The 57,671-nt window shown below is 55.8% G+C and carries 47 protein-coding genes (1 of these 47 running past the window's edge); 3 read left to right on the plus strand and 44 right to left on the minus strand.

Annotation, left to right across the window (positions count from 1 at the left end; all coding sequences use genetic code 11):
• Positions 1–118 precede the first annotated feature (118 nt).
• The 4 genes from ACFFSY_RS18040 to ACFFSY_RS18055 form a co-directional block, all read right to left on the minus strand.
• A complete protein-coding gene (locus ACFFSY_RS18040) occupies positions 119–580 on the minus strand; it encodes a GNAT family N-acetyltransferase (protein WP_377496549.1) in 462 nt (153 codons plus the stop codon).
• A gap of 37 nt (positions 581–617) precedes the next feature.
• Complete coding sequence (locus ACFFSY_RS18045) at positions 618–1,373, minus strand: response regulator transcription factor (protein ID WP_377496552.1); 756 nt, start codon at positions 1,371–1,373, stop codon at positions 618–620.
• A 329-nt stretch (positions 1,374–1,702) separates the two neighbouring features.
• A complete protein-coding gene (locus ACFFSY_RS18050) occupies positions 1,703–4,078 on the minus strand; it encodes a glycoside hydrolase family 95 protein (RefSeq protein WP_377496554.1) in 2,376 nt (791 codons plus the stop codon).
• A gap of 53 nt (positions 4,079–4,131) precedes the next feature.
• Complete coding sequence (locus tag ACFFSY_RS18055; RefSeq protein WP_377496557.1) at positions 4,132–4,965, minus strand: amidohydrolase family protein; 834 nt, start codon at positions 4,963–4,965, stop codon at positions 4,132–4,134.
• A gap of 131 nt (positions 4,966–5,096) precedes the next feature.
• Here ACFFSY_RS18055 and ACFFSY_RS18060 point away from each other — a divergent pair, with 131 nt between their 5' ends.
• Positions 5,097–5,963, plus strand: coding sequence for an AraC family transcriptional regulator (locus ACFFSY_RS18060; RefSeq protein WP_377496559.1), 867 nt, complete (start codon positions 5,097–5,099; stop codon positions 5,961–5,963).
• 71 nt (positions 5,964–6,034) lie between these two features.
• On the opposite strand, the gene ACFFSY_RS18065 is transcribed toward ACFFSY_RS18060, so the two are convergent.
• Both ACFFSY_RS18065 and ACFFSY_RS18070 read right to left on the minus strand, forming a co-directional pair.
• Positions 6,035–7,084 carry an NAD(P)/FAD-dependent oxidoreductase gene (locus ACFFSY_RS18065; RefSeq protein ID WP_377496562.1) on the minus strand — a complete coding sequence of 350 codons (1,050 nt, stop codon included), beginning with the start codon at positions 7,082–7,084 and terminating at the stop codon, positions 6,035–6,037.
• Positions 7,085–7,477: 393 nt separating this feature from the next.
• Positions 7,478–8,368 carry a LysR family transcriptional regulator gene (locus tag ACFFSY_RS18070; protein WP_377496853.1) on the minus strand — a complete coding sequence of 297 codons (891 nt, stop codon included), beginning with the start codon at positions 8,366–8,368 and terminating at the stop codon, positions 7,478–7,480.
• Between the two features lie 119 nt (positions 8,369–8,487).
• On the opposite strand from ACFFSY_RS18070, the gene ACFFSY_RS18075 reads away from it, so the two are divergent.
• Positions 8,488–9,228 carry an SDR family NAD(P)-dependent oxidoreductase gene (locus ACFFSY_RS18075; RefSeq protein WP_377496564.1) on the plus strand — a complete coding sequence of 247 codons (741 nt, stop codon included), beginning with the start codon at positions 8,488–8,490 and terminating at the stop codon, positions 9,226–9,228.
• Positions 9,229–9,388: 160 nt separating this feature from the next.
• Here ACFFSY_RS18075 and ACFFSY_RS18080 read toward each other — a convergent pair whose 3' ends face one another.
• From ACFFSY_RS18080 to ACFFSY_RS18180, 21 genes are all read right to left on the minus strand, one after another.
• Complete coding sequence (locus ACFFSY_RS18080; protein ID WP_377496566.1) at positions 9,389–9,751, minus strand: DUF4180 domain-containing protein; 363 nt, start codon at positions 9,749–9,751, stop codon at positions 9,389–9,391.
• A gap of 1 nt (position 9,752) precedes the next feature.
• A complete protein-coding gene (locus tag ACFFSY_RS18085) occupies positions 9,753–10,304 on the minus strand; it encodes a PadR family transcriptional regulator (RefSeq protein ID WP_377496568.1) in 552 nt (183 codons plus the stop codon).
• Between the two features lie 147 nt (positions 10,305–10,451).
• A complete protein-coding gene (locus ACFFSY_RS18090) occupies positions 10,452–11,015 on the minus strand; it encodes a DinB family protein (protein ID WP_377496571.1) in 564 nt (187 codons plus the stop codon).
• 67 nt (positions 11,016–11,082) lie between these two features.
• Positions 11,083–12,030 (minus strand): helix-turn-helix transcriptional regulator, encoded by a 948-nt coding sequence (locus ACFFSY_RS18095; RefSeq protein WP_377496573.1) that lies wholly within the window; start codon positions 12,028–12,030, stop codon positions 11,083–11,085.
• A 203-nt stretch (positions 12,031–12,233) separates the two neighbouring features.
• A complete protein-coding gene (locus ACFFSY_RS18100; protein WP_377496575.1) occupies positions 12,234–18,104 on the minus strand; it encodes a rhamnogalacturonan lyase family protein in 5,871 nt (1,956 codons plus the stop codon).
• Between the two features lie 550 nt (positions 18,105–18,654).
• Positions 18,655–20,709, minus strand: coding sequence for a serine hydrolase domain-containing protein (locus tag ACFFSY_RS18105; RefSeq protein WP_377496577.1), 2,055 nt, complete (start codon positions 20,707–20,709; stop codon positions 18,655–18,657).
• Positions 20,710–20,828: 119 nt separating this feature from the next.
• Complete coding sequence (locus ACFFSY_RS18110) at positions 20,829–22,118, minus strand: GHKL domain-containing protein (protein WP_377496579.1); 1,290 nt, start codon at positions 22,116–22,118, stop codon at positions 20,829–20,831.
• Positions 22,105–22,860, minus strand: a complete 756-nt coding sequence (locus ACFFSY_RS18115; RefSeq protein WP_377496581.1) for a LytR/AlgR family response regulator transcription factor — start codon at positions 22,858–22,860, stop codon at positions 22,105–22,107. Before ACFFSY_RS18115 ends, ACFFSY_RS18110 begins: the two co-directional genes overlap by 14 nt.
• Before the next feature lie 989 nt (positions 22,861–23,849).
• Positions 23,850–25,424 (minus strand): ABC-F family ATP-binding cassette domain-containing protein, encoded by a 1,575-nt coding sequence (locus ACFFSY_RS18120; protein WP_377496583.1) that lies wholly within the window; start codon positions 25,422–25,424, stop codon positions 23,850–23,852.
• Positions 25,425–25,618: 194 nt separating this feature from the next.
• Positions 25,619–26,764 (minus strand): class-II aminoacyl-tRNA synthetase family protein, encoded by a 1,146-nt coding sequence (locus ACFFSY_RS18125; protein WP_377496585.1) that lies wholly within the window; start codon positions 26,762–26,764, stop codon positions 25,619–25,621.
• Positions 26,765–26,823: 59 nt separating this feature from the next.
• A complete protein-coding gene (locus ACFFSY_RS18130; RefSeq protein ID WP_377496587.1) occupies positions 26,824–27,684 on the minus strand; it encodes a sugar phosphate isomerase/epimerase family protein in 861 nt (286 codons plus the stop codon).
• A gap of 36 nt (positions 27,685–27,720) precedes the next feature.
• On the minus strand, positions 27,721–29,070 hold the full coding sequence (locus tag ACFFSY_RS18135) for a class I adenylate-forming enzyme family protein (protein ID WP_377496589.1): 1,350 nt from the start codon (positions 29,068–29,070) through the stop codon (positions 27,721–27,723).
• A 16-nt stretch (positions 29,071–29,086) separates the two neighbouring features.
• Positions 29,087–29,368, minus strand: a complete 282-nt coding sequence (locus ACFFSY_RS18140; RefSeq protein WP_377496591.1) for an acyl carrier protein — start codon at positions 29,366–29,368, stop codon at positions 29,087–29,089.
• Complete coding sequence (locus tag ACFFSY_RS18145) at positions 29,349–30,425, minus strand: hypothetical protein (protein WP_377496593.1); 1,077 nt, start codon at positions 30,423–30,425, stop codon at positions 29,349–29,351. Before ACFFSY_RS18145 ends, ACFFSY_RS18140 begins: the two co-directional genes overlap by 20 nt.
• A 21-nt stretch (positions 30,426–30,446) precedes the next feature.
• Positions 30,447–32,210, minus strand: a complete 1,764-nt coding sequence (locus tag ACFFSY_RS18150) for an ABC transporter ATP-binding protein (protein ID WP_377496595.1) — start codon at positions 32,208–32,210, stop codon at positions 30,447–30,449.
• Between the two features lie 4 nt (positions 32,211–32,214).
• Positions 32,215–33,162 (minus strand): DUF6005 family protein, encoded by a 948-nt coding sequence (locus ACFFSY_RS18155; protein ID WP_377496597.1) that lies wholly within the window; start codon positions 33,160–33,162, stop codon positions 32,215–32,217.
• Positions 33,159–33,428, minus strand: coding sequence for an acyl carrier protein (locus ACFFSY_RS18160; RefSeq protein ID WP_377496599.1), 270 nt, complete (start codon positions 33,426–33,428; stop codon positions 33,159–33,161). Before ACFFSY_RS18160 ends, ACFFSY_RS18155 begins: the two co-directional genes overlap by 4 nt.
• A gap of 11 nt (positions 33,429–33,439) precedes the next feature.
• Entirely contained in the window at positions 33,440–34,567 is a 1,128-nt protein-coding gene (locus ACFFSY_RS18165) for a DegT/DnrJ/EryC1/StrS family aminotransferase (protein ID WP_377496601.1), read from the minus strand.
• Positions 34,536–35,564, minus strand: a complete 1,029-nt coding sequence (locus tag ACFFSY_RS18170; protein WP_377496603.1) for a Gfo/Idh/MocA family protein — start codon at positions 35,562–35,564, stop codon at positions 34,536–34,538. The genes ACFFSY_RS18165 and ACFFSY_RS18170 overlap by 32 nt, the downstream gene beginning before the upstream one ends.
• Positions 35,561–35,830 carry a phosphopantetheine-binding protein gene (locus tag ACFFSY_RS18175; RefSeq protein ID WP_377496605.1) on the minus strand — a complete coding sequence of 90 codons (270 nt, stop codon included), beginning with the start codon at positions 35,828–35,830 and terminating at the stop codon, positions 35,561–35,563. The genes ACFFSY_RS18170 and ACFFSY_RS18175 overlap by 4 nt, the downstream gene beginning before the upstream one ends.
• Before the next feature lie 3 nt (positions 35,831–35,833).
• Complete coding sequence (locus ACFFSY_RS18180; protein ID WP_377496607.1) at positions 35,834–37,087, minus strand: AMP-binding protein; 1,254 nt, start codon at positions 37,085–37,087, stop codon at positions 35,834–35,836.
• Between the two features lie 106 nt (positions 37,088–37,193).
• Between ACFFSY_RS18180 and ACFFSY_RS18185 the strand changes: the two genes are divergently transcribed.
• The gene (locus ACFFSY_RS18185; RefSeq protein ID WP_377496609.1) at positions 37,194–38,387 is read left to right on the plus strand and encodes a macrolide family glycosyltransferase; all 1,194 of its coding nucleotides are present in this window, start codon (positions 37,194–37,196) and stop codon (positions 38,385–38,387) included.
• A 49-nt stretch (positions 38,388–38,436) separates the two neighbouring features.
• Here ACFFSY_RS18185 and ACFFSY_RS18190 read toward each other — a convergent pair whose 3' ends face one another.
• The 17 genes from ACFFSY_RS18190 to ACFFSY_RS18270 form a co-directional block, all read right to left on the minus strand.
• On the minus strand, positions 38,437–39,627 hold the full coding sequence (locus ACFFSY_RS18190; protein ID WP_377496611.1) for a glycosyltransferase: 1,191 nt from the start codon (positions 39,625–39,627) through the stop codon (positions 38,437–38,439).
• A complete protein-coding gene (locus ACFFSY_RS18195) occupies positions 39,624–40,232 on the minus strand; it encodes a D-sedoheptulose-7-phosphate isomerase (protein WP_377496613.1) in 609 nt (202 codons plus the stop codon). Before ACFFSY_RS18195 ends, ACFFSY_RS18190 begins: the two co-directional genes overlap by 4 nt.
• Position 40,233: 1 nt before the next feature.
• Complete coding sequence (locus ACFFSY_RS18200; RefSeq protein WP_377496615.1) at positions 40,234–40,830, minus strand: D-glycero-alpha-D-manno-heptose-1,7-bisphosphate 7-phosphatase; 597 nt, start codon at positions 40,828–40,830, stop codon at positions 40,234–40,236.
• Positions 40,818–41,792: a GHMP family kinase ATP-binding protein gene (locus tag ACFFSY_RS18205; protein ID WP_377496617.1), complete on the minus strand. Its 975-nt coding sequence runs from the start codon at positions 41,790–41,792 to the stop codon at positions 40,818–40,820. The genes ACFFSY_RS18200 and ACFFSY_RS18205 overlap by 13 nt, the downstream gene beginning before the upstream one ends.
• Before the next feature lie 7 nt (positions 41,793–41,799).
• A complete protein-coding gene (locus tag ACFFSY_RS18210; RefSeq protein ID WP_377496619.1) occupies positions 41,800–42,888 on the minus strand; it encodes a hypothetical protein in 1,089 nt (362 codons plus the stop codon).
• Positions 42,889–43,075: 187 nt separating this feature from the next.
• Positions 43,076–43,951, minus strand: coding sequence for a carbohydrate ABC transporter permease (locus ACFFSY_RS18215; RefSeq protein WP_377496621.1), 876 nt, complete (start codon positions 43,949–43,951; stop codon positions 43,076–43,078).
• Positions 43,948–44,877 carry a carbohydrate ABC transporter permease gene (locus ACFFSY_RS18220; RefSeq protein ID WP_377496624.1) on the minus strand — a complete coding sequence of 310 codons (930 nt, stop codon included), beginning with the start codon at positions 44,875–44,877 and terminating at the stop codon, positions 43,948–43,950. Before ACFFSY_RS18220 ends, ACFFSY_RS18215 begins: the two co-directional genes overlap by 4 nt.
• Positions 44,878–44,976: 99 nt before the next feature.
• Positions 44,977–46,437: an ABC transporter substrate-binding protein gene (locus ACFFSY_RS18225; protein WP_377496626.1), complete on the minus strand. Its 1,461-nt coding sequence runs from the start codon at positions 46,435–46,437 to the stop codon at positions 44,977–44,979.
• Positions 46,438–46,567: 130 nt separating this feature from the next.
• Positions 46,568–47,896, minus strand: coding sequence for a response regulator transcription factor (locus tag ACFFSY_RS18230; RefSeq protein WP_377496628.1), 1,329 nt, complete (start codon positions 47,894–47,896; stop codon positions 46,568–46,570).
• Between the two features lie 12 nt (positions 47,897–47,908).
• Positions 47,909–49,690 (minus strand): cache domain-containing sensor histidine kinase, encoded by a 1,782-nt coding sequence (locus tag ACFFSY_RS18235; RefSeq protein ID WP_377496630.1) that lies wholly within the window; start codon positions 49,688–49,690, stop codon positions 47,909–47,911.
• A 354-nt stretch (positions 49,691–50,044) separates the two neighbouring features.
• Complete coding sequence (locus ACFFSY_RS18240) at positions 50,045–50,530, minus strand: hypothetical protein (RefSeq protein ID WP_377496632.1); 486 nt, start codon at positions 50,528–50,530, stop codon at positions 50,045–50,047.
• 142 nt (positions 50,531–50,672) lie between these two features.
• Positions 50,673–52,670, minus strand: a complete 1,998-nt coding sequence (locus ACFFSY_RS18245; protein ID WP_377496634.1) for a beta-galactosidase — start codon at positions 52,668–52,670, stop codon at positions 50,673–50,675.
• Positions 52,671–52,703: 33 nt separating this feature from the next.
• Positions 52,704–53,531, minus strand: a complete 828-nt coding sequence (locus tag ACFFSY_RS18250) for a carbohydrate ABC transporter permease (RefSeq protein WP_377496636.1) — start codon at positions 53,529–53,531, stop codon at positions 52,704–52,706.
• Positions 53,528–54,412 carry a carbohydrate ABC transporter permease gene (locus tag ACFFSY_RS18255; protein WP_377496638.1) on the minus strand — a complete coding sequence of 295 codons (885 nt, stop codon included), beginning with the start codon at positions 54,410–54,412 and terminating at the stop codon, positions 53,528–53,530. Before ACFFSY_RS18255 ends, ACFFSY_RS18250 begins: the two co-directional genes overlap by 4 nt.
• 100 nt (positions 54,413–54,512) lie before the next feature.
• Positions 54,513–55,829: an ABC transporter substrate-binding protein gene (locus ACFFSY_RS18260; protein ID WP_377496640.1), complete on the minus strand. Its 1,317-nt coding sequence runs from the start codon at positions 55,827–55,829 to the stop codon at positions 54,513–54,515.
• A gap of 117 nt (positions 55,830–55,946) precedes the next feature.
• The gene (locus ACFFSY_RS18265; RefSeq protein ID WP_377496642.1) at positions 55,947–56,999 is read right to left on the minus strand and encodes a response regulator; all 1,053 of its coding nucleotides are present in this window, start codon (positions 56,997–56,999) and stop codon (positions 55,947–55,949) included.
• A gap of 164 nt (positions 57,000–57,163) precedes the next feature.
• Positions 57,164–57,671: the 3' portion of a sensor histidine kinase gene (locus ACFFSY_RS18270; protein WP_377496644.1), read on the minus strand. 1,100 nt of this gene lie beyond the right edge of the window; the window shows 508 of its 1,608 coding nt (coding positions 1,101–1,608); its start codon lies beyond the right edge, outside the window; it ends in the stop codon at positions 57,164–57,166.

Consider the following 57,671-nt stretch of genomic DNA (forward strand, 5'->3'; position numbering starts at 1 on the left):
TTTTTTAAAAAAACCGGGGGTATCCCAAGGTCATCTTTTGATGACTTTTGGGACACCCCCATCCTTGCATCAATATATACTCGCCGCATATACTCGCCGCCGTCCGGATAAGAATCGCTTAATTCAAAGCTTTCTCGAACCGGGTGATCGTAACGCCCGGCGCGATGGCCACACGCTCGGTCTCGGTAAATCCGTTCTTCTCGTAAAGCCGGACAGCAGGCGTATTCGCGGTACCCGTGGCGATTATCGCTTGCGCAGCGCCCGGCGTAGATAATGCTTCCTGAATCAGCGATTGAGCGATGCCTCTGCGCATACGCTCGGGATGCACCATCATGCGATGAATATCCAACGTATTCGCCTCCAGCTTATACGACACCGCTCCGACCAAGCGCTCCCCTTCAAAGCATCCGATGAACTGTTCCCCGCAAGCGATCAGCGATTCTTCCGTATCGTGCATCGGCGGAATGGAATCCAGGCCAAGCAGCTTCGCTTCCAGCGGGTAAGACGCCTGTTGCAGCGCCTTCACTTGTTGCGCATTCTGCGGGAGGGTAATGTCGAATGCGCTGAATTGAATTGTCACCGTGATCTCCTGCTTTCTAGTTGAGATGTAAGAATGTTTAAGTCGATAGAAGCCGGACCGTGCTATTGTCCTCCATCGGGGGGCGCAGGCTGTAGCCCAGCCCCCATACCGTATAGATCATCTTGGCCGCTTCAGGCTCGGCCGCGTTCAGCTTCTCGCGAATGCGCTTCACATGGGTGTCAACGGTTCGATCCTCGCCTTTCCTGACCGTCTCGCTGCGCCATACTTCCCGTAGCAGCTCTTCTCGGGTGTACGCTTTGCCGGGATGACGGGCCAGGAAATACAGCAGCTCGAATTCTTTCATTGTCAGACGCAGCTCCGTCCCCTTCACGAGAACGCGACGCGCCCCCGGTTCGATCGTCAGGTACGGGAGTACGACTTTATTGGACAACCTCGGAGGGCTGAAATCCGGATCCATCCAAGCAGTCCGGTTCAACATTGCTTTCACGCGTAGAACAACCTCGCGCGGACTGAACGGCTTCGTCACGTAATCGTCCGCCCCCGCCTCGAAGCCCTTGATTTTGCCGAATTCATCCCCGTACGCCGTGAGCATCATAATCGGCGTTTGTTTGAACTCCCGCACCGCCTTGCAAACCTCGAAGCCGTTTAAGCCTGGAAGCATCACGTCCAGTAGAACCAAGTGATAGTCGTTCTCGGATATTTTGCGGATTGCTTCGAGTCCGTCCGCGGCTTCGTCGATCACATAATGGTCTTTGCTCAAGTACAGTTTCAGCAAGCTGCGGATTCGCATTTCGTCGTCCACTAGCAAAATTCGCTCCGTCTGCATGTCCATCCGTCTCCACTCTCTTTCCCGTATCGTTTCTCTATTTGCCTTGCGGTACGGAGTACAATACGTGAGAGGAGATCGGTTGGTATCCGGTTAGAAAACAATGGCACAAAAACTACAAATCTGCAAGCCTCGATGGACTACGCCGCCATCATATGCCTTGCTTACCCTATAGCCGAGTTGTCCTTCAAAACAAAAAGCCGCCAACGGCGACTCTTCGATACAACTATTCCGAAATAGGATAATCCGCCTTCTCGCCAGCCGAAGATGCGCAAGCTGGCAGAGCCGAATGAAGCAGCTCCGTAAAAACATGAAGCCCCTCGGACTTCGTCCTGCTATGTCGCCATTATTCGGTAGCGTTTGCCCGCCTCCACGGGGAAACTGCAGCGTCCATCGGGAGCCGTGACGGTCGCAATTGTACGCTCGTTCTCCCAGATTTCGAACGCCTGGCCATACTTCACCGTGCATGTCTGATCTTGGCTTGCCACAATCATGGCTTCGGTCAGCTTCCCCTGTGCCCATCTGAGGCTCAATTCGAATCCGCCGCGGCCTCTTAATCCGGCGACGAAACCGCTTGACCACTCATCAGGCAGCGCCGGTAGGAGTTCCAAATATCCTTCATGCGACTGGAGGAGCATCTCGGCGATTCCGGCTGTCGCCGCGAAATTGCCGTCGATCTGGAATGGCGGATGCGCGTCGAATAGGTTAGCGTATACGCCGCCTTGATTATAGTTATCCGGCTCATCTTCTTTCACAAGCGTCAATAGATTCGATAGCAGCCGCAGCGCGCGGTTCCCTTCCTTGAACCTCGCCCACAAGCCGATCTTCCATCCCAGGCTCCAACCGGTGCCGCCGTCGCCTCTCCGCTCGAGGGAAGTTCTCGCAGCCGCATAAAGCGCCGGCTCGGCACCCTCGGTGATGTGTCTTCCCGGGTAGACGCCAAATAAGTGCGAGACGTGCCGGTGATGGATGTCCTCGTCGTCGAAATCCTTGTACCATTCCTGCAGCTGCCCGTGTTTGCCGATTTGCAGCGGCAAGAGCCGATCAAGCACTGCCGCAAGCTCATTTCGAAATGATTCATCGACATCCAGCGCCTTGGCCGCTTCCATGCAATTCGCGAACAAATCCCGGACCAAAGCCAGATCCATCGTCGCCGCTGCGCTGACCGCATATGTCCCGTCCCGATGAATGAACTTGTGCTCAGGCGAAGTGGAAGGAGCCGTGACCAGGTATCCTTCTTCATTGGCAATGAGCCAATCCAGACAGAAGGTGGCGGCGCCTTTCATGATGGGATAGGCTTGGTCCCGAAGATAGTTCGTATCTCGCCCGAATGCATAGTGCTCCCATAGATGTTGGGACAACCACACCCCGCCCATCGGCCATAACGCCCATACCGGGTCGCCGTGACCGTAGTCGCCGACCGGAGCGGTATGCGCCCATAGATCCGAATTATGATGCGCCACCCATCCTCTCGCGCCGTAATTGACTTCGGCGGTACGAGCGCCGTTAGCCGCCAAGCGGGCAATGAAGTCGAGTAGCGGCTCATGCATATCGGCCATATTGCACGTCTCCGCCGGCCAATAGTTCATCTGCGCATTGATATTCAACGTATAGTTGCTGCTCCATGGCGCTTGCGTGTGCTCATTCCAAATCCCTTGCAAGTTGGCCGGCTGCGAGCCCGGCCGCGAGCTCGCGAGCATCAGATAGCGGCCATAGTGAAACAGAAGCTCCACCAGACCAGGATCATCGCCCCCGTATTCGGCAATTCGCCGATCCGTTGCCATCTCCGCCGGCGCCTTGTTCTCGCCAAGTTGAAGCGCGACGCGATTGAACAACGCGGCAAAATCGGCGATGTGGTCGCCTCGAATATCTTCGTAACGTCTGGTGACGGCTTGCCGCAAGTATCCGCTCGCGACCCGTTCAGGGTTCCGGTCGTCGCTGCCTCTTCCGAGTCCGGCATCGAAGTTAGTCGCCGCGCTGAAGAATAGCGTGGCGTGAGTAGCACCGACAATGTGGATGCCGTCATGCGTGATCCGCCTCTCTCCGCCTTCATGGGCGGCGAACAGACGACCGTGAAAGCGCAGCGCTGCCGAAGTCGCCGGGTCCCCGTAACGAATCGGGTCGTCGGTCGGATAATAGTTGGGCGACACATGTTCCGGAGCCACGCCGCTAATGACGTATGCATCATCCGATACCGAGGATTCGCAGCGTATAGGGCTGTCCAGCTTCGCGCGGAAACTCAAGCCCCCTTCCCGGCTGCATTGAAGTCGCACGACAATGAGCTGATCGGGGTGGGAGGCGAACATTTCGCGCGTGTATTGCGTCTCGCCGATCTCATAGGATACGCAGCAGATGCCCTGCTCGAGATTCAGACTTCGGCGATACGACCGGCTATGATTGCCGTGCTCCATGAACAGCTGCAAGTCCCCGAACGGCAAATAAGATTGCGTATACGGCCCCATCATCTGCTTGCTCAAGCGATCGGCTTCCCCGTATTCGCCCTGCGCGATAAACTCTCTTACCCGGGGCAATACCGCCCTGGCCTCAGGATTGCTGCCGTCCTTCGGATAGCCCGACCACAACGTATCCTCGTTGAGCTGAAGCCGTTCGCGCTCGACGCCGCCGAAGATCATGGCGCCCAGCCGGCCATTGCCAATGGGAAGCGCCTGCGTCCAGTACGCGGCCGGCGAGTTGTATTGAAGTTGGTACATCCGGATCCCTGCCTCTCGTTAAAGGTTTTTGCCGAATAAGATGACGATCATCTTCAACTTAACTTGTAAAATCGCCGCGCATTGCCGCCGTACAGCTTCGCCAGCTCCTGGTCGCTCCATGTCGCGGGCATTGCGCCGTCCAGCACGCCAACCACTTCATCGTAGCTTGCGGCGAGCAGAGAAACCGGCCAATCCGTACCGAACATCACCCGCTCCGGCCCGAACGCGCGAAGCGCATGCTCGATGTAGGGTGTGAACTGCCCCCGCTCCCATGCCTGATGATCCGCTTCCGTCACCATGCCGGATATCTTGCAGTGCAGCTTCGGATGTTTGGATGCCCGTTCGATCTGAGACGCCCATGGCTCGAATACCTGCTCGGCGATACGCGGCTTGCCGATGTGGTCAATGACGCCTCTTACGTCCGGGACTGCATCGAGCAGCTCGTTGAGCACATCCAGCTGATCGGCGGTCACGAGCAGATCGACCGGCACGTCCATCTTGGCATACGATTGAAGCGCTTCCACGAAAGCGGGTTCGAGCACGCGGCCGGCATCGGCCATCTCCTGGATCATGATGCGGAAGCCGACGAACTTCGGATGCTCGTTGAACCGCTCGAAATGCGCCCGATGCCTTGGATCGAACAAATCGAGCCAGCCGACGACGCCGAGAATCGAATCCGAACGATCGGCCAGCGACAACAAATACATCGTCTCCTCGATCGTCGGAGCCGCCTGCACGACGATGGTGCCGTCAATGTTATGGCGCTTCAAGTGGATGGCCAAATCCTCCGGCCCGTAATCTCTGTATAAGACAGGCATGGCGTCGGTAATCCAACCGTAATCCGTACGCGCCATCGACCAATAATGCTGATGTGCGTCTATCCGCATATCGAAGACCTCTCCTCTCTTGATAATGTTGATTGTACACCTATAATAGGGAATAGAAATGTCGCATTTGTGCATGTTTATGTCCAATCTTGATATGACATTCCCATTCTAACGGCATAGGAGCAGCCTACATGCAGCCTGTTCGCAAACCTTTCCATCTGGAGCCGAACTTCCCTTTCGAGCTAGTCTATAAAGGCGTTCGCCATGTAGAGGATGAATGGCCGGATCATCTGCACGACTTATACGAAGTGGTGTATATCCACGAGGGCAGAGGAACGTTTTTCATCGACCATGCCTTGTACGACAAACGACCCGGCGATCTGTTCCTCATCCCCGGCAATACCGTGCATCGTGCGTTTCCGTCAACCGATGAACCTGTCGTGTCGACCGCCCTCTTCTTCTCGCCCGCGCTCGTGCAGGCCGTCTCGCTGAACGATGGATTCGAACCGCTGCGATGCTTTGAAGTTGCACGTCAGACGAAACAATACAAAATCGCACTGCCCGAGCCGGTTAGGACCCGAATCGAAGCGGCCATTCACGCGATGGGGAACGAAATAACCGAGCAAGGTTCGGGATATCGCCGGGCGTTGTGGCTTCAACTTGAGCAGCTGCTGCTCGAGTTGGACCGTCATCCGTTCATGCAAGAAGCTGCTTCATCCGCGATCGGAATCGGGCCGCACTGGATTCAGGCCGCTCTGCGGGACATCAACAGCGATCCGATCCGATGCGGCGGACTTGCGGAATTGGCAATCAAAGCCTGCGTCAGCGCGAGCCACTTCTCCCGCGTCTTCAAGCAGCTCACCGGCATGAACGTGACCGATTATGTCAATGCCAAGCGGCTTGTCCGGGCGAAAGAGCTGCTTCTCTCAACGGATGATACGATCGAGACCATCGCGCTGCTCTGCGGTTTCCAAGGAATGCGGCACTTCTATGACGTGTTCAAGAAGCTGACTGGCGTCACGCCCAAGATGTATCGTCGTCAACAGCAAGCAAAATAAGAAGACAGCCGGTCGTGTTGGACCGGCTGTCTTCGCGTTCGGATCGCTATGATCGTGGGATTCATCTCCAATCAGGAGAACAGCTGCTTCTTCAGCTCGCGGTTGCGCTCTTGGAAGCGTTCGTTATGGGAGGATACCATGCCATACGCTTCGGCCTCCGGCGCAATATACTGTTTCGCCTTGTTGACCGCGTTGGCCGCATCCTGGAACGCGCCGGCGATGAGGTGAAGCTTGCCAGGATGGGCGAGCAGATCGCCAGCGGCGAATATGCCCGGAACCGACGTCTCGCTCATTGGCGTGCCGGCGATGTTCCACTCGCCTTGCATCTCGATTTGGATCTCGCTGTTGGCCAGTAAATCCCGGTCCCGGTCGTAGCCGTGACTGATGATGACCTCGTCGACCTTCAGCTCGACCGCGCTGCCATCGTCGTTATTCCGCAGGAGTACCCGGTCGATAGCCTCCTCGCCGGGCTGTGCAATGAGGCTCTCGATCTCGGTGTTCAGCAGGCAGCCGACGCCGTTGTCCATCAGCTTCGACACCTCCGCCTCGTGTCCTTTCAATGTATCCTTCCGGTATGTCAAGAACACCTGCTCGGCAAAAGGCGCCAGCTCGTTCGCCCAATCGATCGCCGTGTGGCCGCCGCCCGAGATCAGCACCGTCTTGCCCTTGAAGCGGGCCAGCGATTTGACCGTGTAATGCAAATTGCCGACCTCATACCGTTCCGCGCCCTCCAGCTTCAGCTTCGTCGGCTTCAGAATGCCATAGCCGATGGCAAGTATGACCGTTCGCGAATAATGCGCGTTCCCGGCAGCCGTGTTCAGCACGAAGTGACCGTCCTCCCCTTTGGCGATGGAGGTGACTTTCTCCCCGAGCGCGACGGTCGGATCGAACGTTGTTCCTTGCGCGACCAGCTGCTCGATGAGACGTTCGCCGGAAATGGGCGTCAAGCCGCCGACGTCCCAGATCATTTTCTCGGGATACACGTGTACCTTGCCGCCCAAGTGAGGCTGGAACTCGATGATCTTCGTCTTCAACTCGCGCAAGCCGCTGTAGAACGAGGCGAACAGCCCCGCCGGTCCTCCCCCGATAATCGTCACGTCGAATAGTTCTTTGTCGCTCATCTTGTACCTCTCCTCTGCCTATATTAGTTTGAAGTCGGTTTATTTCATGCCAATGTGCCGAATTGTCATAGCGGATTTCCCGCTGCAGCCTGCCTGCTACGATGGCATCAGGCGCGTCCGCGACGACCGGCTCGGCATCGAGCCAAACACGTCATTCTCACGATGACCGTTACGATATTGCGCGAGTCCTAAATGCCAACACTTGTCAAACCAGTGCTTTAATCGTATCACAGTTTATTGAGAATGAAAATCATTATTAATTGCACTAGTCAGCAGCTTCGACGGCAAGCAGCTTAGAATCACGCCATTATGCGCCATAAATTAGAAGGAGCCTTGCTTCGGAATGACTTCCAAAGCAAGGCTCCTTTTCTTATCCGTCAGCCGGTCGCCCGATTATTCGTTCGTCTTGGACAGCTCCCTCGCGAGATATTGAAATAAGCGTTGGCTTGCCATTTGGAGCGGGTACGCCGACGCCTTGCACGACATCCCGATCGTCATATGGACGAGACTGACATCGATCGGCCTGACCACCGTCCCCTTCGCAGCCGGCTCGACGACGATTTCCGGAACGAGCGCGATCCCAAGCCCACACTCGACATAATGCTTCAACGCCGTCATGCTGCCAATTTCCATCGTATCGAGCGTGACGCTCCCCCTTGCTTGCAGCACAACTTCCAGCTTCCTGCGATACGGACAGGTCGCCGAGGTCACCAACAGCCGGTGTCCCTGCAAATCTTCGGGATCGATCTCCTCTTGCCGCGCCAAAGGATGATCATCCGGCAGCAAGACAACGAACGTTTCGTGAAATAAGGGCTCGAAATAGAGCTCGTTGCCGATGCCGGGAGCGGTCCCTAACGCAAAATCAAGCTCGCCTTTCAGGATCTTCTCGCAAAGAACCGCCGAGCTCGAAATTTCCACGGCGATTCGAATGTTCGGATACTTGTCTATAAAGCTGCCCAACAGCCGAGGCAGACGGTAGCTCGCCGTCGGCTCCGTTACCCCCAACCGCACATGGCCCGCTTCCCCGGACTGCAGATCCGACAAGCTGCTCTGAAGGCGTTCCATCCGTTTGAGGATTAGCGCGCTTTCGTCATAGAACAACCGCCCAGCTTCGGTCAAAGCCAGTTCCTTCCCGCGCTCCAAAAGCTGAACGCCTAGATCGGATTCGAGCTTCTGCATTTGCATCGTGATCGTCGATTGCGCATAGTTAAGCTCTTGAGCCGCGCGGATAAAGCTCCCTTGTTTCACGATCGTCTGAAAGGTAACCAATGCCTTCGTATCCATCATCGATCCGTCACCTGAATTCAATTATATTGAATAGCACATTCACTTCATTCAATTATACAGAACACCCTGCGCACGATACAATAGAATCAATCTAAGAATCGAAGGAGCGACTGACAATGGACTTACACGGCAAAACTGCCCTGGTTACGGGCGGCGGTACGGGAATCGGACGAGCGACAAGCCTTGCGCTTGCCAAGCGAGGCGCCAAAGTGATCGTGAACTATTCACGATCGCGGGCGGAAGCGGAAGATACCGTGCGGCAGATTACATCGGAAGGCGGCCGTGCTTTAGCGATCCAAGCCGATATATCCCGGGACGGCGAAGTTCGAGACCTGTTCGAAGCAGCGGCTCGGCAATTGGGCCCGGTACACGTCCTCGTGAATAACGCCGGCGTAACGAAGCATATCCCCATGGAAGATTTGGATTCGGCGACGGAGGAGGTATGGGATGAGCTGTACGCGACCAACGTGAAAGGCATGTTCTATTGCGCGCGTGCCGTTGCGCCGCATATGAAGCGCAGCGGACAAGGCGCGATCGTCAATATCGGCAGTATCGCCGGTCAGACCGGTCTAGGCTCCTCGCTTCCCTACGCCGTATCCAAAGCGGCCGTGCACGGGTTAACGAAATCGTTGGCTCGCGCCTTGGCGCCCGACATTCGCGTGAACTGCATCGTGCCTGGAGCCGTTGCCACCAGATGGTGGACAGGCAAAGAAGCGGCTATGCATCGGTTGGCGCCCAATCTTCTCCTGCAGCGAATTTCCGAACCGGAAGATATTGCGCAGCTGGTCTGCGCAGCCTTGGAGCAAGAAGCCATGACCGGCCAGATCATCACGGTGGATAGCGGGCAGACGCTATGACGCCCACACGATTAGGTCGGCCTAAACAAAAAAAATGCGCTGGTCCCGAGGGAAACCAGCGCATTACCGTGTCCATCTATGATTATAGAGATCGAATGCACAGACAGCAATGGAACATTATTACCAGCCGATGCATGTACGGGGTGCAATGTAACTACGGCTACGTTCCCACCAGCCATTGCTCGGCTTCGTCGTACGACGGGAAAGCGCGAAAAATATTCCCGCGGTTGAGCTCTGCCAGCATCTCGCTGGACTTCCCTTTGATCACTTGATCATCCGGCACGATAACCGCGGCCCGCATTTGATAATTGACGAATTTCTGCAAAATTTCTCCGGCCAATCCGGTCCGCAGCAAGAAGAATTCCTCGGACAACGCATCGGCATGAATCAGAATTTCCTGCAGCCCTTGTTCCCAGCAGATGACGATGAGATCCAGCGCATGCTGCTTCGTGCTGATCGGCGTTTCGGCGGAATCAAAATACAGGTATTTGATCGTTCCTTTGTCCACAATTCGGTAATTCATTCTATTCCGCTCCTTCTTCCATGCGCTTAATTGCGCTTCGTAATCGTTGAATCCAGTTCTGTTCGCTTGTATAAAAAGACAGGACGTTCTCGTGAATCATCTCCTGAATGAGCAATTCCCGCCGCCCGGTACAGGGAGCGATCGCTTCCCGTCTTCGCTTCTCCTCATGGTAATGCCGCTGCGAGACGAGCTCCTGCTCATAACGGTCCAACCATTGATGCAGCTCCGCATCGGTCAGACCGCTGGCGAAGGCAAGCTGGGCAAGCGCCAGCTTCTTGAATTCAGGCGGCTCGCAAGACGTTAGCACCCAGTTGCGCAGCTCGGCTTCGCCGCTCTCGGTGATCGTATACATCTTCTTGGTCGGCGAACTCTCCTGATGCAGCACCTCATGGGTCACCCATCCTTCTTCCAGCAGCTCGACCAGCGCCTTATAAATCTGATTGTTGTTGCCGGACCAAGGCAATATCGGGGAATCCTGGATTCGCTTCTTCAGGTCGTAACCGGATAAAGAACATTCGCGGAGAAAACCTAAAATGGCATGGTTGATCGACATCGCAATTACTCCTCACTCGTAACATATGTTAAAGATAACATATGTTACGGAAATAAACAAACAAAAAACTCCGAAAACCCACCTACAGGTTTTCGGAGTCCCCTTATGCGGCGAATATCGCCAACTAGTCGATGTCCTTCGCGATCGTTAACCGTTGATCTGGCCGACTTCAGCAGCTGCCAGCGAAGCTTTCAGCCGTTCCAGCTGCGCCAGATGATGCCGATAATGCATGTCAATGATCAAGAACCACTCCTTGGCGTTCAAGGCGCCGAACCCGGGATGAACCATTTTGCGGCCATCAGGCGACTCATTCACGGCGGCTTCCGTCTGCTTCATCCGTTCCACGACGGCGTGAAGTCCTTCCGCCAGCTGCCCCTTGCTCTCTGGCTGCCGCGGCGTGTATTGCGGCGAAGCCGGGACCCGAATTCGAATGGACGGGTAGCTTCCGCAGGCGAACGCCTCTTCGCCTCGCTCCGTCTTCCGCTCTGCCGCATCTACCGTCGCTTCGCTTCCCGCCAAACATTGCTCGACATTGCGCAAATGCATGAACTGCGCCGATTGAATCAAATGCACGAACATTTGTCCAATGGACCATTCCTCTTCGTTCGTCTTATATAACAACTGCTCCATATCAAGGCGCGTAAGCTCCGCCAAATATCGCCCTACCGTCGTTTCCATCGCCTGTAATGCTTCTGCTGTAGTTTTCACCATTCTAACCAGCTCCTTAACTCAATTGGATACAAGTCCAATATACAAAAACGCTACTGACAACAGCGTGTCAGTAGCGTTTTAAAATGTTTTCGGCCTCTTCCCGCACCCGATGCCGGAACGACTCCGGCTCCAATACCTCGACATCTCCGCCCCATCCAAGGATATGAGACAGCAGCTCCTCCGGCTGACGAACCCGAAAGGTAACGACTAGACCGTCCGGCCGCTCTTCGGTCGACTCCATATAGAATTGGCAGGTCTCGACGATTTTGTCCATGATTGCGGGATTCGTCCGAACTCGCAGCCGTTCGCTGCGGTCATCCGGCTTGCGGTAATCGCTTAGGTTGAAGTCATCCGGCATATGGAAGCGTTCCTCCAATACCGCGAGCTCCGTCACTCGCGATAACCGGAAATGACGAATATCCGCACGCAGGTCGCAGCGCGCAACCAACATCCAATTCCCTTGCAGGAGCACCAATCCGTACGGGGAAACCTCGCGCTCGGTCGTCCGGTTCCCATCCGTCTCCGGCAACCGCTTCCGATACGTGAGCCGCATCTTGCGCCGCTCCAAGATTGCGCGTCTGGCTTGACCGAGCTTATCCTTCTCCTTCGAGGTGGCGGCTGGCTCGCCGGCTCGAAGCAGCCGCATCGTCTCCCGAACGCGCGCCGATTCGGCGCGCACCGGCTCGGGCAGAATCGCTTCGATTTTGCGCCGAGCCGACTTCGCCACGCCTCCATAATCCCCATCCAGCTTCTGCTCGATAAAGTCGGTGCCCAGCAGCAAGGTTACCGCTTCTTCGGCGGAAAAACCGACCGGCGGCAGAAAATACCCTTCCATTAACGAATACCCTTGCCCGGGCGCCCCGACGATCGGTATCCCCATTTCGCTTAGCGCTTGAATGTCGCGGTATATGGTCCGCACGCTCGTCTCGAATAGAGACGCCAAATCCTCCGCTCGCGATACCTTGCACCGCTGCAGTTCCAGCATGATGGCGAGCTGCCGGTCGGTCTTGTTCATTCGCCCTTCCCCCGTTCTTGCGTCTTCCCTCGTCCATCCGATCATTGTACCACAGGAACGATGCGTTAGTGCGTCAATAACGCTGAACCGATCTCATGCAGCCGCGTGAGCGAAGTCCATGACCAACAAAGGACGCTCGCCTCCCAATGGAAGCAAGCGTCCGCCTTTGTGTCGACACGGCTGTTCGCCGAATCTTTATTTCGTTATTTCGTTGTAAGAATTCCCTGCGCAACGACAACGAGGTCCTGCAATTCAATGACGTTATCCTGATTGAAATCGTATTTCTTGTAGATCGCGTTCCACTGCGCATCGTCGGAGGTTTTGCCATACGCGGCGGCGACGATACCGAGGTCGCCGATCGAATAAGCGCCATCTTCGTTCGAATCGCCAGGCTGCGCAACGATAACCGATGCCGCGAATGCGTTCATCGCCCCCGTCAGCGCTTCGACCGCTTGCGCGATCTGAGAAGCCGTCGCGAATTCGTCGACAGTCACTGCGGTCGCTTGGGTAATCGCGGCGCCGAACGCCGTCTTCGCTTGCTGCGGATATTGCCCCGGCTTCGCGCCGACTTGCGCGGCGTCGAACTGGGCTTGGGCAGTGACGAGCAGCGAGACCAGCGCCGTCTTATCCGTTGCGTTCCGAATTTGCACAGCCTTCGCAGCTGCGCCGATCTGCTTCTCCTCGCCGGTGCCCGTAGCCGCAGTGCCTACGATGGAGATCGCCGCGGAAGCCGTCTCGCCCAGCTTTTTAGCCTTCCAATTCAACTGGATGAGCGTCGCATCTTCGCCGATGACGCCGCTCTCCCCTTCGGAAGCCGCGATGATGCGGACGGTGCCTGGCCTACCCTTGTCGACGTTCAGCAGCTGGAAGCCTTCCGCCAGCGAGACCGCCGAGACGAATTCGAGTTTGTCCGCGTCATAGGTGACCGTGATATCCTGCGCGTAGTATCCTTCTTTAACGTTATGAAGCTCGTAATTCGTGTTAAATAAACTCCCGCCCACAACGCTGGCCGGACTGCCGGACAGCGATGCATACAAGCCCTCCCGCTTGACATAGGACGACAGCGGGCTATTCAGCTCGCGAACAAGCTTCGCCACCAGCTCGGATACTTTGATGGCGCCATTCATCTGCAGGTGCGTGTTGTCTTCCTTGCCGTCAACCCACATGAAGATGTCTTTGGTGCCTTCCGTGCCAAGCTGCTGGAAGTATTCCCAGCTCGCCTGATTCAGATCGACGATCAACGTGCCGGTTTCTTGCGCCGTCTCTTTCATCGCCTGCACGTATTCCGGGAAGCTCTTATTCAGCGTTTCGCCATTGAAGTCGCGTCTGTTCACCGGCGTGACAAGAACCGGTATTGCGCCACGCTGCATCGCGCCGTTAATATATGCCTTCAAATACACTTTGAATTGCTCCGGCGTGAGGTAACGTTCCGGACGTGAAGGCGTGGAGTCGTTATGGGACCACTGCATGAACAGATAATCCCCTTCATGAATGCCAAGCAGGATGTCGTTCAAATAGCCGCCTACCAGGAAAGTCTTGCTGCTGAGCCCGCCGACCGCACGGTTGTCGATCGACACTTGCTCCAGATTGAAGTAGTTCCCAAGCGTCTCGCCCCACCCGGCTTGCGGACGATAGCTCTCCGCATAGTTAGCCACCGTGGAATCGCTCGCCAAATAGATGACCGGCTTCTGGCCTGCGCCGTTGTCCGGCAAACGTTCGATCGTCAGCGCATTAATCTTCGGCGTATTGCCCGAGAACTCGAAGCCCAAAATGCCGTCGATGAGCGCAATGTCATACGTAATTTCTTTGAATTCGCCTTTCGGCACGGTCCCAACCGGGACTTTCGCCATCTGCTCGACCGTTACGCCGGCGTTCGTCGCTTCCTGCGCGTCGCCGATCGTCATGGTAACGCGGTAATTGGCCGGCTTCATCTCCACAAGGAAGGAGGTGCCATTGACGCGGGTGAAGTCTTCCGTCAGGGCGCTGCCTGTGCCGCGGTTCTCGTCCAGGGCGAGCGTGGTGTCGGCAAACCCGTAGCCATTGCCTTCTACATATGCCCGTTTGGCGTCTACCTGCGTGTACCCTTCAGCAGCTCCGCCAGCGCCAAAATCGAATTGATACTTGCTGATGTCGCCGCGAGCTTCGCTTGCCAGCGACTGCTTCGCGACCGTTAGCGCATTAAATGCGTGGTCGACCTGCGCCTGCGTCGCTTCCGTGCCGATGATCGCCTCGGCCGCCGCCAAAGCGCGGTTCAGCACCGCGATGGATTGTTCGGTGTAGGCCGACAAATCCAAGCCTTTGACCTCGTCGCGCAGCGCGATGAGCGCGGCCTGATCGCCGGCCGTCGGATCGAGCTTCGCCCCTTCGATCCGCACGTTGTCGATCTGGGTCGTCCAGCTGAGCGTGCCGCCGCCGCCCTTGCGCGTCCCGAGGAACCTCAGCGCTCTGACGTTATTCGCATAGGCGGTGCCGGCGCTCATCGGAATATCCTCGATCGTCTGCGTAACGCTTGGATCCGTCAAGCTCGTCAGCGTCAGATCGATCGTCTTCTCGGCGAAGTTGAGATCGGCCTTCACGTTGACCCACTGGTTCTTCGTCAGATTCGTTGCCGTTCCGCCCGGAATGGCCGTCGTGCCCGTACCGTAATCAGGTGTATAGTGACCTGGGAAATAACCGATTGGCGTGTTCGTGCCGCTTGTCGTGTACAACGTGAGGATCAAGTTCTCGTTCGCGTCCTGCAGCGACAGATGGCCTTCGGACGGAGATGCGCCTACATTGCCCGTGTTCCAGTTGAAGTTCACATGGACGATATCGCCGTTCACCGCATCGAACAACCGGAATACTTTGGCGCGGTTGCCTGACCCCGATCCGACGACGGACAGCACCTTGTTGCCGCTTTGGTCCACCACCGTCCCCGTCATCGTTCCCGCGATGCCGGTCGCGTTCACCATCGCGTATTGGACGGCTGCCGGATCGCCCTCGAAGTTCTCCGCATAGCGCTGCTGCTCCGGCTCTGGCTCCGGCTCGATGATATCCGGATCGATGACCGACGACGAGATGCCGATGTTCATGCCTTTGACCGCGCCCGCGACCAAGCCGGCGATCACCTGCGCGCCATACCCGCTGAAGTGCGTGTTGTCGTTCACGCCGTTCGGGTATTTCGGATATTCGCCCGGATTCGCGTACAAGAACAGCTTCTCGGAAGCGGCCAGGCCGACCTTGTTGTAATGAGCGATGCTTAATTGGCTCAAATCGATCAGCGCCGCGTTCAACTCCCGGGCCACCTCTTTGGCCGCGTTGACGTATTCCGGGAAGCTGACGTTGAATTCCTGGGTAATCGTATTGAAATCTCGGCGTCCGACCGGCGTGAGCAGCACCGGCGTCGCGCCGCGCTGTTTGGCGCCGTTCACGTAACGGGCCAAATAGGTTTTGTAGTCTGCCGGAGACGCATAACGGTCCGGTATGCCAACGCTCGCATCGTTATGACCGAAGGAAATGAAGAAGTAATCGCCCGGCTTGATCTCGCGCAATATCGTATCCAGGCGGCCGTCGACCATGAAGGATTTGCTGCTTCTGCCGCCGATCGCGTCATTCTCCACCACGACGCCGTTTGCGAAATAACGGCCGAATTGCTGCCCCCAGCCCTCCTGCGGAGCCTGCATGGCGCTGTACGACTGCATCGTCGAATCGCCGGCCATGTAGATAGTCGTCGATGGGCCAGCCTGTGCCGCTGGAATCTTCTCGATCGTGATCTCCTGCACGTCGATGGCCGTACCGGAGAAGATGAATTCCAGCTGTCCGTCTACGAGCGCGATGTCATAGGAATAGACAAGCGGCGCAGCCTTCGGCACGTCCGCGACTTTCAGCTTCTGCACGAATTCGGATTTGACGCCTACATTCCCATCTCTCGCGGCATCGCCGAGCTTCAGCGTCACCTTGTAGTTGGCGTTCGGCAGATCGACCGCGAATTTGGCATCCGCCGGCAAGGATACATGGTTCGATGCTACGGTAATGCCGCTCGCATTCTCGAACCCATATCCGGCGTCCTTCGCGTAGAGCGTACCCTGCACGCCGATCGAAGCGGCAGCGGTGTCCGTGCCGAAATCAAAGCGATAGACCGGCTCAAGCGCTTGCGGTCCGCCAACAGGATCGATGTTCGCTTGCGGGAATGCCGTCTCGCCGAAGCCGATGTGGAAGCTCGTATGCGGCGGCTGATTGTAGCCGGCATTCTGCCAAGCCACGCCCAACCGGTATACGGGATCCTGCATGAGCGCGGGAATCCGATAGGATGTCGGGATCGTCGTCGAATACAGCCGGTATTCCGTGCTGTCTTCGCTTCGCAGCAGCACTTCCTCCCGCCAATCGCCGAGAATATCGGCCTGAATGGCCGGATTGCCTTTCGTACCGTTGTTCGTCAGCGCGCCTTGCGCCCTGAACATTTCGTCCAGCTTCTTGTTCTCGTAATCCCAATTGTAGATGACCGGAATGCCTTTGCCCGTGCTGTTGTCCCACACATGATCGAACAGCTCCCGGCCGAGGTCTCCGTCCCACCAGATGCCGAAGTTGGCGCTCTTCGGCCCTTCGTTCAAGCCATAAATCGCTTGCCCGTTCGCCGCATAAGTGCTTGTTAACGGCACCATCTGCCCGTCGACAATGGTAGTGGCCCAGGATTCGTAGCCGGGATAGTTCGGGTCGATATCCGCCGACATGCCGCGTCCGGTGTCTTTGCCGGTATATTCGCCCCATATAATCTCGCCCGTTGCGGCATCGCGCATCTCAAGTCCGTACTCGGCATTCGTGTGCTCGTGCACGCTGACGACCTGGTAGCCGTCCCGGTTCGGGTCCAGCTTGCCGGCATGCATCGCATCGCCGTGTCCGAGTCCGGTGCTGTACAGCAAGGTGCCGTCGTCATTGATCGCAAGCGCGCCGAACATGATTTCGTCTTTGCCGTCCGCATCGACGTCGAGCACGCTTAGCCCGTGGTTGCCCTGCGCTTCATACTGCTTGCCTGCTTCGTTCGTGTCGAACACCCAGCGCTTCACCAGCTCGCCGCCGACATAATCGTAAGCTGCCAGTACGGTGCGCGTATAATAGCCGCGGGTCATGATGACGCTTGGCTTCTGGCCGTCCAGATAAGCGACCGTGGCCAAGAAACGATCGACGCGATTGCCGTACCCGTCGCCCCAATCGCTTACATTGCCTCTAGGTGGATCGTAATTCACGGTGGACATGGCTGCGCCAGTCGCGCCGTCGAACAACGTGAGATATTCCGGACCAGACAAGATATAGCCGCCTTCATTGCGATAGTCCTTAGAGCCGTCGCCGATGACCGTGCCCTTGCCGTCCTTCGTGCCGTCCGCCGTCTTGACAACGACCTCGGCTTTGCCGTTGCCATCGAAGTCGTACACCATGAACGGCGAATAGTGCGCGCCGGCCCGGATGTTGACGCCGAGGTCGATTCGCCACAGCTTGCTGCCATCCAGCTCGACAGCGTCCATATAGACATTGCCGGTATAGCCGGCCTGGGAATTGTCCTTCGCGTTGGTCGGGTTCCACAGGAAGACGATCTCATATTCCCCGTCGCCGTCTACATCCGCTACGGACGCATCGCTGGCCGTATACGAGTAGGTACCGCCGTCTTTGGTTCTTCCGTCGGCCGGCTTATCGAGCGGAATGGGCAAATAATTCCGATGCCACACCGATACCGTCTCCGGCTGGATCTCTTCCTTGCCCGCCACGATGGTGGAAATTTGGTATTGTGAGCTGTCCGCCCCGGTCGTGTCCACATAGTTGGTCACTTCGCGAAGAGGCTCCGCATTGACCTTGCTGCCGTTCTTATAGACATTGAAAGCGATCTCAGCCGGGTCCGTGTGGAGATATCGCCAGCTAAGGAAGACGCCGTTGTCGACCAACATCGCCACTAGCCCTCGGTTCAGATACTCCGCCTGACGGGCAGGCAGGCTATCTGATGACGCATGGCCCGGTATCGGCGCGACGATCAACGAGCAGACCATCAGAAATGACAATACGACTGCGCAAATCGATTTGATACGGGATACGATAGCGGTACTCATAAACTCACTCCTCTTCCATATTCCAATCCTGAACTTCCCCTGACTGGACCTGTTGTATTGGAGCTTTACCCCAATGTAAAGCGCTTACAATTTTGAGAGTGCCACCTCCGCGCTACGAAATGTATAGGTAGTGATCGACCGTTGGGGTCGGCTAAACTATGGTCATCGTACCGCTTGATCCTTCATTCGGTAAACGGTAGGTATTGATTTTCCCACGTCACTTTTGACTTTGATGCCTGCAACGACAAGGTTTCGGATACGTTATGTATCAAATTTGATCGACGATAGCAAAAATGAAGCGGTCCAAAACAATCGATGGCCGCTCCGCCTTGGAGAAGATATCCTGATGGGCAGGTGCAAGCCAGCATAAGGCGCGTCTCTTGGGACGATATCCGTCTACAAGCTACCAAGTAGGTCAAGCTGCACGAACTGCCCCGTGTACGAAGAAGGAGACTGCCCGTCAATCGGCAGTCTCCTTTATTGTGTTCGTTACGTTTATTTTATTCATATGCCTGCTAGCTTCAGTCCGTTATCACGACATTCCCCGGATCTAGTTTTTCTTCACTTTTAGGTTAAAAACATCGCCCTGCTTGCCGCCAAATACGATGAGTCCGCCTTCCGGCAGCACGACCGAATCCTTATGATGTACCTTTGAATAATGGACGGTCGCCCCTTTCGCATCATACACGGCAAACCCTCCGCTGGCCGGAACCTTGACGATTAACTCGCGATTGGCCAACTTCTTGTCGATCTTAAACCAGGCCGCCTGATCATGGCGGAGGCGAATCGTGCCGCTGCCTAGCGTGAAGACAGGTATCGCATCTTCCCTGATGTAGGCTTGCGCGCCGATCGTCAAATACTCTTTCTGCTGTTTGGTGTAGAAGTTCAGATCAATCGTGTCTCGTCCGTGCATAATTGGCATTTGGACGACGTTGACGGCTCTATTCCCGCTGACGATCTTTGCGCCGGATGCATAACCATAGTCGGTATTCACCGCGAATTGCTTTGTCATGAACGACGGCACGAGGTATCCGACAGCCGTGATTTTCTCATCCAGCGGGTAGTAGGTCTTCCCGTTTCGCGCATCCCATACTTTCTTCGTTGCCAAGTCCAGCGGATTGCGATCCAGCTTCTGATGCGAATACGTAGCCGTGACCGATTGGCCGATTCCCGGAACGCTCTCATAACCGACAAATTTCAAATACGTCTTGCCATTCTCCGCCCGCTCGAAGCTTACGGTCGCGTTTCCGCTTTTGTTTTTGAATTGTCCGTTACCCGTATACATGAACTTCTGGGGAGGGGAGAAACCGTCGCTCAGCTCGGGAACGATCTCCCCGTTCTTGAACTGCACATCGACCAATTGCCCCCAGGTCACGTACAATCCGGCGTATGCCTCCAGATCTGCCGGCATTTCGGCTTTGACGGCGGGCTCGAACGTGGGGTCAGGCAAAATTTCGTCAATGATGCCTTTGTCCTTGGCATAGGCCAACAAAGTCTTCGTCGCCAGTAGGCTATTGTAGCTGGAAGCCCCGCCCGACGAGAGCACCGCCATGGACAGATCATGCTCCGGCAGCGTAATGAGACTAGCGTGATACATCGTCGTATCTCCGCCTTTGGATAGCGCCGTAATCCCGTAGTCATCGAACGGCGCTAATTGGACGGCATCCCAGCCGAGGCCGTAATTGAAGGAATTGGTCTCTTCCGGCACCCAGAACCCCTTGCGGTACTCATGGCTTTGCATCGCCTTCACCGAGTGCTCGGACAGCAGATCCGTCCGATTGCCGATGAGCACATCCCCGAACTTGCTTACCTCTTCAGCCGTGGAATAAATGCCGCCGGTTCCGATCAGATTGACATTCTCGACGGGCAGCGCCTGCTCGGACTGCGGCAAATACGTTCGGGCAAGCCTGCTTCGGTCAAAGGAATCACGCGGCGTCTTCGTGGCGCTTAGACCTAGCGGCCCGCTAAAATGAGTCCGTAGGAATTCGCTGTAACTCAGCCCGCTCACGCGTTCGATCATAATCTCCAACAGCTGGAATCCATCGTTGCAGTACACCGAAAATGCCCCCGGATCCGCCTTCAAGCGGTCGGACCGCAAACGCGCCAGCAGATCATCATGGGCTTCCGTATCATTGTCATCGAACAGAAAGCCGTCCTCGAAGTGACTGCCGTACAGACCCGAAGAATGATTCATCAGCATGCGCGGCGTAATTTTTTTGTACCGTTCATCCGCCATTTTGAAGTCTTTCACATAAGCGGTGAGCGGCTTATCGATATCGATCCGATGCATATCGGCCAGCTTCATCGCGGCAGCCGTCACGAACATTTTGCTCGTCGAGCCGATGCCGAACATCGTATCCTTGGTTACCGGAGCTTTGGTCGCTTTATCGTAGACTCCCGCGCTGTCCGACAAGACAACGGCTCCATGATCGCGGAGCGCGTATTGGATGCCGCTTACGCCGTATTCAGCTACGATCTTCAAAGCCAGCTCCTTAGCTGTTTGCGCAGCGGGAACCACTGTCGATTGCGATGATGCCGAGACGACGGATGCGACCGGTGCGGCTGCAAGCAGCGTGCTCATAAGCAACAATACTTTCTTTCTCATGCCTATTACCTCCTGGATTTCGATTGGAATAACGAACTGAAGCCAGCATACTAGGAAACAAGCAGGCGAATCCGAAATCGTCCTGAAACGAAAAAAACAATCCCCGAACAGCACGCTGCTTAGGGATTGTTCGTCATGAACGGCAGAACGACCATATTATGAAATTGTTTGCGTTTCGTCTCAATGGTCATATGACCTCCGTACTTGTCACAAATTCTGGCGATGTTGGTGAGTCCGATCCCATGAAATTCCGGATTTGGTTTTTGACTATGCAAGCGCGGCGCTTCCTGTTCCATATTATTCAGGATGTGGATCAGCAGCGTACCCGGCTCGGCATGAATTTTGATCAGCATATACCGGTCTTCCGCGATCTTGATCTGTTTGGACGCCTCAATGGCGTTATCCAGCATATTGCCGAGTACGACGCATAGGTCATATCGGTCGAGATGGATCTCTTGCGAACCTAAGCTAAGCTTCGTGTCGATGCGGATCCCGTTGGCTTGACCGATATCCAGTGTATTGGTGACAAGGGCGTCGATGGCTAGATTCCCCGTGTTGACCCGTTGATAGGCGCCTTCGATCTTGCTCAACGTCGTCTTGATGTGCTCTCTTGCCGCCGCTAGTTCGCCGCGCTTTATGCATTCGTCAATATACAGAAACTGTTGATTCGTATCATGGATGATTCTTTTAATGGACTTGAAGCTGTGCACGACTTTCTCGTAATTCGCATCCTGGTAGTCCATTTGCTGCTGCAGCTGAACGTTCTCGTGCATGAATTGCAATTTATCCGTAATCGTATCCAAGATATAGACGATCATGACGTTCAAAACCATAAAGCCAATGGCGGAAAGGACGGAATAGAAACGGTTGAACGTTAAAATATTCAGATGATAGATACTGAGGATCGGGATGACCAAAAAAATCGCGTAGTACCGGTAAGGCAAGGAGAAGCTGCTTCGCTTGGCGACAAGCCGTATGAGCTGAATGACGGCGAACATGATCAGGCAGCAAAGGAAAAGCAGCTTCGTCAACGTGGCGGAATCCAGCTCCGCGACGACGTCCAACTGCTTAAAGTCGAAATCGTCCAGCGTATGCAACAGATAGATCGAGATCGAGCTTGCCAACGACACGAGTACGGCGTAGACCAGCGTGAAGATAAGCTTGATGCGAAAGGCGACGCGGTACGAGTGCGCGACAATAAAAATGAACAGCAGCGGCAGCGTGGTGTAGATGACCGGATGAAGCGAAGTCGCGATATACGGGTAGCCGAGCAGCCCATAGATCAGAAAGTAGACGAACCGGTATTGTTTTCTCGCGGTTTTGCCGAATACCGAATCAAAGAATAAGTGAAGCTGCAATCCGACTACGAGGATAAAGAGAATGGCAAGCAGCGCGCTAGTTAAACTCATCGTTATCGACCTTTTTGATCATAAATTTGGTGTACCGGTCTTTAACCTCTTTCACTTTGGAACGGCCGATCGGCAATTCCAGCCCATTGACCATGAGCACGACGCCGCTCGCGAACTTCCGCACATGGAGCAGATGAATAAGAATGGACCGATGAATTTGCAAAAAGTTGTGATCCTTCAGGGCGGCCGCATAATCCGCGATAATGCCTTTGCCGTCATAGACTCCATGCAGGGTCGTGAAGCGCAGCTTGCTTTTGATGGTTAAACTTTTGGCCGCTTCAATGCTGATCAGGTCGTCATATTTGATGACCATGTCTTCATAGCCCGATTTGATGATCATGAACTTCTTGTCCAGCGCTTGCACGTATTGGCATAGCTTGAGGATCTTCTCCTCCAGAACCGAAGGAGGCACGGGCTTAATCAAATATTGAAAGGTCAAGACGTCGAAGCTCTCCATCATATAGTCCGGGTAGCCGGTAAGGAAGATGATTTGGACATCCAGATCGTTCAAAGCCCTGATGCGGCGGGCCGCCTGAATCCCGTTCATTCCCCCCATCTCGATATCCAGGATCAAAAGATGAAATGGCGTCTCCCGATGCTCGTAATGCGCGACCAGCTGTTCCCCCGAGCTGAATAGCTCGATTTCGAAATCGATATTGGCCTTGACCGACAAGGCAATCAAGACGCTCCTAATATGCTCTCTTTGGTTGGCTTCATCATCGCAAATCGCCACTCTGTACACGTATGAAACACTCCTTGTTTCCGGCAGCTTTTTTGGGGGCGCTATGAACCATCATACAGGTTTTGGGTAAGGAAGAAATCAATTTGTTGATGAAACGCAATTTTCGATCCCTGAACGTCACGCGTATCGTTTGGAAAAAGATAAAACTGGGACACCTTGGTTTCACTTTAAAATATTTACCTTTGGTTACCGCATCCACTGCGCGGTCGCATGTTCTTCCGATCGCTGTTGTTCACGGATTCCCTGATTGTAATTGGTTAAGGTTGGAATCCACTCACAAAGGATGATTGGTTTGCGCTCTGTTCGTGAGCGCAGCATTCATCCAAAGGCGAACGCTAGCCTATGCTTCCGAAGCAGCTTTCTTGATAGAAAGCTTTTGGCTTCTCCAGAATCATGCGTCCTCTCCGTTTGGGGTTAACCTTGATCTAAATCTCAAAACAAAGAAGCCAATCCTTGCTAGAATAGAGGTACCATCCAACCATTCGATGCCTCGACCGGTTAAACATGTTCCAACGTCTACCCCGGCGGTAGAGGAGACCGCTACCACCCCAAAATGCTGACGAAGATCATCATCTATGCCTATCTCCTCCTTGCGCCGAATCGCCAGAGCAGTCCAGGAGAACATCATTTTCATGTGGGCCGAGTTATTCCGCCCTGAACTTCCATACCTTTAATCCCTATCGTTTCGAACATATGAAAGACGGTAATGGGCTTTCGTTTCGGTTCGGTGAATGCAAGAGCCGGAGAGTATTCGGACAGAACAAGAACAACCAGCATTTCGAAGATTCCTGCTTCGCGAATTGCTAGAAGTGTGTCTAGACGTCGGTTGGCTTTCACCTATCCACAATCTGCTGAAGAAAGCCGCAGTAGACCCGCAAACGGCAAATGGCGCCACAGGGAGGACCCTGTAACGCCATTTTTATTGTTATTTAGTAGATTTTCGGAATTAGCAGATATTTACTTCAACCGATTCCATACATCCGTTTCTTCTACAGGCTAATCTCGCTAACGCCCTGCTCAGGATCAAACTGCAGCATCTTCGTCCCGATCTTGTCGATGAAGAACCGGTCATGGCTGACCGTGACCACCGCGCCGGGAAAATGAATGAGCGCCTGCTCCATGACCTGGATACTCATGAGGTCCAGATGATTCGTCGGCTCATCCAAAATAATAACAGCTGCTCCCGAGAGAAGGCACTTCGCCAGCGCGACGCGTGCCTGCTGCCCGCCGGAGAGATGGCCGACCATCTTGCTCAAGTCCGCCTCCGAGAATTGCAGCATCGAGAGGAATTTATTCACCTTCTTGCGCGGCGCGTCTAGCCCCAGACCATACGTGTTCACCGCATGGCTGACGGTATCCTTCGGATCGAGCTCCGCCCACATCTGGTTGAAATACGCGTAGCCGACGCCCTTCTCCCACGTCACCTCGCCGGATTCCGGCTTCTCCTCCCCGGTTAGCGCCTTGATGAGCGTGGATTTCCCGCTTCCGTTAGGCCCTACGATGACGAGGCGGTCCTCCTTCTGAATATCGAAGCTGACGTTCTGGAAGATCGCGCGATCCCCGAAGGATTGCCCGATCTTCTTCACTTCGCAGAGCTTGTCCGGAAAACGCAGCCTCTCGTAAATATCGGTAATGAGGACGTTGACCGGCCCTGGCTCGATCCGCTTGCGGTTCTCCGCCAACTGCCTGGAGAGCCGATCCTTGGCGGACGATTTGCGGCTTGCGCGGCTGTCGATGGCCTCCGCCTCCATCGCGAGCAGCTCTTCCTCCCACTCGAACTGGCGGTCCAGCTCCTTCTTGCGCATTTTCTTCTTGCGAATGTAGTCCGTATAATTTCCTTCATATTCCTGAAAATGATAATTCTCGATCTCGATCGTCTTCGTCACGACTTTGTCGATGAATTGCCGGTCATGCGACACGAGAATCATGGCGCCCTTGAACCGGTACAGCCACTGCTCGAGCCAGGCGATGCCCTCGATATCCAAGTAATTCGTCGGCTCGTCGAGCAAGACAACATCCGGCTGCTCGATCAGCATCTTCGCGAGCGCGGCGCGGTTGCGCCAGCCCCCGGACAATTCGCCCACGGGCTGATGGCGCGAGCGATCATCGAACCCGAGCTTCGTCAGCACGGTGTTGATCTCGACCGCTACGTTCCAGCCGTCCAGATGCTCCATCTGTTCGAACAGCTCCGCCTGTCTGGCGAGCAGACCTTCCATTTCGCCATCATCGGCCACAACGCCTAGCTTCTCGGCGATCTCCTGCAGCTCCCGCTCGATGCGCGCCACTTGTTCGAAGCACAGCTCAAGCTCTTGCTGAACCGAGAGACTGCCTTGCAGCTCCGAGAATTGCGAGAAATAGCCGATCTTCACCTGCGGATCGACCTCCACATTACCCGACGTCGGCTCTTCCTTGCCCAAGATGAGTTTAAATACCGTCGACTTGCCCGCGCCGTTCCGACCGATCAGGCCGATCCGTTCCCCTTGACTGACGCGAAAATAAATATTGCGGAAAATCAGGGACTCTTCATATTTCTTCGTGACGTTCTCCAACCGAATGACGCTCATGACGATTCTCCTTCTATCTCTATCCGTATAGCGAGATTATACCACTAACATTAACGCGGCACGAACAGGATATCGGAGATCCCGTAAGCAAGGAAAGCGGGCTGAACGTCGATTCGCCAACGTGACCAGTGACGCTGCGATGCTCTTCTTGATCGAATCGACTGGATGATCCAGAAGGATTGCTTCCGCATCGGTTAGTTCGGTATCGCCATTCGCGCATTCTCCAGCGTCTCTCTAACACGGGAAGGCCACTTGTCATAGTCGGCGCCATAATAGGTTAGCAGCGCGTACACCCATCGATCGATTCCGAAGGCTACGCAGCCTGAATGAAGGGGATTGGCCTCCGCATCCAGCACTTCGAACGGCTTGCACAGCGAAGTGTCCATATTATTGAAGGAGGCTATGGAGAACGAGCCTCCATCCTCGCCGGCCTTCGCGATAAGCTCGTATTTCATGTTGCCCATCAATTGCTGCTGGCCTTTGCCGCTCTCCTCGGAGAAGTAGAACGGATCGCTCGCCGTCTCGATCTTCCCGGCCAGTCCAAGCCGCTCGAACAGCGACCACGCCTCCTCCATGAACGTCCGGCGCTCGTGCTCGATGAATGCCGCGTCGCCGAACAGCACGATCTCCCGCATGCTGAATTCGTTCTGCCGGTGTTTGCCGACGCGCCATGCGGCTTCGTGGCGATAGCACGTTCCGCGAGAAGTCAGTACGAGCGGCTCCTGCAATCGGCTGCCCGCAAGCTCCGCGTAACAATGGAAGCAGACCGCCGGCGAGAGCGCGTACGGACTTAGCCGGGCGATATCGTTCAGGTCGCCGGTCTCGCGAACCTGCTCGAGCTGCCGGATCTGGTGAGGGAACTCGGACACGAAGTGGATGTTCTGCGGGAAGGTCTGGATATATCGGCACTTCTGCAGCGTGGCGACCGGAATCATGGACGGATAGCTGCGCAGCTGCGCCTTATGGCGCTGCGCCCATTCGACCAGCAGACGGTCGATCTGTTCGAACAGCGTGACGGCCAATCCCCGCTTCACCGCGCCATTGCTCGCGAATAGTTCATGAATGCGTTCCGGCATGCCGGCTTGCTCGGCGTTACGGTCATTCTCGATGTGCAGGCGCGATCCGACGACTCGGTTGTGGCGTTCTTTGGCCATCAGACGCGCCACGGTCTCGTCGATTAGACTTTCCGCCGTATCCGGCAGCAGATCCACCACGATCGACTGCGATTCCTCGTCCAGCCGGCAGTCGGCGATCCCTTCGACGCTATACATGAGTTTGGACAACAGCGACTGCGCTTGCCTTGCATTCAATGTCCCCGAAGTAGAATAGGTTTTGATCACGATTCGCTCTCCTTTGTCAGTTGCGACATGACAATATCCTTACCGCCTTGCCAAGTCCATCAGGCTTGAGCCGCCGCTCTCTCCGGACGGCCCCAGTGCGCAAGCCATCTGCGTTCCTGCTCCAGCAGGGCGAAGGGGTCCTCTCCGAACCATTCGATCGCGATCGGATGGGGCGTGGCATCTTGGTGCAATTGGTCGAAGACCGCTGCGTAATCGATCGCCCCTCGCGCTAAAGCGGCCATCCCGTCGCGCTTGCCCGATGGCGAGAAGACGTTCCCCGATTCGAACAATCCGGCTTGTTCGAGCGCCGCCACATTTTTGACATGGTAATTCACGATCCAAGTCCGCAATTGCCGATAGGCTTCAATCGGAGCCGTCCCGGTCTCCCATAAGTGCAAGAAATCCAAGTTAAGGCCAATCGGGCTTGGCGCGGCATCCCGAAGCAGGCGAAGCGTCGAATCGAGCGTATCGGCGTAGGTGTGCGGATGCGTCTCGATGACGAGCTGCACGCCGCGCTCCGCCGCGATGCGCGCCAATCGGCTTACCCGGTCTGCGCACAGCGTCCACTCTCGCTGCGTCGCCGCCGCGCTCGCCCGATTCCCCGCGAAGATGCGAATCTTCCGCGTACGGAACGCATGCGCCATATCCAGCAGGTTGTCCCATCTGCGAAGCAGCAGCGCGGTTTGGTCCTCCGGCGCGAGCAGGTCGACATAATCGCTGATCATCGAGACGCCAAGTCCGCGCGCTTCCATGTCCTCCAACAAGCCGGGAAGCTCTCGCCGCCGATCGCGAAGCAGCGACCGGCCATGCACGCCCCAGAGCTCGATGCCCGAGAATCCGGTCCTGCCCGCGAAATCGATCAGATCGGGAAAGGACACCAGTTGATGGCGAAACGAAATGGAACAGAGCACGATATTCATGCCAACACCTCCCCATGTTCGGATTTGCAGCCGGTCTCACGCGTCCGCCGGCTTCTTCTTCCGAATTTTCTTATACCGTTCCGTGAACAATTCGTCTTGTTGGATCTCGATCTTGACGGGAATTTGGAAGTCTTCCAGCTTCCCGCGGCAGAAGCTTCGCATGCGGGCTTTCAACACGCCCGGCTCGAGCGGTTCATGCAGCTTCACGGATGCGGCGACGATGCTCCCCAGCAGCGGATTCGGCTCCCCTCTTACCGCTGCATCCGCAACTTCCGGCATTTGGAGCAGGACATCCTCCACTTCGACCGGGTAGACCTTCCGGCCGCCGACATTGATGATTTCCGATCGCCGTCCTAGAATGCGAATATACTCGCCATCCGTCAGCACCTCATCCTGCGTATTGAACCAGCCTTGGTCGTCGAACGGACTCGGCGCGTTCAAGTATCCCCGCATGGCCGTATTGGAGCGGATATGCAGGACCCCGTCCAGGATTCGCGTCTCTACGCCTTCGCCGCCGATCGTAAGCCATGGCGAACCGGAAGCGCGCGACTTGGCGCGCAGAATGCCGAGCTCGGACAGACCGTATGTTTGCCGCAGCTGCACCTCGGGGAACGCCAGCTCCGCAGCGCGAAGCGTGGAATCCGGCATGACCTCGGTGCCGTACGTGATGATGCGCAAGGAGGACAGATCATACCCGCGATACGCGCCAGACATCAACAGCAGGTTGAGAAAACTAGGCGAGGTGGGGAGCAGCTCGATGCGATGCTTCTCGATCAGCGCGCAGATCGCCGGCGCGGTACGGTTGTCCGGCGCGATGATCGTACCTCCGTTGGCCAGCGTATGAAACATCGTATTGAGCCCTCCGATATGGTCGAACAGCAGGAAGGTCAACGTCCGCAGCGTATCTCTGGGCGTCTTGTACCGCTCCGAGAATACGGTAAAGTCGTGCAGGATCGCTTTGGGCGTGCCGGTCGTCCCCGATGTGAATAAGATGAGGCCCGGCTTCTCTTCCGCGATGAAGTCGCCTAACAGACCCGTATGCCCGCGCCTATCGTAGGTTCTGACCGCCGCGTTCGTCCCGTCCAGCGCCAGCGAGCGGTCGACCTGTACGAGTTCTGCCAGTTCGTCATGCCGGTGACGCACGCTCTCCGACAACGGGACGATAATGTTGCGATTCGCCAGCAAGGCCAAGACCGCGCCGCATGCCGAAGGCGAATAGTCCCCTGCCAGCGAGACGACTTCGCCGGGCTTGATGCTATGCTCTCGAATGATGCGGGCCCAAGACTCGCAGGTCGCCAGAATATCCGAGTAGGAGTAAACGCGCTCGCCATGCACCATCGCCTGCCGGTTCGCATAACCCGACATGGTCCGTAACAGCCATTCCATCGATGAAGCCTCCCCGTCAGCTGCGCCCCGCGCGTTCGCCAAGACCCGCGGCGGCCTTGCTTCCTATATAGTTTACCAACAGCCGGAGCTCCCGAAAGAGCGACAAGCCGAGCTCCCCGATCTCGATCGTGATCCCGAATTCTTCTTCCAGATCCGCCAGCAGATTGACGATGGCAATCGAATCCAGCGCCAAGTCGTTAATTAAGTCCGTATCCGGTCCGATCTGATCCCGATCCCATTGAACCTTCTCATTGCGAAGAATCAAGTCTCGTATCCGGTCAAATAATGGGCTGTGCATACCTGCCTCCTCTTGCAACCGCGGAGTGAAGCCACTTCAACAATCGGATCTCCGCGTCTTTCACGTTGTCCGCGTGGTGGATAAGCGCCTGTACCATCGTGTCTCCCTGCTCGCCGGCATGCTCGTACTTCATCAAATACAGATTGCACGCGTTCCATGCGCCGGTGACCCGATTCAACAGCGACTGCCCTTCCCGAATGTGCTGCTCATCCATCGGAAGGAACGCTTGATAGACGTTCCAAATTTCCGCGCGGAGCTGCTTGATCGCGAGCATCGTAACCGCATTTTGCTTGACCCATCTTGTCCGTTCGGCCGCCGTCCACTGCAGGGAGAGGTTGGCGTCCGACGCGAACATCTCCCATGCTTTCACGCCTCTGCTTCGCTTCTGCAGCCATTGACGAACCTTGTCCCACTTATCCGCTCCCCCGTCCTGTCTCTCCTGCTCCGCGAAGCGGTCGTCCGGCGTATGATACGCGAACAGATTGCGCTCGGCGCAGATTCGTAAGGCTTCCTGCATATCCGGCTCGGCGAATGGCGACTCCGGCTCCTGCAGCACGAAGAAATGCATCTCTTCGCGATCCGTGCGCGCGGCGCTTGCCGCCTTTATTTCATCGGGATGAATCTCGACGACCGCCCCGACAACCGGATCCGCAACGAGGAACATCCCCTTGTCTTCCTCCCATCCCTGTACGAGGATCGCATGCCAGAACCCGCTCGATTCCATGCTCAGAAATTTGCGCGGGAAATAGCCAAGCTTGGACGCCTTGCACAGACAGATGACGGATTGTCCCGCCTGCACGGTCGTTCGCAGCGTCTCCAGCTTGTCTTTCCGAAACGACAAGTCGAGGCCATACAGGTAGCGAAGCGGGATATGCGCGGCGTTCTTGCTCGATAGCAGCGTGCGGTACTCGTAGTTGATATTCCAGTAATTCAACAACACCTTCCGATAATCGCGGCCCGTGCTTTTCAGGTAAGTCAGGATGCACGAGGTCAAACACTCCATATAGGCCAGGTGAACATTGTCCTCTTGTTTCAGTTCCGCAAGCTTGCGAGCCATGCCCTCTCCTCCAATCGATCGTCACCCGGTTCGCTCTACCCGCCCTTGCATCTCTTCGCTCATCACGAGGTTGACGTAGACGCCGCAGCGGTTCATGAGTTCGTCGTGGGTGCCGCTGTCCACAATCTCGCCGCGCTCCATGACGTAGATCACGTCCGCCGACCGGATACTCTCCAGCCGATGGGTGGAGATCAGCGTCGTCTTGCCGCGCATGACATGTTGAATCGTCGCGAGCACCTGCTCCTCCGTGCTTCGGTCCAGGGAGGAGGTCGGCTCATCCAGTATCAAGATATCGGGATGCTTGATAATCGCTCTTGCGATCGCCATGCGCTGACGCTGTCCGCCCGACAGCCGGAAGCCCTGGTTGTCGAGCTGCGTATGGATGCCTTCCGGCAAGCCGTCTACGAATGATTGCAGCCCGACCTCGCATAATGCCCGATACACCTCCGCCTCCGTGGCATCCAATTTCCCCAAGGCGACGTTCTCGAACAAGGTGCCACGGAACAGGAAGGTCTCCTGCGATACGAAGCTCGCCGATTGGGAGATGGCGCTTCGCGGCCATTCGTGAATCGGCCGCCCGTCGATCGCAAGCGTCCCGGAATGAATCGGCATGAAGCCTTGCACCGCCTTGAACAGCGTCGATTTGCCCGAGCCGCTGCGACCGACGAAGGCCGCGACTTGGCCTTTGCGAATGTCCACGTTAACGTTCCGCAGAATCGTCGTCCCCTCATAGGCAACGCCCAAATCCCTACATACGATGAAAGGCTGCTGCTCCGATAGGCGAGGCTCCAATCGGGCGGCGCTGCCGCTTGCCGCGGCAGATTCGGCAGGCGTGCCTAGGAAGGCTTCGATCCGCCCCATCGCCACTTCGCTGCCGATCAGATCGCTGATCAGGTAGTTCATGCCTTGAATGGGATTCAGAACGGAATGAATGTATTGGACGGAAGCGACGAGCAAGCCGACGGAGAATGCGCCGGACATCACTTGACCGCTGCCGAAGCCATAGAGCAAGACGGTCGCCAGAGCTACGAACAAGGAACCCGTCTGGCCCGAGAGCTGACGGAACATCCCTTCGCGAATGCTGACTTTGACCAGATCCTTGTACAGACGATCGTTCCGCTCCTCTTCCCATCTCTCCAGCCCGTAAGCGCGAATTTCTCTCGACCCTTGGATGCTCTCGAACAAGTAGGCGCCGATATGCTCGTTGTGCGAGCGAAGCCCGCCGATCGCCGAACGGATCGGCTTGCGGTAGAGCCGGGGAATGCTCATCACGATGGGAATGCCGGCGACGGCCATCAGTCCGAGACGCCAATCGATCATGAAGATGATGCCGAGCGAGATGAGCATCTGGAGCCAGAGCGAGAGAAGCTCGATCGTAATGACGTTGATGAACCGGGCGGTCGTCGTCGTATCCATCCCCATTAGGGCCATATACTTGCCCGCGCCTTCCTTCTCGATCTCGGGAAGGGGGATTCGTCTGATATGGGCTAGAATCGTTGTCCGCATATCCAGCGTATGCCGCGCCTCCAGAAATCGGAATATCGTAAACCCAATGACCGTCAAGATGGCCGACACGACCGTGAAGCCGAGCGAGGTGCCCAGTATCGGCATGACAAGGGAACTGTTCTTGCCGATCAACACCCGATCGATAAATTGCGAGATGAGATAGGGCTGGCATAGATTCAACACCAGACAAATCAACGTCAGCAGCAGCCCCAGGCCAGTTATCCGCCATCGCGGGTTGATATGACGGATCAAGCGAATGTACATGCGAAAGCTATTCATAAGGTTATCCCCTCGTATTCGACTCGAGCCTAGCCGAGAATTGCCACGATGAGAACGCTTGAAGCAGCCTCTCCCTTATGCCCGCTTCCATGTCGCGCATTCTCGCGAGCTTCGCGGATATAGCCGGCAGATCGACGGCCCGCTTCAGCAAGCCCAGACGCGCGATGGCGAACATAAATCCCTCCCAGGCATTGATCAGCGCTGCGACGTCGGCGGCCATGCTGTCCAACGCTTCCTCGTTGTCGCACAGATAGCCAAACACGCGAAGGTAGCCGCCGAAACGCTTGGTGATGACGCCTGCCTGTTGAATGGATTCAAACAGGGTTGCCGGCGCGTAGCCGTCATTACGCCGAAGCGCCTCGCGAACAAGCCGTTCGATATCTACAATCAACGGGTTCGTCCCAAGATGGATATCTTGACGCATCAACTCCGCCGCCGCGGCCGGGATCGCGTCATGCATGCCGGCCGTATCGAACCACACGCCGGAGAGAAAGCCCGCCTCGAGCGTGTCGCGCGCGATGCTTCCTTCCCACGAGAAGTAAGGATCTCGGATCTGCCACGCTCCATCCGCCCCGACTTCGAAAATGACGATATGCGGCAGATGCCGCGAGCGGAATTGCGGTGCATGGGGGAAATCATACAGATCGACCGTAAGCAGATAGGCGCCGTTCCGTCGACCGGCATTCAGATTGCGGAGCAATAGATCGTAATTAACGCTCCGCTCCGCCTGGTAATCGCACCAGTAGACAATGGTTGCGTTATAGAGACGGTTCACGCGTTCGGGCCAATTCTTGGGGTCGACTTCATCTCCGAAATAAGCGATGCCGTGCTCGCCTACGTCATAACCGGCTTCCCATACCCCGCTATATAGCGGACGGCTATCGTACCCGGCCCGTTCAATAATCGCGGCGTAACAGTCCAGCATGCAGTGAATCTGACCGGGCTTCGTCACAGCGCAACCCCAAGCTTCATCATAATGCGGTCTGCGATGATCGCAATCGTCTTGAAGTTCTCGAGCAGCATCTCGTCGTCTTCGAACACGATGTCGTATTCCGTCTCGATCTGCACGACCAGATGGATCAATTGCATGGAATCGATGCCGATGCTCTGAATCGGCATGAAGTCGTCCAGCTCTCTTTCCACCAACGGATTATTCGTCAGGGCGGCCGCGCTGCGTTTTAGAAACTGTTTGATTTCTTCCATCGAACGACCTGTCATGTCAAGTCCTCCTAAGTAACCTTAGCCGCTGCAAAAAACGACTTTATCTCGGATCCGATCGAGACGACATCCTGCTCCTGCAGGGCAGCGTGCATAGGAAGCGATAGGATCTCGCCGGCATAACGCTCTGCTTGAGGGAAGGAGCCTAGCCCATACCCCAAATGCGCGTACGCAGGCAAGAGGTGCACCGGAACCGGATATTGCACCGCGGTCAGAATGCCCTTCTTCTGCAGATGCTTCTTCAGCTCTTCGCGGCGTCCGCCTCCAACGCGCACCACGTACAGGTGGAAGACATGGCTGGTGTCATCGGGTTCGACATGGCCGGGAAGCGTTAGTTCGGCGATGTCGGCCAGATGGCTCCGATACCAGCCGGCAGCTTGGCGCCGATGGGCATTCCACTCGTCCAGATAGGCGAGCTTGCAATGCAAGGCGCTTGCCTGGAGCGGATCCAGACGGCTGTTGAAGCCCGGAAGGTCGTGCTGGTAGCGGAGCTCGCCGCCATGGTTGCGTAATTTCTTCAGCCGGGCCGCAAGCTCCGGCGAATTCGATACGATGGCGCCGCCGTCTCCAAGGGCGCCCAGATTCTTATCCGGATAGAAGCTGAAGCAGCCCATGACGCCCCAGCTTCCGGCGGCTTGGCCCGAGCGCGAGGCGCCCGCCGCCTGCGCGCAATCTTCGATCATGGCGATCCCCGTCGCTTCGGACCACGCCTTCCAATCGTCAAGGTCGATGACTTGTCCATAGAGATGAACGGGAATGACCGCCTTGGTTCTAGAGGTGACGGCGGCGCGCACCGCGTCCAACTCCATGAGATACTCGTCGTTGCAATCAACGAGTACAGGCGCAGCCCCCGTATGATGAATGGCGCTTACCGTCGCCACGAAGGTGTTGGCCGCCGTAATGACTTCATCACCGGGACCGATGCCAAGCGCCTTTAAGGCCAGGAACAGCGCATCCGTTCCATTGCCGACGCCAATCGCTTCGCTAACCCCTAGGCGGGAAGCAAAGGCGGATTCGAACTTGGACACCCACGTCCCGCCTACGAAGACCCCTTGCCGGCCGATCTGCGCCACGGTCTCCAGCCATTCCTCCCGGATGATATCGTATTCAACCTGTGGTGCCGAAAATAAGATTCCCATCTGCCCGCTCCTTGTTTGGCTGCGCGGAAGCGCGGATTTGGTCTAACAACGTCATCGTCTCGATCGCCTGATCAAGCGTAATCTCGAGCGGACCGCCGCTTCGCATGGCGTCGGCGAACGAGGCATAGATCCGCTCCGCTCCCGCGTTCGCCTGGCTGTCCGTCTCCACCGCCCGAGGCTGTTTGCCATGTTCGAACAGATAGGCTTCGCTAGCCGAGACCACCTGGAGCGTCGCCTTATCTCCTCCAACGACCCACATTGGGGATGAGGCGGCGGAAGCAAAATTAATATTCATCGACAAGAGCACGTTCCGATCCGTGGCCATGGCAGCCTGGACGAAGTCGTCCACTTCGCCGTTCGGCGACCATATGCTCCTCATGGTCGCGCGAATATCGCCTATGGCGCCCAATTCAAGCCGCAGCAGCTGATCGGCCAGGTGGACGCCCCAGTCCAGCAAGGCGCCGCCGCCGTAACGCTGCTCGTTGCGCCACTGCTGATAGAACGATTTCACCCCGAAAGAGGCGCCGGTTCCGAACATATGATGGCGTCTCTCGACGAATAGCGGTTCTCCAAGCACGCCTTCCGCCAATATCCGCTTGACCAAGAGATAATCGCTGTCGAACCGGCGGTTGTGGAAGACGGTGACAAGCCGCTCTTCTTGATTGGCGATGTCGCGAATGCGGATCGACTCTTCGGCATTCATCGTGACCGGCTTCTCGATCAGCACATGCTTGCCGCGGCGAAGCGCGAGTTCCGCAAGCTCCGCGTGGCTGTTCGGAGGCGTTGCGATCAGCACGGCATCGACCTCGGCATCCAGCAGCGCCTCCAGCCGATCATAGACTTGGAATCCCCGTTTGACGGCCAGCGCCTGCCGCTGCGGCGTCAAGTCGAAGATGCCTGCGACTTCGATCTGATTCAATCGCTTGAACAGAGGCAGATGCACGAGCTCGACGATTCGGCCGAATCCGACGATGCCCAATCGGATCGGACTCGTCATTGCTGTACCGCGGCTTGCCGGAACGATTCGATCATCTCGGCGAGCGAACCGATCGTCTGAATGTTCTCCGGATTGACGCCTTCATCCGGAATGCTGACGTGGAATACTTCCTCGATGTAGACCAGCAGCTGCAAGACCATGATCGAATCGATCTGGAGGTCATCGTACAAGCGCATCGATTCGACCAATGTCTCGGGAACCTCCAGCTCCAGATTCTCCGTAAGCAGCCCGCGAAGCTCTTCCATTATCAATTGGCGATTGTCCATCTCTTATCTCTCCATTCGTTCAATATGAGTTCGGCTAATCTTCCCGGCCGGCGTACGCGGAATCTGCTCCACCATATCGATGACGCTCGGCACCTTATGGGGTGGCAGATACGCCATGCACCAGGCTCTTACTTCCTTCTCCTCCACCTCGGATGCCGCGACAACCATGGCACGGACGGCTTCGCCCGCTACTTTGTGCGCAGTTCGCAGGACGAGGGATTCCTTAATGCCCGGCATGCGCATCAGGACCGACTCCACTTCGGAGGGGATCACCTTGAGTCCCGATACGTTGATCATGTCGTCCAACCGGCCTAGCACGTGCAATCTGCCGTCCCTTGGATTCCGCATGCCGAGATCCCGCGTTCGGATCGTGTCATTCCCAATGCTAACCACGATTTCACCATGACCTTGGGAAGCATGCTCGGCTTCATTCGGTACGATCGCTACCTTGAGGTGCCCTAGCGAATGGCCGACGTCCGAAGCGCCTGCCGGATTCTTGGCCAACGATATGCATCCTGCCTCCGTGCAGCCATACTGCTGCCACACTTCGCCTGCGCGGAATTTCATCCGATCCATCAGCGGATCGGAAGGCGGCGATCCCGAGATGACCATCCGATGGAAGCGGTCCTCCTCTTGCGCCATCGCATCCAGTATGCCGAACAGAAAGGGCACCGTGTAGACCAAGGATCGCGTCCGGCCCCGGATGGCTTGCAGCGCAAACTTCGGATTCTTATGCTGGATAACCGCCGGCTCCTCCCCGCGGGCCATAGAAGCGAGCGTCCCCGCGATTAGACCGAACGAATGCGATACGGGCACCAGAATAATCGGTTGAATGCCGCCCTCCTGGCGAAATAAATGATTGTAATGCTCGATCTCCGTCGCGACCTGCCCCCAGCTTCGCGCAATAAGCGTAGGAGCACGCGATGTGCCGGAACTGTACTGAAGAATTGACGGCTCGTAATCCGAAGCGCCGCCTAGTTCCAGCGCTTCATTCCATCTCCCGTAGATCAGACAGGCGCAGTCCGCCTTGCGAGCCGTCTCGACCGCCGACTGAAACGGCGTGGCGTCATGCATCAGCAGTACCGATCCGCCCCGCTCGCGCAAATACAGGACGATCGCAATCAGGTCGAACGCGTGGATGACGCATACCGCATATCGTTTTCCCGCCGGATTGCGATATGCGCCTACTCCCTCCATCTCGGCGTATCTGACCATGAACGCATGCTCGTCGAACCGATCATGATTGACGCTAAGCATTTTACACCTCTTAACAACGAAGTAAATTATGATATAGTTGTAATTATTAACTTTATTGATATATTTTTCTTTATAGTAATCAACTTATTCCGACAGGAGAGCGCTCATGGCAAACATCCTATTCATCAACGGCCCCGCAAGCGGGCATGTCAATCCCACGCTTGGACTCGTTCAGGAGCTTGTAGCCGAAGGAGATGCGATTGTCTATCTATCCAGCGAGGAATTCCGCGGACAGGTCGAGCAGCCTGGCGTAACCTTCCTGGCCTATGAGAACTTCCTGGACCGAGAGGATCCGTTCGAGACCAAACATTTCCTTGCATTGGTCATCAAGATTCTTAGCGCGTACGAAATCATCCTCCCCGCCGTTCAGGAAGCGGCGGCCAGCCACGCCTTCGATTACCTCATTCACGATTCCATGTACGGGTGCGGCCATGTCGTCGCGGACATGCTGGGCGTTCCGCATATCGCAACCTGTACGTCGCTCATCCGTGCAGAACGGTTAAGCGAACAGACCGGGAATGCAAGCGAAATGAAGGAGAACATGTTGCTCATCCGCAAATTCGCCGCCTTGGCCGCTCGCATCCGGTCCGCCTTCGGCATCAAGCGCAAGCTTGAAATCGAGCAAGTATTCTTCAACGAAGGGATGTTGAATCTGGTATTCACGTCCGCCTACTTCCAGCCGGATCGCGAGAAGCTCGGCAGCCATTACAAGTTCATTGGTCCCAGCTTGACCGAGCGGCGCGACCAAGCGGCGCTGCCTCCGTTCGTAGGCCAATCCGACCGCAAGCTGATCTATATTTCGATGGGAACCATGTTCAACAATGTCCTCGAGCTGTACCAGCTGATGTTCGAAGCGCTGGCCTCCTTCGACGGGGACGTCATTCTCGCAGCCGGAAACCGCATCGACCTGTCCGAACTGCGCGACATCCCCGGCAACTTCACCGTCGCCGCCCGAATGCCGCAGCTTGCGATCTTGCGGCATGCCGATCTGTTCATCACCCACGGCGGCATGAACAGCGTGAACGAAGCGCTCTATCATCACGTGCCGCTGATCGTCATTCCGATGGCAGCCGATCAGCCGATTAACGGCGATCGGGTTCAAGCGCTCGGCGCAGGCATCCTGCTGCACCGGGATACATTGACAAGCGCGGCGCTGCGCGAGGCGGTTGAACGCCTATTCGCCAATCCGGATTACAAGCGCTGCAGCTCCCGCATCGGAGACAGCCTGCGTGCTGCCGGCGGCCATCGGAAGGCGATGGAACATATTCGGGCGTTCAAAGAGCAGCACAATTTGTCGTGACGATGCTAGGTTAGGCGCAGCCCCTAAGGCCGCGCCTTCTTGGCTTTGCCTACCGGGACATGGAAGACGGGGTTAGACTCAATAAATACTCGACGAGCCCCTCTGGACGTATCTTGGCATGAAAAGCGCGTGCCGCCTGCTTGGACTGTTCGGAGATGGCCGCATAATGCGACCGGTCAGCCGACAACTTCGCAAGCGCCGCGTACCATGGGTTCAAGTCCTGATTCGGAATGACGGGAATCGGGATGAGCCGTTCATCTACGCGGCTCTCGTACGCTTCGATCGGATTCACCGGAATCAGATAGTCAACCCCCAGCTTCGCTTCGGAAGTTCCGCCTACGCTGCTTGCGATAACGGGAATGCCTCTGAGCATCGCGTCAACGATGACAGCGCCGAACGCTTCGCCCCACAAGGATGGCACAATTAGAATCTTGGTGACCTTCATGATGTCGTCGATATCGTCGACTCTCGGCAGAAGGGTCATATTCGGCAGCGCCTTCAGCGTATCGAGATTGTCGCTCGTCGTCGCCCAGGTCGGAACGGCCGCGAAGGGCAGCTCCGGGAACTGCTTGGCCAATTCGACGAAGATGGGCATCCCCTTAATGTCCGACGGGTTAATCATGGTCACGTATCCGTCATCGAAGTTGCCGTAGTCGTTGAACGGTCCCCATCCGTGTACCGGGAACGGAAAGACGATCGACTCCAAATCGCTCCACTGCCGCAGATACGCTTGCACGTACGCGCTGGTGGCGATAATGCCGGCGGTCCGCCTCAGCAGCTCCATATGGGCCGAATCAGGCGAATAACATTCCGGACCGAACGGAAGCGCCACTTGGCTGTGCGCAATTTCCACCACTTTACCGGGCGCGGCAAGCAAGGCGCTCTCCAATACGGCCGGCACGCGATCCTCCGTCACCAATACCCAGTCCGGTTGAAACGCTTCGATTCGATCGCGTACGAATTCGCGCAAGACAGCGGCGTCTTTGATCGCATGAATCTCGACGCCTGCCGACCGGTAAATCTCACAGGTCTCGTCGGAATGAACATGAATGACTTCGCCGCTTGCCAGCTTGCTCGCGAACAGCCCCGCATCGCTCAGCCCGTTATCATTCGGCGTAGCCGTGATGACGAGACAATCATGGCCAATACGCGCCAGCCCCTCCATGAGATTGCGGTTCGCCTTACAGGCCCCGCTGTACGAGATGAAGTAGCCGAGCGCCTGAACCAGCGCGATTCTCATACGATCCCTCCGTTGCCGACCACCATGGGATAATCCGTTTCCATTCGTTCCATCAAGTGGCATACCTCCAGCGCCAACCCGTGACACAACAGGGAGTGACTGTCTTCGATGACCTGCATGTTATCGCTGCGCGTGACGATCGGGTAATCCGTCATCCGGCTGACCGCTCCTCCTTGGAATCCGCTTAGCGATGCCGTTGCGGAACCAGCTTCGACCGCATATTCCAACGCTTTCACGACATTGCGGGAATTGCCGCTGGCCGAGATGGCGATGACCAAATCTCGAGGCTCCAGGAACGGGATGAGCTGCTGGATGAAAATATCTTCGTAATGCGAATCGTTCGCCCACGCGGTCACAATGGCCGCATTGTCGGTCAGGGAGACGGCTTTGACCCGCTGTCTGCCGCCCGCGATCGTTAATTTGCTCAGGTCGCATGCGAAGTGTGTCGCCGTAGAGGCGCTTCCTCCGTTCCCCATGATGTAGATCGTGCCCCGACGCTGCCAGACGCGCACGATTTCGTTTGCAAGCCGATGCACATATTCGGCATTCACGGAGCCAAGCGAGTTCGAGACCGAATCGAAATAGCCTTCAATAAAATATTTCACTTCACACCCTCCTCTTCGGATCATGCAGTTGTCCTTGTCGGGTAATATATTGAACCGCTTCAAGCACCGTATCGCAATAATGGCCGGCCGCTTGCAGTCTTCTTGCCTCCTCTTCCTGCGATCGGCCCAGACCGCTTCTCACCAGGATTCCCTGCGTATTCGCCGCTTGCGCCGCCCTCATATCCGTCAAGGAATCGCCAATGAAATAGCTGGCTGGCAAATCGATCCCATGCTCCTCGGCGGCTTGCAGCAGCATGCCCGGACGCGGTTTCCTGCAGGAACAGCCGTGCTCTGGTCTGTGCGGGCAAACATAGACGCCGCTCACGTTAGCCCCGCGGACCCGCAGCTCGTGCAGCATGCGGTCATGGATGCCGTCAATGGCTGCATGGCTCGCGATGCCCTTCGCAATGCAAGCCTGATTGGTCACGACGAACACCTTCCAGCCCTGCTTGTTCAGCAGCGCGATCGCCGCAGCAGCACCGGGCAGCCATCGGAATTGACGCCATGCGGTCACATAGCCGCCGGCCATGTTCTCGTTGAGGACGCCGTCCCGATCCAGGAACACGGCCGACGCGCGCGAGGCGCTCACTCCGAACATGCCACGATTCGCGTACCCAGGTGATCGAACTGAACGTCCAGCGATTGGAGGCCGATTTCCTTGCGCAGCGCTTCATGGGCCTGTTCTTCCGCGCACAGCAATAGAAAACCGCCTCCGCCGGCGCCGGCGACTTTCCCGCCTGAAGCTCCGTTCTGCAAAGCCTTTCGGTACCACTCGTCAATGATTGGGTTCGTGATCCCGTCGGCTAGCTGTTTCTTCAACTCCCAGCCTTCATGCAAGATGGCCCCGAGCGCATCGCCGCAGCCCCCTTCCTCTAAATCCCGTCTCAATAAGGCACATTGCGCCTTGATCTGCGCCAAATAGTCCGCATTCTTAGCGGAATGGTCCGCCTGTTTGCGAAGGATCGCTGATGCCGACCGGGTCATGCCCGTGTAGAATAGCAGCAGCTTGCCTTGCAGGGCAGCCAACTGCTCGTCCGTCATCCGAATAAGCTCCGCCTCGACTTGTTCATCCTGGCGAAACCGATAGTGCCTCACCCCCCCTAATGCCGCAGCATATTGATCCTGCTTGCCGATCGGCGCCCGGAGCACCTCGATCTCGATCTCGCAGGCTTGCTCGGCCAGCATGCGCTGACTTACTTCACGCCCTTGGTACCGATGGCAGGCATGCAATAAGCCGACCATGAGCGCGCTCGACGAACCTAACCCGGTGCCCGCTGACGGAATATCCGAGAGAATCGCCACGTCGATGCCCGCTTGAATACCGGCAGCTTCCAGCGCCGCCCTGACGAGGTCGTGACGGATGTCGCTTACGCGCTCGACCTCCTCCGTTACCGCCCCCGTGATCCGTATTTTGCGGTCAAACCTTTTGTGAAGAATGACATACACGTACTGATTAATCGCGGCGCTGACGACCTCTCCGCCATGGATGCCATAGAAGCTTCGAATATCCGTTCCGCCTCCCGCGAAGCTGATGCGCAGCGGCGTTTTGCTAATCAACATGGGACCTCTATCCGCTCCTCTGTTCGGCCAATTGGGCAAGCTCGATTTGAATGCTGCTTAATACCTCTCTCTCACTGTCCGCCATCGACAGAAGCGCGCTCGCCGCATGCTCAAGCACCCGTTTGTTGCCGGAAATGCGGTACTTGATCGCGATGTTCCGCAGCTTCTGCGATTGCGTCTCGATCTCCTTCAGCTTCTCCAGATACCGCGCCGCATTCGCATAAACGCCGGTCTCGCCCAGATACTGCATGCGCATGAACATGATTTTTTTGTGCTCGGCTAACAAGTGGAACGATCGCACATCGCACGACACATCGTCTTTGCGCTGCACGAGCTCGACATGTCTGACCAGCATCGCATAGATACTCATGCCGAAGTGATCCGGGGAAGCATTCTCGAAAGCGGTATACTTCTTGGAAGTGTTCCTTGCCAGCATATAGTCTTCCAGCACGTCCGCGATGTTGCCGATATCCACGGTATACGGCCGTTTGGCGTGAAAGACGGACCGGGCGTTGAAGCGCAGCAATTCAATCCCGCTCAAGTGGTTGTTCAGGTCGGTGCTGGCCGCATGCTCGTAATCGATTCGGCCGTCGTTCCTCTCGTCTACGCTGACGTACGCTTGTTCGAACTCCGCGAACGGAATCTCCCGGAATTCATATTTTCCTCCTGCAAAGAAATCGGCCGCGTAGAAAATCTCGAGTCGCGTATCGTAACCAAAAATAAAAATCTCGTGAAATCGGTGATATTGGCGGTAATAGTAGGGGTAGGCCTGGATGTAGTAGCTGTTCACCGTCGCTTGAAAATATAAGCCGTTATCGATGGAATCCCGCACGAAGGCGACAATGGACGGAAACCATCGGGCGAGTGATTCCCGGGTCAGATGCTGATAGTCCAGGACGGGACACACCCGCTGAATATTGTCCGGATAAATCAACAGATCCAGGGCGTACGGCTTGTGGCTGCATTTCAGCTGAATATGGTTGCTATAGAACCAGGGATAAAACGCGTCGTGCATCGACAGCATGGCGATGATGTTGGTGGGTTGGGGGTATGTCGTGACAAAGGGGTAGTTGACGGGCAGCCGACGTTCTGCCATGACCAGCCTCCTAACACGCAAGATAGGCGCTTAAGCCGCCAAAAATAATATGCAGAATATTCAATAAATTCAATTGACAAATAGATCATGCTGACCTGCTAACCACACGCCATTCGACGTGAGCCGCCAAACGTCCATGTTCGGGGCCCATCGTCATGGTGCTGCCGTTGTTTCGGCGAATTAGCTTCTATCCTTTGACCGCGCCTGCGCTAAGTCCGCCCACGATATACTTCTGGAAGAAGAGGAACAGAACGGCCGGCGGCAGCAGCGTCATCGACAGAATCGCGAACCGCACGTTCCAGTTGATCGTGGAGCCGGCATAAATAATCTTCGTATAGATCGCTGCGGCGAGTGGCTGTTTGTCCTCCTGCATGACCAAGCTCGACCAGTAGAAGTCGTTCCAAGTCGTGGAGAAACCGAGCAGCGTAATCGTAATCAGAATCGGTACGGAGAGGGGCACCGCAATATTCGCGAAGCAGCGCAGATCGGAAGCGCCATCGATCCGCGCTGCCTCCAGCATTTCCTTGTGGATGCCGTCGAAGAAGTTTTTCAGCAGCATCAGATAGAACGCGTTGGCGCCTGCCGGCAGCCAGAACGCCCAGTATTGGTTAAGTAGACCCAAATCCTTCAGGTTCAAGAAGTTCGGAATCAAGTACGACGCGGCCGGAATCAGCAGGGTGCACATGAAATACAACGTCACCCCTTTTTTGAACGGTACCTGCATATGCGACAAACTGTAGGCGGCCAAGCCGAGGACCACCATTGAGAAAACGGTGTTGCCTACGAAGATCAGCACCGTATTCTTGAAATACAGCAGGATGTTCAAATACGAGAACGATTCCTTATAGTTGCTCCAGTGCCACTCGCTCGGGAAGAATGGCGCGGGGAATTCGAAGAACTCCTCCGTCGATTTGAGCGAGTTGAGCACGGTATTGACGAACGGATAGAGCATCGACAACGAAATGAGCGCGATCGCCAGCACCACGAACCCGTAGATGAGTTTGACGATCGGATTGCGAAAATCATAGCGGGACATAATCGCCCGATCCTGATCGGACTTCATTCTTCGTCGCCTCCTTTTCTGAGTTTCATCGTGAGCAGCGAGAATCCGACCAAGAACACGAACATCAAGACGCCCATCGCGCTCGCTTTGCCAAAGTTGAAGTAGGTGAACGCCTCACGCGTCGTCAGCAGCAAATACGTTAACGTGCCGTTATCCGGACCGCCGCCGAACATGAGCAGCTGGGACTGGAACGCTTGCGAGGTGGAAATCAGCTGAAGCACGAGCAGCAGCAGAATGAGATTTTTGATGCCTGGAAGAGTTACGTACCGGATCCTTCCCCATACGCCTGCGCCGTCCAGCTCTGCCGCTTCATACGTATCCTTCGGAATGGCAGATAGTCCGGCAATATAGATCAATGTTGCGCTCCCGAAATTTTGCCACGTTTCCAAGATCACGAGAGAGAACATAGCGTGTTCTTTGCTGTAGAAATCAAAGCTCGGCAATCCCACGAAATTCAGAAAGGAATTGATCGGGCCGATCGGATCGTAGAACCACTGCCACATGCCATAGAGGACGATGGCCGGGATAATGCTGGGCAAATACCCGATGATGCGGGCCGGACCCTGGAACCACTTCAGCTCCGAGACTCCGATCGCCATCGCGATCGGCACCCAGAAGCCGACGACGAGCGCCAATCCCATGTAATACAGCGTGTTTTTGATCGCCGTGTAGAAGTCGGGGTTGCCGAGCACATCTTTATAATTTTGTAGTCCGATGAACGTGTTCCCACTGACGAAATCGACCTGATAGAAGCTGTACCCGATCCCTTTGGCGATCGGAACCCATAGAAATAATAGAAAAACCAAAACTGCCGGCAGAAGGAACAAACTTCCCCACACATATTTTTTCGCTCGCCTGCTCAGGCTCACGTTAGCAAGTGGCGCTTCCGCTTTCGCTTTCGCCTGTGCTTGAACTTGCGTCGCCATAAACCTCCTCATCCCTTTCCGCCGCATTCGCCCGTTCGGGCAATATAAAGGGGGACGCCCTAGCATTGTCCGCTCGGTCCCCCTGTCGTACCGGTAATATTATTGCACTTTTACTTTATCGAAGTTTTCCTTCTGAACCTTGGCCGCCGCGTCGTCCAGCAGCTTTTGCAGATCCAGCTCGCCTTTGCTGATCAACACTTTCTGAATGACGTTCGCCATCTCGGCATAGAAGGCTTGCGTCTCATACGTCGCTTCCGGCTTCGATTCCATCAGCTTGATCAGTTCCGGGGAATACTTGTAGACGTTGTCGTGCTTGTCCAGAACGGCTTGATATTTCTTGCCGTACTCGGAATCGTCGTTCCAGTAGTTGATTAATTGCGGCACGTACACTTGTTTTTTGGATTTTTGATCCACGATTTGTTGATCGATCGCGTCCAAATATTCTTGCGTGAAGTATTCGTCGACCACGAAATCGAATGCGGCTTTCTGCTGCGCTTTGTCGGCCAGACCGTTGATGACTTTGTAGTTGCCGCCGGCCACGCCGATGTGCTTGCCGCCCTTGGTCACGGAAGGAATCGGATAGATCAGGACGTCATCCTTGGAGATGCCCCCTTGATTGATCGCGCCGTCCAAAGCGTTGCCGCTGCCGCACATGACCATCGCGCCGCGTCCTTGGTTGAACATCGACAGCGCATCGCCGTAACCGAGCGCCCATTGCTTCGGAATGACGTTGGCAACCTTCAGATCGTTGTAGAACTGAAGCGCTTTCAAGCCAGCTTCGCTATTGAACGCCGCCGTTACCTTGCCATCGGCCACGGTCTGAATTTCGCCGCCCGCCGTATAGAGGAAGTTCGTCCAGTTCCAGCCGGCCTCCGTGCCTTTGCCCATCGGGATGAAGCCCGCAATGCCTTTCGCCGGATCGTTCACCGCTTTGGCTGCCTCGATGAATTCCTCCATCGTCCAATCCATCGGCGGGAGCGGCACGCCTTTATCTTCGAAAATCTTCTTGTTGACGGTAATCGTCATGCCGTACGCATCGATCGGAATGCCGTACGTCTTGCCTTCGATCACGTAAGGCTTGGTCGCGAATGCGTTCAAGTCCTTCGCGTACGGCCAAGTCGCCATGTAATCGGTCAGATCGGCAATCCACTTCTTGTCGGTCAGCAGCTTGCCTTCGGTCGCCCACGTCGTAAATTCGGTTTGCGCGCTATTCGACGCCATTTTGATCGCGATTTCCGAGTTCTCGTATTTCCAGTATTTCGGCGTAATCGTAACGTTCGGGTTCTTCTCCATGAACCGTTTGATCCGCGCATCCAATGCCGCATTCTCCGCCGTCTTGTCCGGCGGGTACGCATAGGCGACGATGCTGACTTTCTCGGCGGGCGCTTCTTCGGTGCCCCCTCCGTTGGACGCTCCTGCAGCATTCTCCGTCTTCGTATTCGTCTTCGCGTTCGCCTCGGTATTACCGGTGTTCGTCTTGCTGGCGCATCCCGTCATAAGTACGATCATGGCCAAGCTGCCGAACAACAGCATGCGTTTGTTTTTACCTTTAGAATTCATGAACTAACCCCTCGCATTTCGCTGTATTTGCTTACACCTTTATTGTAGGGGAGATCCCCCTTTTGCTTCGAGGTGCGATATATCGGGAGTGAGGTGCTAACTTACGATCTTCGACTTGATCTGCCCGCTTCTACTTCACGTCGGTCGGATTGACGCCGAAGAATTTCTTGAACAATTTGCCGAAATGTTCCGGCGAGTCGTAGCCGACGTAGTCCGAAACCTCGTACCTGCGCATGTCCGTCGATTGCAGCAGCCGCTTGGCTTCCTCCATCCTAAGCCGCGTCACATAGTCCCATAGATTGCAGCCCATCGACTTCTTGAATAAGAAGCTCAAATAATTCGGCGTCACGTAGACGGCATCGGCAATCTCCTGCAGCTTCAATCCTTTCCTGCGATAATGGGCTTCAATATACTGTTTGGCATGTTGGATAACGGCATGGGTATCCGGAACCGCGGCCGCGTTCAACCGGTCTTGATTCCCATTGATGGCGGGGTTACGCGATAATCGCTCTACATCCTCAATGGCAAACACGGCATGCTCCGGATGAACCCGGCTCCAGCTTAACGCCTCGTGCGCCTCCCGCGATAGTTCCGGCCAGCTTGCAGCGCCTTCCTTCACCCGGCTCATGCCGACCGCATTGGCCATGTTGAGATATTGAAGCAGATTGCCGTGCACGATCCGGGCGATCATCATTCGCTCATTGAGTCGATCCGAAGCGTCACTTTCGTCTTGTTCATATTGGAGGACGACGGCGATGTGCTGATTGCTGCAGGCAAAGACGAGCGGCGACCAACCTTCCAATGTCTCTTCCACGACGTTCCTCGCCGCATATCGCAGCAGATTCCGGTCTCTCAGATCGATCGCGTTCCCCAGGAACCCGGAACTTACGATCTCGAGCTTAATGACCAGCATGGCGAAATAAGGACCGCGCAACCGGCGGCCCCAATGCGCGAGTACCGCCGCAAGCTCCGCTTCGCGCAGTCCTTCAGACGTCATCTCGGTCAATATTTGGTCGTAGTTCGCCGGCAGCGCCGCAAGCGAATACTTCTGCCTGAAAGCTGCTTCCGATTGATCCCGAAGCTGCGAATTCCGCTCCTGGATCAACGCGCCGGCAATCCGGACGAGTTCGCTCGGAACGACCGGTTTGACCAAATATTCTTTGACCCCCAGCCGAATCGCCTTCTGCGCATAATTGAACTCTCCGTGCGCCGACAGCACCACGACGGGAATCGTCGCATGCTCCGCGAATATCGTTTCGATCAGCTCAAGACCCGTCATGTGCTCCATTTGAATATCCGTTATTAAGAGATCGATTCGTTCCAGACGGATATAGTCGAGCGCCTCGTAACCGTTGTGCGCGATGTAGATCTCGCCAATCTCCATGTCGGCTCCTCTTAGCGCCATCGCTACCCCATCGCAGATCATCGGTTCATCGTCCACGATCAACACGTTGTACATGGTTACCTCCTGCTAGTCGTCTGCTGCGGCGGTTTTTAGGGGAATGACAATAACGGCCTGCGTACCGCCAGCGGGCATCTGTTTGTAGGACAATCCGTATGCGTCGCCAAAATGAAGCCGGATTCGACGATGCACGTTCAACATCCCATATCCTTCGTGAGGCAGCTTGCCTTCCAAGATCGCATTGAGCTTCGCGATATCGACCGCCTGATAACCATTGTCCGCGATCGTAATATGCAGGCGTTCGTCTTGCGCGCGCAGCGTTATGCGCAGTCTTCCGTCGCTGCCCATTTTGCGAATGCCATGGAAGATCGCGTTTTCGACCAAAGGCTGAAGAATGACTTTCGGAATCATCACGGACTTGGCTTCGTCCGCGATGTCCCAGTCGACGGCAAACGCATAGTTATACCGGTTCAACTGAAGGCGAATGTACGCCTCGACATGCTTGAGTTCTTCTTCGATCGGGATCAGCTTCTCTCCTTTGCTGAGGCCGATGCGCATGAGCAGCGATAGGTCGCGGACCATCTCCGCCGACTCCTTGCCGCCCTCCAGCATAATCCGCCAGTGAATCGATTCCAACGTGTTGTATAACAAGTGAGGATTAATTTGGGAATGCAGCAGGGCGAGCTCCGATTCCTTATGCTTCAGCTCCAGTATGTACTTGTCGTGGATCGTTTGGTTAAGGCGTTTCGTCATCTCGATGAACGACTGATTCAGCATGCCAATCTCGTCATGTCGATCAAGCAGCATCTCATTGCCCAGCGTTCTTCCCGGTTCGAACGAGCGCGTCAGTCGCGTCAAGCGTGACAACGGACTAAGAATATGCCGGATGAAGTATAAACTAGCGAGCAGCAAAATAAAGAAGTAGACAATCATCAGCATATTGAACAACTGTCTGATTCCCTCATGCTCGCCGATTATGGATTGACGCGGAATTTTGAAGAGCAGCTTCGTGTCGCTCTCCGGGCTAGTATGATAAGCGTACAGCCAAGACTCCTTCCCTTCGCGCGCCATGAACACGCCATTATTGGAGCTGATTACGGGCTGTGGCAGGGGAAGGCGCTCGCCCACCTTGAGATTGGCGGCATCCACGGCTAAGACGGCGTTGTCCTTATCGAGCAGCACGATTTGGCCGCCGCTTGGAATCCGCAGCGATTGCATATTTCGTTGAAGGAGTACTTGCAAGCCCGTCATCACGAGCACGCCGGTCGGCTGGTCCGTATTGTGGTTGATGTTCATCCCTCTCACGTAGGCGGCCGTCTTCACGCTGCTCTTGTTGTCGCCCGGCTTATCGAGGATACGGATCATCCCGTTGCCCCGCGCGCTAAGCGCATCTTGGAACCAGCTTCCGGGCAGCGTGTCGCAGGAGAAGAATACGCCGCCTGGTTTCACGTCCGAAGCCGGGGCGAACGTATACCGCGTCGCAAGATCAGGAATAAAGACGGAGAAATGAACGGAGTTGGGCGAAGAATAGCTGGCCAGAAGCTGATCCAGCGCAAGGTATTCTTGAAGGCGGTCGTATTCCGAATGATTGGCGTCGTCCAGCATACGCCGAATCTCCGGCGAAATCAGCAGCTTCTCGGTCGTGCCATCCACCGAGGCGATCACCTCGTCCAACGTGAGATGACTTGCTTTCACCAATTGAAACAACGTATCGCCCATTTGTCTCTCCGTGATCGAGGTCACCTTAACGGACACAATCCAGAAGGCTAGCAGAATGGGCAGGACAATCAAGGAAAGAAAAAAGAGGACGAATTGTTTCTTGAGATTGAGTTTGTACAGACGATGCATCATCCAATTGGCCCCCATAGCGTGCGTATGTGCTTGAAATCCCCAGCTTTTCGTTCATTATATAGCTTCAAAAAATAGGGGGGTTATGGGTTTTATTACGAAGATGAGGTGGATTCCTACGAAGATTCAGGCTGGGGCCTTTCTGCAGAATTCTCAAGAAGACGTCGCGGGGATTGTTCCAAATTAGAAGTTGGACCGGGAGGATCCGATTCCGGCTTGTCCAGCGTATCCCCCGAGCGCGACAATATCCTTGACTCCACGAACGAATGCTTTGAGCCTATCTATCAGTTAAGCAATCTCCCAGATAAGAGAGGCGGCTTCCGCCGCTCTCTTTGACTTGCGGGAAGCCGTCCCCTGTTAGCGGCGAAGCGCTGAGAGCAAATAGTTCCATTTTGAACTTATCGCCACGTTGTCGATTGCGATTTTGGCTAGCAAATTTTGATAGTACCCCGTAGGCATGGCGGCCAGAATGCTCCCTGCGCGCTGTTCTGTAGCCCATTTGTTAAATAAGGCTTCCTTCAAACCTTCCTCATAGGAGGTAACGTCCTTATACATCGTAATCGGCGCGGTCACCTGAACATCCCGTCCCGTGAAAGCCGCATAGATTTCGCGGAGAATGTTCAGGTGCTTGCGTTCATCGTCCCGGATGGAAGTTATGATCCCTCGCGCCTCTTCGGATGGCGCCAGCTCGATAAGCTTGCGAAAGAACGACTCCGTGTTGCTTTCCGCATTCGCCGTCGCCTGAATAAGCTGGAGCGACTCCTGAAGCGCGGTATAAGGCAGCGGCATACCCGTTTGACGTAAACCCCAGCCGGTCTGATCATATGGTTGTCTATAATACACAGGTACTTCCCCATTTCGTATAGATTCCCTCCACTATATGTCGCTGCCCACCCCGGGCGTGCTTGCGCATGACAAAAACAGCCGATCGCGCGAACCGGCTGTCTGTATGGGGCCTCTTAGGTGATTGGAAACGCGTGCACGTCTATTCCACGATAATCTTTACGCCCCACCGTTCGATCGTGAGCTGTTGCCCTGCTATTGCCGGTTCATCGGCGAGCAATTCGACCGCCGCGCCATGCGAATAGTCGAACGCGACAGGTTCGCTCGAATAGTTGAAATAGTACCGCACGGTGCGCCCTTGCTTATTGATGCCGCTCTTCACGATGAGCGGGAACGCCAGCGCCTGATCGGTTCCCCATAGGCCCGCTTCCTTCAACGCGCCTGCTAGGACGCGGTTCATCACCTCAGGGGTCGTCATGCAGCCGATATAGGTGGCTTGGCCTTCGCCATAGCTATTGCGCGTAATGGCGGCATATTGGCCCCAATGCGGATGCTCGTAATAGGCTAGTACATCCGCCGTACCCGGCGTCAGCAGCTCCATCCACGTATGCACGCCGCCAGCCTCGGCGCCGATGCCCAGCGGATCGCCTTTCAAGGTGACGTTGGACGGCTCGATGAACAAGCTGTACGAGACGCCGCATGCTTCATGGATCAAGCCAGGCTGCTGCGACGTGCGTACTTTGACGATTTCGTCCGTGAAGCCGGTCTTGAAGGAGTAGACAACATGCCCGCCCTTGCGTACGAATTCGTTCAGTCGTTCCAGCGTCTCGTCCGATGCCGCATACAGCGCCGGCACGACAACGAGCTTGTAATCGTCCAGCTTGTCGCTCGTTGCATGGATGAAATCGCAGCCGACGTTCAGCTTGTACAGCTCGTCATACATCCAGCGGACGACGTCGTTGTACGTCTTGCCGCCGGGCAGCTTGAACCATTCCATCGCCGTGAGCGCTTCGTTGCTGACCATCACGGCTACGTCGCTGCGCTTCTTCAGATCGACGAGATGCTCGCTCAGCCGCTCGAAATCACGTCCGATCGTCTTCGCTTCATTGTAGACCGGGTTCGGCAAGAAGTCGTGGCTCAGCAGCCCTTTCCAATACGTCTCGGCCGAGTTGTGAATCGAGTGCCAATGCCAGTAGGCGACCATGTTCGCCCCGGAGGCCAAGTGGCTGAAGGCGAGCTGCCGCAGCTGCCCAGGGAACGGTGTCCAATCCGGGAAGGCTTGCGCCTGCGTCTCGAGGACGAGATAGTTCGCACCCTTGAGCGATCTGGTCATATCGCCGCCGAACGAGATTTCAATGCCGGTCAGCTTATCCTGCGAGGGGTGATAAATATCTACCCCTGCGATATCGAACGTCTGCGAAGCCGCGAAATGATCGACCGACGGCTGGATGCCGTAGGAATACCCGCGCCATTCGAAGTCGAAGTTCTGCGTGACGAATTGGTCGGGCTTCTTATATTCGCGCACGAGATCGGCTTGCCAGGCGAGGAACTTCGTCACGAGGCCGCGCTGGAACTTGGCGAATTCGGCGCCAAGGCTGCCGTTGATCGTGCCGACGACGGACGGGAAGTCCTCCCAGCTGTTAATGCGATTGCTCCAGTAATCCAAGCCGAACTTGGCATTCACGACATCCAGATTTCCGTAGATTTCCCGCATATATTTGATGAACTGATGCTGTACGTTCGGACCGGCCGTATCGTAATACTTGGTCTCGTTGTCGGTCTGGTAGCCGATAATAGCCGGATGATCCTTTACGTGGCCAATCAACTTACGGATAATCCGCTCGGAGTAGAACAAATAGGTCTTGTTCGTGATGTCCATAATCTGGCGAGCGCCGTAACGACCTGGGCCGCGCGGCGTCTCGGCCAGCACTTCCGGATGTTCCTTCACCATCCAGGTCGGGATGGCATAGGTCGGCGTGCCGACGATGACGCGAATGCCCGCTTCGTGCATGGCGTCCAACACGCAGTCGACAGAGCCGAAATCGAAGACGCCGTTCTGCGGCTCATGCGTACTCCAAGTGGATTCGGCAATACGGACGACGTTAATGCCGGCTTCCTTCATCATGCGGATATCTTCGGCTAATCGGTCATAAGGCATATATTCATCGTAGTACGCCACGCCGTAAAGCAATTTTTCCATGGTGCCGGTCCCCTCGCCTCCATGCTTTTTTCGTTAGCCTTTAACCGCGCCTTCCGCAATGCCGTGCATGATGAACCGCTGGAAGAACGCATAGATGACGACGACCGGAATCGCGGTCAGGACTAGCGCCGCCAGAATGAGCGACCACTCTTTGTTGTACTCGCCGAACAGCATGTTGGTCGACAGGATGAGCGTGTATTTGCTCACGTCGGTCAGCATGAGCAGCGGTAGCAGGAAGTCGTTCCAGATCCACAGGAAATCCAGAATCGCGATCGTAACGGTAATCGGCACGAGCAGCGGGAAGATGATCAGGAAGAACGTCTGGAACTGGTTGCAGCCATCGATCTGCGCCGATTCTTCCAGTTCTCTAGGAATCGACTTCACGAATCCGTGGTACAGGAAGATCGCCATGTTCACGCCAAGCCCGATGTAGATGAGTGCAAGGCCGTACGTGCTGCCTTGTACATGAAGCGCATTCGCCATCCGGTTGAGCGGAATCATAATGGAATGGAACGGGACGAGCATCGAAGCGATGAACAGGAAGAAGATGAAATTGCTGAGCTTCCCGCTCGTCCGGGACAGCTTATACCCGGCAAGCGAAGCGCAGACGACGATGCCGCCGATGCCAAGAATCGAGATGACGGCCGAGTTCCACGAGCTATTCAGCAAATTGATTTTGGTAAACGCGTCCGAGTAGTTCTCAAAATGGAGCGACGTCGGCAGCGAGATGAACGATTCGAACATTTCCCCTTGCGTCTTGAACGAATTGACGACCGCCATGTAGATCGGGAAGAGCGAGAATACGGCGCCGACCGACAAGGCGAGCAGAACGAGGATGGAACTTAACGATTTCATTCTCATGCTTCCACCTCTTTCCGCTTCATGACTGCAACCTGGATGAACGTGAACAGGAGAATGAAGAGGAACAGAATGACGGACTTGGCGCTCGCATAGCCGTACCGGAAATTGTTCGAGAACGCTTCCTCGTAGATGTTCATCGTAATGGCTTGCGTGCTGCGGCCCGGACCGCCTCCGGTGAGGCCGAAGATAACCTCGAATACTTTAAAAGCGCCGTTCAGCGTCAGGAACAGACAGATCGTAATCGCATGTGTGATCATCGGGGCCGTGACGCTCCGGAACGTCTGGAACGCATTCGCCCCGTCGATGATCGCCGCCTCCTTCAAGCTTTGCGGCACACCCTGCAGCGCGGCCAAGTAAATGATCATCATGTAGCCGACGCCGTTCCACAGCGAGACAATCAGAATAGAGACGAACGAATATTTCGGATCGCCGATCCACGATTGGTCGAGGAACAGCATGCTTGTTTTCTCCGCGATTTGCGGCAGCACTTGCGTGAACACGAACGTCCACATGAAGGCGCTGATGATCGTGCTGATCATATTCGGCATGAAGAAAATCGTGCGGAAGAATCCTCTGCTCTTCTTGCGGGATTCAATGAAGACGGCAAGCAGAAGAGCAATCGCGTTCTGCAGCACGATCATGAAGATGACGTACTTAAGCGTGAACCATAACGAGTTGACGAAGTCGGGATCTTCCGTGAGCGCTTCCGCGAAGTTGCCAAAGCCGATGAAATCATAGTCGCGGTTCAGCCCGTTCCAATCCGTGAAGCTGTAATACATGCCTCCGATCGTCGGAATGAGCAGGAAGATCACGTACAGGATCAGCGCCGGCGCCGTGAAGGCGAGCAGCGATACATATTTCTTCAAGATGTTCGATGGCATGGCAATCTCCCCTCTGGCGGTTGTGCAAGCTCTATGTTGTTGAAGAGGCGGAGGCAAGCTCGGGAGCTCTCCTCCGCCCTTCTTTGCAATTTGACTGTTCTTATTTGTTGACTTTGTTGAACGATTTCCATGCTTTGTCGAGTGCCTTGATGACATCTTCCTTGTTCGCCTGGCCCGCATAATACGACTGCAGCTGTTTGCCGACTTCATCCTTCACCGCTTGCGGAATTGCAGGGTCTTGGTACGACTTGCCCGCTTTCACGTATTCCGTCGCGTCATTCACCCATGGATAGCTCTCGAACGTATGCACGGTCGCGACCGGGTTGAATTTCAGCGCTTGGAAGAAGGCGTTCGAATCTTTGTCGTCGAGCACGTAGTTGATGAAGTCCAGCGCCACTTCTTTATTCTTGCTCGTCTTCGATACGGCCAGCGAGGTCGAGGCGCTCAGATTGATCATCGTCGCGTTCGGGTTATCGTTGATCGGCAGCGCCGCGACGCCGAAGTCCAGATCCGGATTGGATTTCAGAATCGTCTCCGCATACCAAGGTCCTTGAATCCACATGGCCGCTTTGCCCTGCGCGAACGCCGCCGCGCCGTCGTCGCCGCCAACCTCGAGCGCTTTGTTCGTGCCGTTCGCGTTGACGAGGTCAATGATGTCGAACATGGACGTCATCTCGGAGAACGAGCCCTTGTCGTTGTTCATGCGGTCCACGAAATCCTTCTCTTTGTCGTCGCTGTTGATCAATTGACCGGCCGCAAGCGGCAGGAACAGCTGCGGAATCCACGATTCCTTATACGAGAGCAGGAACGGCGTAATATTCGCCGTCTTCAGTTTGTCCACGATCGCCTTCATCTCCGTCAGCGTCGTCGGCGGCGTCAGGCCGTTATCGGCGAAAATCTTCTTATTGTACAGGTAGCCCCAGGAGAGCGTCTCGAGCGGAACCGCGACGACCTTCCCGTCAGTCGATGTCACGGCCGGCTTCACGGAACCAAGGAGCTTGCCCACGAATGGCTGGCTCGTCAGATCTTCCAGATAGCCCGCTTTGTAGTAAGAAGGAATGTCGTTGATCGCGTGCACGGCGAAAATATCCGGCGCGTCGTTGGACGCAAGGCGCGTCTTCAGCATTTGCGAGGCGTTGTCGGCTGGCGGCATCTCGAGCTGTACCGACACGTCGATGTTTTTCTCCGCCTTCTCTTTGGCCGTGAAGTCTGCAATATATTTGTCGTAATGCTCCTTCAAACGCGGCTGTGCGATGAACATCTTGAGCGTGACGCTCTCGGCTTTGCCGCTGGCAGCTTGTTCACCGCTTGCGCCGCCCGTGTTCGCCGCATCATTCGTCCCCGCGTTATTGGATGCGCATCCAGCCAGCATCGTCGCCGCTACTACCGTCGTGAGAACACCTTTCCACATCTTCATCCTATTTGCGACCTCCCGTTTGTTTGGCTCGTTTGTTGTTTGTTGTTTACGCTTTCATTATATAAAAAGAATGAAAGCGTTTAATTGGACGGAATTAATCGCTTTCATTGGATAATATTAAACCTGATTATGTTTTCGCATCTCGCCTGGCGCAACCCCATAATGCTTCTTGAACACCCGGTAGAAGTACGTCACGTCCTCGTAACCCGCCATCTCCGCGACCGCCTTGATCGATAACTGCTCGTCCAGCAGCCAATCCTTCGCCTTCTCCATGCGCAGATGTAGGATATAGTCGGTTAGATTGCGCCCGTACTCCTGCTTGAACACCTTGCTTAAGTATTCCTTGCTGACGAAGAATGCCTTGGCCAGCTGATCCAGCGTCACATTCTCGGCGAAATGCCGTTCGATATAGGTTTTGATCTCTTCCACGTTCAATTTATTTTTAAATTTGCGGGTTGCAATGAGCTGCTCCAACGCGGTCAAATATTGTTCTTCCATAAATCCCAGCGTTGTCTCGCCAGCCGCGACGCCTTTACCCAGCTGCTCAATGGCCTCGACCGGCAGCGAATTCGCATTCATCGACTCTTTCAGCGCAAGCATCAACTGCGAGACGATTCGTTCTTGCTGCCAGTCTTGCGTCATGTCTCTGCGCGTAAGCTCAGCGCGAATTTGTTCCATCGTCTGGCGGATCCCGCTCGGATTCAGCTCGTTGAAATGTCTGCTCAGCAGCTGTTTGTAGGAGGCGAGCGCAAGCGACAGGTCAAGCGGAAGGTCAGTCGCCTTGGCCGCCGCTGCCGCAAGATCCTTCGCGCACTTTCCCAGTATCGCGTTCAATTCCTTCGGATCGACCGGCTTGAGCAAATAGTCGACGGCCTGGTACCGGATAGCTTGCTTCAAATAATTGAAGTCGTCATAGCCGCTAATGACGACGATCCTGATGCCGGGGTAGCGCGAGTGGATCTGTTCCATCAGCTGGACGCCATCCATGCCTGGCATTCGCATATCCGTAATGACGATATCCGGCAAGACGTCGGCAACGAGCTTAAGCGCCTCTTCCCCATCTTCGGCTTCCCCGGTGACGTGCAGTCCATGTGCCTCCCACTGGCCCAACGTTCGGATCAGATCCCGGTTCCACTGCTCGTCGTCCACAAGAATTACGTTGTACGCCATTGCGCCACTTCCTCTCCCAGATCCGGAATACGCACGGTTACGACCGTTCCGCTTCCTCGCGTGCTATCGATGGTCAAGCCATAGCTTTCGCCAAAATGCATGTGAAGCCGCGAGGCGACGTTATTCAGCCCGATCCGCTCGCCTCTCGTCCACACCTGCCCGTTTTAATACTCGCGGAACCGCGCGCGGAGCTCGGCCAATTTCTCGGGGACAACGCCGATACCGTTATCGCGTATTCGAATCACAACTTGCCCGTCCTCACGCGTCACCGTCACCGCCAGCTCCCACTGGCCTTTCTTCGGCTCCAGTCCATGGAATAACGCGTTCTCGGCAATCGGTTGAAGCGTCAGCTTCGGCAGCTTGCTGTCCCAAGCGGCCTCTTCCACCTCCATCGTGAACCGAAGCCGGTTCCCGAACCGCTTCTCCTGGATGAGCATGTAGTTGCTCAGATGGCCGAGTTCTGCTTGAAGAGAAGCGAGATCCTCCGGCTCGCGAATGACGTAGCGGAACATATCGCTCAGCGAGCGAATGACCTCGTAGCATTCCGCCGGCTGCTTCGAGAACAGCATGCTGCCGATCAATTGCAGCGTATTCTGCAAGAAGTGCGGGTTGATTTGCGCCTGCAGCGCCTTCAGCTCCGCCGTCTTGCGTGCTAGATTGATGCTGTATTCC

The sequence above is a fragment of the Paenibacillus aurantiacus genome (assembly GCF_042431225.1).
Classification (GTDB): Bacteria; Bacillota; Bacilli; order Paenibacillales; family Paenibacillaceae; genus Paenibacillus_Z; species Paenibacillus_Z aurantiacus.

Coding starts and splice junctions, on each gene's coding strand:
- ACFFSY_RS18085 (WP_377496568.1), bottom strand. CDS start 10,304: ATGTCGATCAACCATGCCATTTTAGGTTTTCTCCGCGAATGTTCTTTA.
- ACFFSY_RS18140 (WP_377496591.1), bottom strand. CDS start 29,368: ATGCACAGCCCATTATTTGACCGGATACGAGACTTGATTCTTCGCAAT.
- ACFFSY_RS18080 (WP_377496566.1), bottom strand. CDS start 9,751: ATGAATTACCGAATTGTGGACAAAGGAACGATCAAATACCTGTATTTT.
- ACFFSY_RS18160 (WP_377496599.1), bottom strand. CDS start 33,428: ATGACAGGTCGTTCGATGGAAGAAATCAAACAGTTTCTAAAACGCAGC.
- ACFFSY_RS18250 (WP_377496636.1), bottom strand. CDS start 53,531: ATGAGAATGAAATCGTTAAGTTCCATCCTCGTTCTGCTCGCCTTGTCG.
- ACFFSY_RS18170 (WP_377496603.1), bottom strand. CDS start 35,564: ATGACGAGTCCGATCCGATTGGGCATCGTCGGATTCGGCCGAATCGTC.
- ACFFSY_RS18135 (WP_377496589.1), bottom strand. CDS start 29,070: ATGGAATGGCTGTTACGGACCATGTCGGGTTATGCGAACCGGCAGGCG.
- ACFFSY_RS18210 (WP_377496619.1), bottom strand. CDS start 42,888: ATGGCAGAACGTCGGCTGCCCGTCAACTACCCCTTTGTCACGACATAC.
- ACFFSY_RS18245 (WP_377496634.1), bottom strand. CDS start 52,670: ATGGAAAAATTGCTTTACGGCGTGGCGTACTACGATGAATATATGCCT.
- ACFFSY_RS18060 (WP_377496559.1), top strand. CDS start 5,097: ATGCAGCCTGTTCGCAAACCTTTCCATCTGGAGCCGAACTTCCCTTTC.
- ACFFSY_RS18045 (WP_377496552.1), bottom strand. CDS start 1,373: ATGGACATGCAGACGGAGCGAATTTTGCTAGTGGACGACGAAATGCGA.
- ACFFSY_RS18065 (WP_377496562.1), bottom strand. CDS start 7,084: ATGAGCGACAAAGAACTATTCGACGTGACGATTATCGGGGGAGGACCG.
- ACFFSY_RS18100 (WP_377496575.1), bottom strand. CDS start 18,104: ATGAGTACCGCTATCGTATCCCGTATCAAATCGATTTGCGCAGTCGTA.
- ACFFSY_RS18200 (WP_377496615.1), bottom strand. CDS start 40,830: ATGTTCGGAGTGAGCGCCTCGCGCGCGTCGGCCGTGTTCCTGGATCGG.
- ACFFSY_RS18095 (WP_377496573.1), bottom strand. CDS start 12,030: ATGAACAAGACCGACCGGCAGCTCGCCATCATGCTGGAACTGCAGCGG.
- ACFFSY_RS18110 (WP_377496579.1), bottom strand. CDS start 22,118: ATGAGTTTAACTAGCGCGCTGCTTGCCATTCTCTTTATCCTCGTAGTC.
- ACFFSY_RS18105 (WP_377496577.1), bottom strand. CDS start 20,709: ATGAGAAAGAAAGTATTGTTGCTTATGAGCACGCTGCTTGCAGCCGCA.
- ACFFSY_RS18205 (WP_377496617.1), bottom strand. CDS start 41,792: ATGTTGATTAGCAAAACGCCGCTGCGCATCAGCTTCGCGGGAGGCGGA.
- ACFFSY_RS18130 (WP_377496587.1), bottom strand. CDS start 27,684: ATGAATATCGTGCTCTGTTCCATTTCGTTTCGCCATCAACTGGTGTCC.
- ACFFSY_RS18145 (WP_377496593.1), bottom strand. CDS start 30,425: ATGGCTCGCAAGCTTGCGGAACTGAAACAAGAGGACAATGTTCACCTG.
- ACFFSY_RS18225 (WP_377496626.1), bottom strand. CDS start 46,437: ATGAATTCTAAAGGTAAAAACAAACGCATGCTGTTGTTCGGCAGCTTG.
- ACFFSY_RS18265 (WP_377496642.1), bottom strand. CDS start 56,999: ATGGCGTACAACGTAATTCTTGTGGACGACGAGCAGTGGAACCGGGAT.
- ACFFSY_RS18255 (WP_377496638.1), bottom strand. CDS start 54,412: ATGCCATCGAACATCTTGAAGAAATATGTATCGCTGCTCGCCTTCACG.
- ACFFSY_RS18075 (WP_377496564.1), top strand. CDS start 8,488: ATGGACTTACACGGCAAAACTGCCCTGGTTACGGGCGGCGGTACGGGA.
- ACFFSY_RS18215 (WP_377496621.1), bottom strand. CDS start 43,951: ATGAAGTCCGATCAGGATCGGGCGATTATGTCCCGCTATGATTTTCGC.
- ACFFSY_RS18185 (WP_377496609.1), top strand. CDS start 37,194: ATGGCAAACATCCTATTCATCAACGGCCCCGCAAGCGGGCATGTCAAT.
- ACFFSY_RS18235 (WP_377496630.1), bottom strand. CDS start 49,690: ATGATGCATCGTCTGTACAAACTCAATCTCAAGAAACAATTCGTCCTC.
- ACFFSY_RS18055 (WP_377496557.1), bottom strand. CDS start 4,965: ATGCGGATAGACGCACATCAGCATTATTGGTCGATGGCGCGTACGGAT.
- ACFFSY_RS18230 (WP_377496628.1), bottom strand. CDS start 47,896: ATGTACAACGTGTTGATCGTGGACGATGAACCGATGATCTGCGATGGG.
- ACFFSY_RS18120 (WP_377496583.1), bottom strand. CDS start 25,424: ATGAGCGTCATTCGGTTGGAGAACGTCACGAAGAAATATGAAGAGTCC.
- ACFFSY_RS18090 (WP_377496571.1), bottom strand. CDS start 11,015: ATGGTGAAAACTACAGCAGAAGCATTACAGGCGATGGAAACGACGGTA.
- ACFFSY_RS18180 (WP_377496607.1), bottom strand. CDS start 37,087: ATGCTTAGCGTCAATCATGATCGGTTCGACGAGCATGCGTTCATGGTC.
- ACFFSY_RS18050 (WP_377496554.1), bottom strand. CDS start 4,078: ATGTACCAACTTCAATACAACTCGCCGGCCGCGTACTGGACGCAGGCG.
- ACFFSY_RS18190 (WP_377496611.1), bottom strand. CDS start 39,627: ATGAGAATCGCGCTGGTTCAGGCGCTCGGCTACTTCATCTCGTACAGC.
- ACFFSY_RS18220 (WP_377496624.1), bottom strand. CDS start 44,877: ATGGCGACGCAAGTTCAAGCACAGGCGAAAGCGAAAGCGGAAGCGCCA.
- ACFFSY_RS18150 (WP_377496595.1), bottom strand. CDS start 32,210: ATGAATAGCTTTCGCATGTACATTCGCTTGATCCGTCATATCAACCCG.
- ACFFSY_RS18175 (WP_377496605.1), bottom strand. CDS start 35,830: ATGGACAATCGCCAATTGATAATGGAAGAGCTTCGCGGGCTGCTTACG.
- ACFFSY_RS18260 (WP_377496640.1), bottom strand. CDS start 55,829: ATGAAGATGTGGAAAGGTGTTCTCACGACGGTAGTAGCGGCGACGATG.
- ACFFSY_RS18070 (WP_377496853.1), bottom strand. CDS start 8,368: ATGGATACGAAGGCATTGGTTACCTTTCAGACGATCGTGAAACAAGGG.
- ACFFSY_RS18165 (WP_377496601.1), bottom strand. CDS start 34,567: ATGGGAATCTTATTTTCGGCACCACAGGTTGAATACGATATCATCCGG.